Below are 57,671 nucleotides of genomic sequence, written 5' to 3' on the forward strand. Positions count from 1 at the left end.
CAGGTACAAAAGGTTGCCTGCGAAGAGCATCCAGAGAAACACGGTAAAGATCCGGGAGTAATCATTCAGGCCTGTTTCGCCAGGTCCAGCTGATTTTTTTCCGTGAAAGATCAGATCCTTGTTTTCTGCAGGATCATATTTATTAGTACTTATCATGTCTATTATTAAAATTTTTGGTTAGAAAAAGAACTGGAAAGTTGTTCCTTGTGGAATTGAAAAATAGAATACTGATACATTTTACTTTTCATCTGGATCAACCATTTTAATGTTAATAGAGCTGGAGATGTCGAGGTAACGATTTTCCCGGTGTGCCTGGGAAACCATTTTTTCAACCTTCTTTTTCACTGCGGTAAGCTCTTCGATCCTTTTTTCAGAATTCAATCTGGTACTGCTATCAGAAGCAGTGAGATTAAGAGACCTTAGAGAGTGAAATTTGATCTTGTCGTTCAATACAGAGATCAGGATATCTGCAGCTTCTGCCGGACTATATTTTCCTGTTATGAATTTTATAGAATCCTCCATTACTCTTTCCCTTGTAACCTATCGAAGTTTTGCTCATCATGATTATGAGATGGTACGCTTTCCTGAAGTCTCATAAAGAAAATGATCGCCAGGACTATGCTGCACATAAGCAGCTTATCGAAGAAAATATAATTGTTGATGTAAGACAGCCCTATAAAAAAGATCAGGACTAACATTCCGAGTACAGGTAATAAACTATTTTTTAAATGGTTCATGTGTTCTGTTTTTGGTTTAGTTAGCTGAATGATTATTAGTAGAATAGGCCGGATGCTTTACTTGTATCTCTAAAGTTCCCTTTATATTGAATACACAACCGGATTGATTTTGATTTGAAAGGAATTCTCTGGCTAATCTTTTTTGTTCTTCCAGTTCAGCGATCCTGCCATCCAGATCACGGGTCTCGCAGTCATGATTCCCTTCCCAGTGTTGAAGGCGCTGAATCTTATGAAAATTGATCTTTTGATCGATCAAAGCACCGATGATGTGCGAGGCTTCCATCCTGGTAAAATCGCCTTTTACCAGGTCGACATGTTGTAGCTTTTGTTCTGTTTGGGTAAGTTCTTTGATTTCCATTTTATTGAAGTTTTTGATTTCTGGTTACAAATTTGTGAACTATCATTGATATATTTTTATTTATATTTATTATGATTTACATTAATAATTTTTATGAACTACACTTTACACCAGTTGCAGATATTTCAAAAAATCGTGGAATTACGCAGCATCACCAAGGCATCTGAAGAATTGAACCTTACTCAGCCAGCAGTGTCAATTCAGCTGAAAAATTTCCAGGATCAGTTCCCAATTCCGCTCACTGAGGTCACCGGAAGACAGTTATATGTGACCGATTTTGGACAGGAGATCGCTAAGGCAGCAGACAAGATCCTGAAAGAGGTCTACGCCATCAATTACAAAACGAAGTCGTTCCAGGGGAAGCTTTCAGGTAGATTGAAGATCGCCAGTGCTTCAACCGGCAAATATGTAATGCCCTATTTCCTCTCCTCTTTTATTTCTGAAAATCCCGAAGTGGAACTCGCCATTAATGTGACCAATAAATCCAAGGTAGTTAGCAGCCTTGAAAAGAATGAAGTAGATTTTGCATTGGTTTCGGTAATGCCCAAAAAGCTGAAGCTTAATTCGGTCACCCTCATGCCAAACAGCCTGTACTTATTAGGAAGCCGCGATTTTAATATTTCAAAACGGACTAAAAAAAGGGATCTTTTCGAAAAAATGCCGCTTATCTACAGGGAACAGGGATCTGCAACACGTATGGCTATGGAAAGTTTTATCGCCCGCCGCAGGTATTCGGTACAAAAGAAAATAGAGCTAATGTCTAACGAAGCGGTAAAACAAGCAGTACTGGCAGGGCTTGGTTTCTCTATAATGCCTTTGATTGGCATCAAAAATGAGCTGAAGAATAATGACCTGCAGATCATCCCGGTAAAAGGTTTGCCTATGCATACCAACTGGTACCTGGTCTGGCTCAAGTCTAAAAAACTTTCTCCCGTGGCCCTGGCTTACCTGGAATACATCAAGGAGCATAAAGAAGAACTTATTGCAAAAAGTTTCAGTTGGGTTAAGGATTATGATGATGTATAATAGATCCAGGAATAGGAATAAAATCCGATTAAAAGTATAAATACACGGTCAAATAGTTTTCAATTCGGCAATAAATAGTAGTTTTATTTTATGATAAAAGCAGTCATCATCGACGATGAAATTAATGCCCAGAGTTTACTGGAGAAAACCTTAAACAGGTACTTCCCGAATAAATTCAATGTAGTAGCAAAATGCAATTCGGTAGACAGCGGGGTTCAGGCAATAAAACAACATGAACCAGACCTTGTTTTTTTAGATATACAGATGCCTGAAAAAAATGGGTTCGAATTGTTCAAATATTTCGATGTCATCAATTTTGAAGTCATCTTCACTACGGCCTATAATCAATTCGCCATTAAAGCCATAAAGCGTAGCGCGCTGGACTATTTGTTAAAACCCATAAATCACCTGGATCTGGCTGAAGCAGTAAAAAGATTTGAATCTAAAACTGCCGGCAGTTCTGCCCAGAAAAAACTTGCATTACTGCTCGAGAACCTGAATGTGAACGATCAGAAGGTGAGTAAAATAGCCCTTCCTACGGTAGAAGGCTTTGAACTTATTCATTCAAATCAGATATTATATTGCAAGGCAGAGAGCAATTACTGCTGCATAAAAAAGATCGATGGTTGTACGAAAACGGCTGCGAAGACCTTAAAGTTTGTTGAGGAAATACTTCCTGCTAATTCCTTTCAAAGAATACACAAAAGCTATGTTCTCAATTTGAATTACGTGGTGAGATACCATAAGGCCAATAAGGAAGTTGAATTAACCAATGGAGAGAAACTTCCCGTCTCTTTCCGGAAAGAAGAAGAATTTATCAATGCCATTCTGCAAAACCACTAGTCTATTCCTCTTAGTATTTTTATGGCTTAATTTAGCGTTCTCCCAGAATTTTCCCAGTAAAAATTATAATGCTGCCACCGAACTGCCAAACAATACCGTTAGAGCTTTGTTGGTGGATAGCGACAATATTCTCTGGATTGGTACCGATAATGGCGTGGTTAAGAAGGAAAATGACGTCTTTAAATACTTTTTTGAGGAAGATGGACTGGCGTTGAACAGTTGCTGGGCAATTGCCGAAGATAAAAATAGGAACCTGTGGTTTGGAAGTTATGGAGAAGGCCTCAGTATTTATGACGGCACTAAATTCCGGGTAATTTCAGAAAATGAGGGACTGGTGCATAATGAGATCACCAGCCTATTTTCAAATAGAGATGAAATGTTTGTTGGCACCAGTGATGGAGTTTCGGTGGTAAACATACACACCCTTAAAGTTCAAACATTCAATATTCCAGAAAAAGACGAGTTATTCCGGGTTCAGGAATTTTTTGAATATGAAGATCAGGTTTACGTGGTTTCTTATAGATCTGGAATTTTCAAATTCGAGAACAGGGAAAACCAAAAGAAACTGGTCAGGGTGAATGACCAAGAATATCTCTATTCAGTCTTTTTGGAAAAAGACAGTATTTACAGCAGCAGGAAAGGCTTTTTCAGCAAAACCAGTATAAAAGATTATTTTGGTGAAAAGGATAATACCCCTTCAAAAAAACTGGGACATTCCATTATCTGGGATTATATAAAAACAAGGAACGGGAAAATCTATGCTGCGGCATGGGGAATATACGATGCCAATGGCGGAATTTATGAGATTGCAGGTGATAGCTTAATCTCCAGGGCAGAAGATTTTAATATTCCCAGCAAGGAAGTGATCTCCCTGGCCTATGATGCCAATTTTGAAAAACTATACGCGGGCACGAGGGATGCCGGCCTCTTCGAGATCAAATTAAATCCACAGATAAAATTCCATAGAACCGAAGGAAAGAATATCCTGGGATTTGCCAATACTGAAAATTCTTCAGCAGTACTGCATAGTGACGGTATCTCTATAAAAAGTAATAATGAGGAGCAGAAAACGAGTTTAGAACAGCTTAAAAAATGGCAGGAAAAATACGTTTTGAACACCAGGATAGCATTGCCTAAACATGAGGATTCCTTTTACGAATTAGACTATACAACCAGGGCAAAGGATATTCAGTTTTACGACATTAAGACCCATAAAAACAGGTACTGGGTGAATTCCAATATTGGCATCTTTGCCATAAAAGAAAACGGAAAATTACATCGCTACCTGCCTTTACATTCAGAAGAGATCAATTTTACAGGGAACGGAGACCTTATTGAAACCCACCCCTATGGTGGCGTAAGAGTTTATAATGACCTGGACTTTTTTAAATACACCCACTTTCTTCAGGACGATGCCAGGACTCCTACCATGGTCGTCAACAGTTTACAAAAGGCACAAAAGACCTACTTCCTTTCTGTTTTCTCCGGACTTTATATATGGGAAGATCAAAAATTCAGTTCCTATTTAGAAAAGGAAACCTGGAAAGAGAAGAAATTAAGACATATTACCCCTTTGGGTAAAGACCTGGCAATTTCAACTGAATTTGGAGATATTTTCATTGTAAATGATGACTCCGCATTTGAAGTCTTAAAGAAAATCCCTCGTGCTAAAATTGCGGGGAATACTATTTCATTTTTAAAAGAATATGATTGTAGCTTATTGATTGGAACCGAAAAAGGATTGACCCTCGTTAAAGACGAACGCTTTATACTCCTAAATGAGGAGCAGGGACTCAAACAGCCTCTTTTGGGCGCAAAAGTAGAAGGAGACCAGCTGGTTATTGGAAGCAAAGATGGGTACTACAGCGTAGATCTTAAAGCGATTAGCAATCCAAAACCTTTGGTAAACCAATTAGAGATCAAGGAAGTTTACATCAATAATAACGAGTTTGCTTCCGAAGAACTTGCTGGAAAAAAGGACATCGATCTGGCTTATGATCAAAATACCGTGTTGCTAAAATTCAGCACGAATGCGCACCCGTATCCGCACAAACTAGCCTACCAATACCGCTTAAATAACAGCGATAATTGGAGTCTTCCCTCTTCTGACCCACAGATATTCCTGCCTTTCTTACCATCTAAAAATTACAAGGTAGATGTAAGGGTTCTGGACAAAAGCACCGGCCTAAATTATACGCAATCTCTATTGAGTATGAGCGTACTTCCACCTTTCTGGAAAACCTGGTGGTTCCTTCTGCTGTTATTCAGCAGCATTTCAATGTTGATCTTTAGTATATATAAATTTCAGATACGGCAGACCAGGAATTTTGAAATGCAAAAAAGCCTTATCCATAAACGATTTGAGGAAACTAAGATGGAAGCCTTACTGGCGCAGATGAATCCGCATTTTATCTTTAACGCCATGAATTCAATTCAAAATTATATACTAGACAGTGATATAGATAATGCAACGGTATTCTTGGGTGATTTCGCTAAACTGATAAGGCTAAATCTCGATCACTGCACCAAACCAAGCATTTTGCTAATTGAAGAGATTGAATATTTACAATCCTATATCCGTATAGAAAATACCAGGTTTAATAATGCGATCAGGGTGATAATGGATATAGACCCCGCGATAGACATTTATGAAGTGGAGATCCCCACAATGATATTACAAACCTTTGTGGAAAATGTATTTGTACACGCTTTCCCAGGCAATATTAAAAACCCCGAATTAAAAGTTTCTTTTAAGCTATTAAATGAGGAGTTGCTGCAGTGCAAAATTGAAGATAACGGTATTGGTTTTTCTCCAGGCACGACCAGTAAATTGCATAATTCCAAGGGAGTTCGCCTGTTGCAGGAACGACTGGCCTTGTTAGGCTATAATGTGGATGAGGCTATTCAAATAAATTCAACTAAAAATAAAGGTACCACTGTCATTATAACCCTTGAGGTCTAACGATTACTTTCAAATTCCATACGTTAACTAAACGGCAATTATTTACTTAAGACAAGCCTGTATATTTGAGGAAAATTAGGGCAAGTGGCAGCTACACCTAAATGAGGGCTGCTTTCGAATTTAATATTATGGGTAGGGTCGTAATATTAATTTGAGCTATGGTAGCAGTCACTTCTCTAGTCTTTTAATCTGAGAATATTCCAAACTAACCAATCTATTTTTTCAAGCCAAACCATTAGCGGGCAAAAATTCGTTGATGGTTTTTTATTTCTAGTAACCTGTAATTCGTCACCTACAAGCTTCAGTTTATATAAAATAAATCTCTTCTAAGTGTCTTATTGAAAGCAGCGAGATCGTGGTGAGGAATCTCCTATTATCATTCAGAGCAAAACAAGTAATATACATAGTTAAAAAAGGGAACTTTAAAGCGCCACAGCACAGCAATTCAAAATATAGCCTTTTGGAATTCCGCATTTAGAAAAGTGAGCCTGTACATGGCTATAAAACAAAAAACCCGCAATTTTCATTGCGGGTTTTTCTTTGCGGAGAAAGAGGGATTCGAACCCCCGGAGGTGTGACCCTCAACAGTTTTCAAGACTGCCGCATTCGACCACTCTGCCATTTCTCCTGAGTGCCTCATCAGCTATTTGCTGAATGCGGGTGCAAATATAACAAGCTTTTTCAATTAAGCACAACTAAAATCTGAACTTTTTTTGAGTAATTTTTAGAGACTTCATTTTCAGCTACTTCCCAGCTCATAAATTTTACCTTCCCATATGCAGGAGATCTCTTTTCAATTCAAAATTGAAGGTGCTCAATTCTTAGGTTCTATATTTATGATAAGCTTACCATATCTTTGGTTTAAATCTGCTATATTGGCGCCAATTATTATAAAAACAGATCATAAAATGAAGAAAATATTGGTTTTGGCCTTTTTACCGGCCATCCTTTTATCCTGCAGTGCCCAGAACGGAAAAGTAGAAAATGCTGATCCTATGGAATATGCTAAAAGTATTACTGCTGAAGAGCTTAAAGAACATCTCTATACTTTTGCCAGTGATGAATTCGAAGGTCGTGAAACCGGCGAACCTGGACAGAAGAAAGCTGCAGAATACCTGAAAAACGAATATAAAAGTCTGAACCTTCCCTCTCCACTTGGTGGTGATGATTATTTCCAGGAAGTTCCTACAAGTTATTTTAGAAATGGCAATATAAAACCAACCGAGAATGTGGTCGCATTCCTTGAAGGCTCTGAAAAACCAGAGGAGATCCTGGTTATCTCTTCTCACTATGACCATGTAGGTATCGATGATGCAGGAAATATTTACAATGGAGCCGATGATGATGGTTCTGGTACGGTAGGGATTCTGGAGATCGCTGAAGCTTTCGTGCAAGCGAGCAAAGATGGATACACTCCAAAAAGATCTATCCTTTTCCTTAATGTAACCGGGGAGGAAAAAGGTTTGGTAGGTTCAAAGTTCTATACAGATGAACCTATCTTCCCATTAGAAAATACGGTGGCCAACCTTAATATAGATATGATTGGTCGTATAGATCCGTTTCATGAAGGCAACGAAAACTATGTATATCTTATTGGAAGTGATAAACTAAGTACAGACCTACACAATCTAAGTGAAGCTGTGAATTCCAAGTACACTAATCTGGATCTGGATTATAAGTACAATGATGAAAATGATCCTAACCGTTTCTATTATAGAAGTGATCACTATAATTTCGCGAAGAACAATATCCCGATCATTTTTTACTTTAATGGAACTCACGCAGATTATCATAAACCAACGGATACTCCAGACAAAATTGAATATGAATTGCTTGCAAAAAGAGCAAGGTTGGTATTCCTTACTGCCTGGGAGATCGCTAACCGCGACGCCAGAATTGTGGTAGATAAAGCTGAAGATTCTGCCAGCGTAGGAAAATAATATTTTTTGAATTACAGATTCAGAGCCTCGTTTTATAACGGGGCTTTTTTTGTGAGTAGTTAGTACTGATAATTAGTCAGTTTTAAATATAGTATCGACTTAAAGCTTAAGGCTTAGAGCCTAAAACTTTCAGCCGTTTCGTACTTCAGAACTAGTTTTTATCTTCTAGTAACGGAACAAATCTGAATGCCCCATATTCCTTTTTATCGAATTCCTTCGCGGTTTTTCTAATGAAAAGGGTCATGGTTTGCACTTCGGTTCCCACAGGGATCACCAGCCTGCCTCCTACTTTCAACTGACTCAATAGATCTTTTGGAACCACGGGAGCACCAGCAGTAACGATGATCTTATCGTAAGGGGCATATTCCGGAATTCCCTTATAACCATCCCCAAAACTTAAATATTTAGGACGGTAACCTAATTTGGAAAGAAAGGTTTTTGTTTTCTTATAAAGCTCTCTTTGGCGCTCAATACTATAAACCTTCGCTCCAAGTTCGCAAAGCACCGCGGTTTGATATCCGCTGCCCGTACCAACCTCGAGTACCTTATCCCCTTTTTTGATCTCCAGTAATTGCGACTGGAAAGCAACTGTATAAGGCTGGGAAATGGTCTGGTCTGCAGCGATAGGAAAGGCTTTATCCTGATAGGCATGATCTTCAAAACTACTATCCATAAATAGGTGCCTAGGGATTTTCCCAATAGCCGCAAGGACTTTCTCATCAGTGATGCCCTTCTTTTTCACGGTTCTCACCAATTGCTGCCTTTTCCCCTGGTGTCTGTAAGTATCCTTCAAGTTTTCATGCTTTGTTCAGGCTATAAAATTAGGCAAACAAGCTGATTTATCCCAAGCAATTAGCCCCCGGGATTTAGCCTAATTTTATAAAGTATTTAATATCAAAATGCTATTTTTGTGAAAAACGCAAAAATATGCTGAAAGCAGGAGTTCTGGGTGCAGGCCACCTCGGAAAAATTCATCTGAAACTTTTAAAGCAATCTGAAAAATATGAACTTATAGGCTTCTATGACGCCAACAAGAAAAACGCTGAAAAGATAGCCTCAGAATTCGGTTATAAGATGTTCGATGATCTGGATGAATTGATCGCGGCTGTAGATATGATCGATGTTGTTACTCCTACCCTTTCTCATTTTGATGTCGCTAAAAAAGTGATCTCGGCAGGCAAACACCTTTTTATTGAAAAGCCGATCACCAATACTTTCGAAGAAGCCGAAGAACTTATAAAGCTTGCAAAAGAACATGGTGTAAAAGGTCAGGTTGGGCACGTTGAAAGATTCAACCCGGCGTTCCAGGCGGTGGCAGATCGCATAGAAAACCCTATGTTCATCGAGGCGCACCGGTTGGCAGAATTCAATCCTCGTGGGACAGATGTACCGGTAGTACTAGACCTTATGATCCATGACATAGATGCGGTGCTTAGTGTGGTGAAATCTGAAGTGAAAAAGATCAATGCCAGTGGAGTTTCAGTAATTAGTGATACTCCAGATATTGCCAATGCCAGGATCGAATTTGAAAATGGTTGCGTGGCGAATCTTACCGCGAGTCGTATTTCGATGAAGAACATGAGAAAATCAAGGTTCTTTCAACGGGATGCTTACATATCTGTAGATTTCCTGGAGAAAAAATGCGAGGTAGTAAAGATGAAAGATGCCCCGGAAAATCCTGACGATTTCGCTATGATCCTTCAGAATGCCGAAGGAATAAAAAAACAGATCTATTTCGACAATCCTGATGTTTCTCCTAACAACGCGATCCTGGAGGAACTGGAAAGTTTTGCCGATGCTATAAACAACGATAAAGAACCTGTGGTAACCATGGAACAGGGCGCTAAAGCTCTAAAAGTAGCCAACCAGGTTATCGCTAATTTTAATGTATAATTGAAAAATAAAGACTTTCAATGCAAAATCGTTAAGCTGTCCCGATGCTTCGGGAGTTTCAGCTTTCCAGAATTTGAGATCCTGAAACAAGTTCAGGATGACGTTTAAGGAAGTCACCATAAAAAACTAATTAAATGAAAAATATTGCAGTAATAGGTGCCGGAACTATGGGGAACGGTATTGCCCATACTTTCGCCCAGAACGGATACAAAGTTCAACTTATTGATATTTCAGAAGAAAGCCTGAAGAAAGGAATGGATACCATTTCCAAAAACCTTGACAGGATGGTTGCTAAAGAAAAAATCAGCGAAGATCAGAAAAAAGAAACGCTTGATAATATCACTACCTATACAGATATTTCAGAAGGAGTGGAATATGCCAGCCTTGTGGTGGAAGCTGCTACTGAAAATACAGAGCTGAAACTTAAGATCTTCAGACATCTTGATCAGCATACTTCAGACGATACGATCCTGGCGACCAACACCTCCTCGATTTCGATCACACAGATCGCTTCTGCGGTTTCTAATCCGGAGAGAGTGATAGGTATGCACTTCATGAATCCGGTGCCGGTAATGAAGCTGGTAGAGATCATTCGCGGTTACAATACCAGCGATGAAGTGACCAATACGGTGATGGATCTTTCAGAAAAGCTGAACAAAGTACCCGTAGAAGTAAATGATTACCCTGGATTTGTTGCCAACAGGATCCTGATGCCAATGATCAACGAAGCAATCGAAACTCTATACAATGGCGTGGCCGGGGTTTATGAAATAGACACGGTAATGAAACTGGGAATGGCTCATCCTATGGGGCCTCTGCAACTTGCAGATTTTATAGGCCTCGATGTATGCCACTCTATCCTTGAAGTGATGTATGACGGATTCAAAAATCCTAAATACGCTCCCTGCCCGTTACTAACAAATATGGTTAGAGCCGGTAAGATCGGGGTGAAATCTGGTGAAGGCTTCTATGACTATTCTGAAAGCAGAAAAGCAGAAAAGGTTTCTTCTCAATTTAGCAGTTAAGCTCAAGTATTGAGTAATTAGAATTGAGTATTTAGATTTCTCTCATCGGTAAATATTCCATTTTATTGTCATCTAGAAGGAGTCTTTAAAGATGACTGAGAAATCTGTATCTATTGAAATTCAATTAAAATTTGACCAAAATAATTCCATTTAAAGCAGTGAGACCGGCGCCCGCATTTGCGGGCCTCGTTGCTTCCCGTTCTTATGAAGATTACAGCGAGGAAGAGCTTAGGGCACAGTTAGAGTTCAATCCCTATTCTTTTCTTCACATCATAAATCCGGGATATAAATTCCAGCACGAGATTGGTGGGGAAAAACGCTTCGGAATGGTGAAGAACCGCTATCTCGAATTTAAGGAAGAGCATACTTTTATCCAGGACGAGCAGCCCTGTTATTATATCTATAATATCCAGAGCCGCGATGCTTCCTGCTGCGGAATTATTGCCGCGGCCAGTGTGGAAGATTATGAAAAGGAGGTGATTCGCCGCCATGAAGATACGATCGCGCACCGGGAAGAGCTTTTTAAAGAATATTTGAAAGTGGTTGGTTTTAATACCGAACCGGTATTACTTACCTATCCCGATAATTCGGTCATCAACGAATTGCTGGAGGAGAGAATGAAGTCGAGACCGGAATATGAATTCGCCACCTATAACAAGGAGATTCATTCGCTCTGGCTAATCGATGACCCGGAAAATATCGAAAAGATCAAGGCCGAATTCGGAGCTATGGAAAAGCTGTATATCGCAGATGGTCACCATCGCAGTGCTTCTTCCTGGTTACTGGCTAAGGAAAGCCGTGAAAGTAATCCCGATCATACAGGTGAGGAGGCTTATAATTACTTTATGAGCTACCTGATCTCTGAAAGCAACCTCAGGATTTTTGAATTCAGCAGGCTTATTAAAGACCTCAACGGACATTCAAAAGAAGAGTTCCTTATTCTGCTGGATGAATGGTTCAGAATAGAGAATCGTGGATTTGAAGTATATAAACCTTCCAAAAAGCATCATTTCAATATGTACCTGGGAGGGGAATTTTATTCACTTTACCTGCGGAAGACCAACTATAAATTCACCGATTCCCTAAGCGAGCTAGATTCCTATATACTTTTCGAAAAAATTCTGAAGCCAATCTTAGGAATTGAAGACCTTCGATATGACAAGCGCATTGCTTATATACACGGGCGTAATGACCTGATTGAACTAAAAACCCGGGTAGACAGCGGGGAATTTGAAGTAGGATTTGGAATGTTACCAGCTAGGATTGAAGAAATCAAGCAAATTGCCGACGAAAATTTGACCATGCCGCCAAAAAGTACTTATATTGAACCTAAGTTACGCAGCGGCCTTACGATCTATGAATTCTAGACCTGGCTCAACCAACCAACCAACCAGACGAACTGAGTTTTATGAATCCTTAATTTAAAATTGAAATAAAGGATGGACATTTCTGAAAATATTAAAAAATATAAAGACGAACTTCCCGAAAATGTGAGGCTCGTAGCCATTTCCAAGACCAAACCCAATGAAGATCTCATGGAGGCCTACAACGCCGGCCAGCGTATCTTAGGGGAAAATAAGATCCAGGAAATGACCGATAAATGGGAAACGCTTCCTAAGGATATCGAATGGCATATGGTAGGACACGTGCAGCGTAACAAGGTAAAATACATGGCACCTTTCGTTTCCCTGATCCATGCTGTAGACAGTCTTAAACTTTTGAAGGAGATCAACAAAAGGGCTAAACAGAACGATCGCACGATCAATTGTCTTTTGCAAATAAAGATCGCCGAGGAAGATTCAAAATTCGGTATCGATTCAGAAGAAGCTAAAGAGATATTAGAGTCTGAAGCCTATAAAAAAATGGAAAATGTAAAGGTGATCGGCCTGATGGGAATGGCGACCTTTACCGATGATGAAGAGCAGGTAAGATCTGAATTCAAACATTTAAAGTCAGTTTTTGATAAATTCAGAGACCAACACCCAGAACTAACCGAACTTTCGATGGGGATGAGCGGTGATTATCAGATCGCTGTGGAATGTGGATCTACCATGGTTCGTATTGGAAGTAGTATATTTGGGGCGCGAAAGTATAATTAAAGAAGAAGAGACTATTTGTACGCAATATTAGACATAGAGACGACGGGTGGCAAGTATAATGAAGAAGGGATCACCGAAATTGCAATTTATAAATTTGACGGCCATAAAGTAACCGATCAGTTTATTAGCCTAATAAATCCCGAACAGCCAATACAGCCGTTCGTGGTTAATCTTACCGGGATCAATAACAACATGCTTCGCAATGCTCCAAAGTTCTATGAGATCGCCAAGCGGGTGGTAGAGATCACCGAAGATTGTATCCTGGTGGCTCACAATGCGAAATTCGATTACAGGATCTTGCGTACAGAATTCAGAAGGCTGGGTTTTGAATTCGAAAGACAAAGCCTCTGTACCGTAGAACTTTCAAAAAAACTTATTCCAGGGCTTCCCTCCTACAGTTTAGGAAAACTGGTTAGATCCCTGGGAATACCATTAAGCGACAGGCACCGCGCGGCTGGTGATGCGCAGGCCACCATCAAATTATTCAAAATGCTGCTCGCCAAAGATGTCGAAAAAGACATCATGAAAGAGCATGTGCGCAAGGAACCTAAAAGGAACCTCGACACCAAACTGGTTTTTATTCTGGAAGAATTACCTTCAGAAACCGGCGTCTATTATTTCCATGATGAGAATGGGGATATTATTTATGTGGGGAAATCACGAAATATCAGGAAAAGGGTCAACCAGCATTTTACAAATGACAATCCTAAGTCCAGGGAAATGCAGCGCAAGGTAGCTTCAGTTTCTTATGAACTTACGGGTAATGAATTGATCGCTCTTCTAAAGGAGAATCAGGAGATCAAGGAAATAAAGCCCAGATATAACCGGGCTCTGAAAAAGGATATTTTCAGCCATGCCCTCTACCATTCAGTAGATGAAAATGGCTATGTGAACTTTAAAATTGGCCGGGCACATAAAACAAAGAAAAATATCACCACCTTTAGCTCTTTGAGGTCGGCTAAGAATTCCCTGACCAAATGGGTGGAGGAATATGAGCTTTGTGAGCGGCTTTCAGGTTTACATGGTGGAACAGGTAATTGTTTTGCCTACACTATTAAAAGTTGTTATGGAGCCTGCCTGGAAGAAGAAACTCCGGAAGAATATAATGAAAGGGCTGAAAAGCTTATAGAAAGATATTCTTACGAAAATCAAAATATGTTGCTCATTGGTCGTGGCCGCGAGGTAGATGAAAAAAGCGCTTTGCTCATTGAAGATGGGGAGTTTAAGGGCGTAGGTTATTTTAACCTGAACCACCAAATCAATAAACTGGATATCATTAGATCTATCATCACCCCAATGAGTAACAACAGAGACGCTGAACATATCATTCAGAGTTTTTTACGCAAGAAACATAATTTCAAAATCGTCCAGTTATCCATTCAGGAATAAGCTTCGGGATTTTTTTATATTTTTAACCTACTGTGGAAGACAATAAAAAATCAATGCCGCACTGGAAATTCAAGCTTCATGAAGTAATTTATGAGGCTGATACTCCTACAGGCAGGCTTTTCGATATCGCGCTATTAGTTGTCATTATTATAAGTGTTGTACTTGTAATGATGGAGAGCGTAACCTGGATGTTAGAAAAGTATGCTTATGAATTCTATGTAGCGGAGTGGATCATAACTGCTATTTTCACTATTGAATATGCGTTACGCATTATCGCCATTAATAAACCCAAGCGATATATTTTCAGTTTTTATGGGATCGTAGACCTTCTTTCTACCCTGCCAAGTTACATTGGATTTATCTTTGGAGGAGCCAATCTCCTTTTCGCCATAAGGGCTTTAAGACTTTTGAGGGTTTTCAGGGTTTTGAAAGTTACCCGTTATATCGGGGAATCCCGAAAATTGATCGATGCCTTAAAGAACAGCCGTGCTAAGATCTTTGTCTTTCTATTCGCCGTACTCATTATTTGTATCATTGCTGGCACATTGATGCACCTGGTAGAAGGTAAAGGTGGCGGTTTTGATAATATCCCGCTGAGCATCTACTGGTGTATCGTAACCCTTACCACGGTTGGTTTTGGAGATATTGCTCCGGTAACACCTCTAGGAAGACTTATAGCCTCACTGATCATGATCACTGGTTATGGTATTATCGCGGTTCCTACTGGCATCGTTAGCGCAGAGTATAGCAAGGCTACAGAAAAGCCTATACAGAACACACAGGTATGCCCAAACTGTAATGCCAGCAGGCACCAGGATGGGGCTAAATATTGCCATAAATGTGGATTCCTTTTAAATGACTAATTACCTTATCAACATTATTGGTCCTACGGCCATTGGAAAAACTTCTCTTTCCATTAAGGTTGCCAGGCATTTTAATACCGAGATCATTTCAGCCGATTCCAGACAGTTCTTCAGGGAAATGAAGATTGGTACTGCGGTACCAGAAAAGCATGAGCTCGAAGCTGCTCGGCATCATTTTATTCAGCATATATCTATTGGAGATAATTACTCTGTAGGCGATTTTGAAAGAGATGCTAACAAGAAACTGGAAGAGTTATTCAAATCTCATGATCTCGTGGTGATGGTTGGCGGAAGCGGACTTTATATTAAAGCAGTGACCGAGGGATTGGATAATTTCCCCGAAGTAGATCCTCAAATCCGGAAAAACCTGAATAAACGCCTTGAGGAAGATGGCATAGACTGGCTGCAACAAAAGCTTTTTGTCCTGGACCCGGATTATTATAAAACCGCCGATGTTCAGAATCCACATAGATTGATCCGCGCTTTAGAGATCTGCATAGAAACAGGAAAACCTTTTTCGAGTTTTCTGGACCAGGAGAAAAAGGAACGGGATTTTAAAACTATTAGTATTGGCCTTACTGCAGACCGGGAATTGATCTATGAACGCATCAATAAAAGGGTTGATCTTATGATCGAAAATGGCCTTGTGGAAGAAGCAAGGGCTTTATATTCTAAAAGAGAACTCAACGCATTGAATACGGTTGGTTATAAAGAATTGTTTCAATATTTTGATGGAGGCATAGACTTGGAGACCGTAATTTCAGAAATCAAAAAGAATACCCGCAGATTCGCCAAGAGACAGCTTACCTGGTTCAGAAAAGATGAAAATATCAAATGGTTCAAGTATGATGAAGATCCTCAAGTGATCTTTGATCATATAGAAGAACAGATTAATACTTAAAAATAAATCGTTTAGTGAGGGTTCTTTGGTTGGTAACGATCTTGACCACATAAACCGATTCCTGTAGAGGCCCCAGTTTCATCGCATATTCTATAGCTGTACTTTCGTAATCCCTGGCCGCGATAAACCTGCCGCGATGATCAAAAACCTCTATTCTGGTAATCTGTTCATCTGCTGGAGTAGCAATCTTGAAACTTCCGGTATTGGGATTAGGATAGATAAAAATATATTCAGAACCTTCGCCAAAATCGGTACAATAACCGGCATTGTCTAAAACAGTTACTTTTGCGGTCCTGGTAGAACTATTCCCGCTGCTGTCTTCTGCCGTAACCAGGATCTGATTCTCGCCAATATCCTTACAGGTAAAAGCTGAGCCACTGAGAATATAGGTCACGTCTCCATTACAATTATCCCTTGATCCTGCATCCAGGTCGTTAAAAGTGATCGTAGCTAAACCTGCCTGGTTCAGTGAGATCTCGATATCCTTTAAGGCTAATACCGGTGCAGACATATCCAGAACCTCAACAATTATTTCGCAGGCCCCTTCCTGCCTTCCGGTATAAACTAGTTCCGCGGTATTTTCACCAATATCGCTGCATGAAAACAGGCTCTGACTAAGTTCAAACTCAATACCTTCAGCATTACCAGTATACAGATCATTGATATCTAATTCTGCGGAACCTTCGGAATCGAGGCTTAGGGTAATTCTGTCTGTACAACTGAAGTCACCATCATTATTCTCAACATTAATAGATACGAAAATGATGTTCGAATTGAATTCACCGTCATTGGCTACATAGGTAAAATAATCCTGTCCCGTAAAATCCAGGTCTGGCGTATAAGTGAATGATCCATCTGCATTAAGAACCAGGGTTCCATTAGAAACATCATCCTGAAGGATTGCCGTAAGTTCATCATTCTCGGGATCTGTATCGTTCACCAGAACACCATTGGAGGCAGAAACTTCCAAAGTGGTATTTATATTGGTAGTGTATTCTTCGTCTATGGCCACAGGAGGCTGGTTTACTCCAGATCCGCCTGAAATTACAGTTACGGTGGTCTGGCAACTAGTGGTATTTCCTGATTCATCGGTAACCGTAAGCGTGACCAGGTTGGTTCCTATATCTTCCGTAGTGAATTCAGTTTTATCAAGACTCAGACTTATGTCACTGCAGTTAGCAAAGGAGCCGTTATCAATATCTTCAGGCGAGAGCACAACCGTTTCTCCCTCTTCCACCTGAATTTGAAAATCTGCTTTACAAATTGCCTGCGGCTCATCTTCCACCAGGGAAACATATAGATTACAGATTTTGCTTTCGCCGTTATAAGAAACGATAACCTCAACCTCTTCGTCCTGGAACAGCTGAGTGCCGGGAGCTACAGATTGTTCAAAATCTGCTTCTGCCGGACTATATTCCAGGATCCCGCTGAAATCTGGGAGAAAATATTCGCAATTCTCATCTGGCGAAAGTTTATACTCCACAATAAGGCAGGAGAAGTCAATTTCTCCGGGTTCTTCCACGATCACTTCCACGATCACCTCACAAGTATCTAAATTTCCGACGGCATCATTCACCGTGAACGTGATCCTGTTTACGCCTTCATCACTGCTGGAAAGTGAAGTGCGATCTAAATTATAGGATGCTATCTGGCAATTATCTGTACTACCGGCATCAAAATCCTGAGGGTTAAGCTGAACGGTTTCTCCTTCAGCAAGGCGAATTTCTGTAACTCCCACACATCTTGCTACCGGATCTACTTCGTCTACTGGCGAAAGATAAATTCTACAGGAATCTGACTGCTCCCCAATGGTCGCAGTAACCGTAACATAAGGATCACTATTAGGATCAAAGACAGAGCCAGCTGCTATATCCTGGGTTATGGATGCTCCTGCAATATTTGCACTTACCACATCAGATAGATCTGGAACTAAATAGATGCAATTTTCACCGGCAGGTACCGGCACACTCCCGGGACAGGTAATATCCAGAACCTCGGATTCTTCCCGCACTTCCACCTGAAATTCACAGGTAGCAGTGAGTCCATTAACATCGGTAGCCGTGTATTCAAAATCGGTAAATCCAAGCGGGAGCATTGCTCCTCCCTCCGGTCCCCTGGTTTGAACAACATTTGGATCTCCGCAATTATCTGTAGCCTCAATTGGAGGAGCTTCGAAAACTGCTCCTGTTTCTCCATTCTGAACAAAGATCACAATAGTTTCCGAGGGACAACTGGTGAAAATGGGTTTTTCATCATCTGTAATAGTTACGGTAAAACTACAGGTTACAGGATTATTAACTCCATCATCTGCCTGGTAGCTAATGGTCGTCTCTCCTATTGGAAATTGATCTCCTGAATTCAAACCAGTATTATCGGTTCTGGTTGGAGTAATTTCACCTCCATCGTCAGTCACCTCGGGTGGAGAAAAAGTTACAACGGCACCACAGACTCCAGGATCATTATTTTTGGCAATATTTACTGGACAGGTTATGGTTGGCGGTGTGTTTTCCTCCTCTTCCGTTATTGTAACCGTAAAACTACATGTAGCCGAATTGCCATTGCCATCATTGACCACAAAGGTGTTTGTTGTAGTGCCTACCGGAAACACTTCTCCTGGGGCCAGGCCTGAGGTCTGAATGATTGAAGGATCCCCGCAATAATCAGAAATACTTGGCATTGAATAATTAATAATCTTGCCGGTTTCACCAAAGGCTATACTTTCATTAATGTTTCCAGGACAACTAATTACCGGATCTTCATTATCTGTAATAATCACAGTAAAACTGCAGGTTACAGGAGCATTAACTCCGTCATCTGCCTGGTAGCTAATGGTAGTTGTTCCTTCTGGAAATAGATCACCTGAATTTAAACCAGTATTATCGGTTCTGGTCGGAGTAATTTCACCTCCATCGTCAGTCACCTCGGGTGGAGAAAAAGTGACAATAGCACCGCAGGCTCCCAGATCATTATTTTGGGTAATATTTGCTGGACAGGTTATAGTTGGCGGTGTGTCTTCCTCTTCTTCCGTGATCGTGACCGTAAAACTACATATAGCCGAATTGCCATTTCCATCATCGACTACGAAGGTGTTCGTTGTAGTGCCTACCGGAAAATCTTCTCCTGGGGCAAGGCCTGAGGTTTGTATGATTGAAGGATCCCCACAATTATCAGAAATACCTGGCATTGAATAATTAATAATCTTGCCCGTTTCACCAAAGGCTATACTTTCATTAATGTTTCCAGGGCAACTAATTACCGGATCTTCATTATCTGTAATCGTTATTGTAAAACTACAGGTTACAGGAGCATTAACTCCATCATCTGCCTGGTAGCTAATGTTGGTTACTCCCACTGGAAATAGATCACCTGAATTTAAACCAGTATTATCGCTTCTGGTCGGAGTAATTTCACCTCCATCGTCTGTCACCTCAGGTGGAGAAAAAGTGACAACAGCACCGCAGGCATCCGGATCATTATTTTGGGTAATATCTGATGGACAGGTAATGGTTGGAGGTGCGTTTTCATTAGATGGATTCACCGTAATTTTCAAGGTACATATAGAGGTATTTCCAAAGGTATCTGTAGCCGTAAACTTCACTTCATGCTCACCGACCATAAATTGACTTCCAGAATCCTGTCCTGATTTTGTAACCGTAACCCCGCAAAGATCCGTGGCGGTGGCATCATTGTAATTAACTATAGCAGAATTATCACCAGGTTCAGCCTGCACTGTAATATCTGCAGGGCAGTTAATGACTGGATCTGTAATATCAAAAGCGGGAGTTCTATCGTAAATCTCGAGATCGAATTCAATTTTTTCAGGTATATATCCAAAAAACGATGGCCGCCCAAAAACTTCCGCGTTATCCACGTACATTTTATCACACTGGTTGAAACTAATATCGATAGGGAAATCTATTTCTTCTTTATAAGTATACTCGTAACCTTCTAATGGATTAAATACCTTAATTCCAAAAGCATTATCCTTAGTTCCCTTATCAATTTCCTCTGCAATATCCTGAATCTCGCCGAATGACAAATCTTCGAAATTGATGAAACGGCTAAAATCGATCCTGCCTGCATACTCCACAACATGTATATAATCAAATGAATCAACAACAACGCTTCCGGCAGATTGAATGTTTGGGAGGCTGCCAGTGATCCCAAGATTCTGATTCATAATTAGAACGGCAGGGTTATTATTTCCTTCCTGACTTAGATACACTGTTTTATCTGAACTTACTGCTATTCTATAGGGTCGATCTACCAAACCATTTTGAGCAATTCTATTTCCTGAAGAGTTATAGATACTTACTCTACTAAATTCATCACTTTCACAACCGCTTCCTGGAGCATTGTATTCAGCAACATAAATATTTCCATCTGAATCTACATCAACTCCAAGCGGTCTGTAAAATCCGGTATATATAGTTCTATTAAGGGTGCCGTTTGGATTAAAGACTCTTATTTTACCATTTTGAGCACAGGTTCCATTTTCAGAGTAATCGGCTACGTAGAAAAATCCATTATCATCAATAACAAAATCAAGAGGACTGCTTAGGCCAGTAATAAAACTTGAATTTACTAAAGAGCCATTTGGATTTCGTTTTTGAATTCCATTTCCAAAAGTTAGATTATAAACAAAATTATCCGGTCCAGTATCAATGGCAAAGGTGATGTCATCTGTATTGACCGAAAAGGTTAAAATATTCACTGTAACCGTGGGAAGAGACACTTCACCAGAATGACTGTAAGAAGGAACTACATCCGCTGGATTCTGCCCAAAAGCAAATCCGAGAAAGGAAAAATAGATAAGTACCAAAAAACCTATCTCCCTAACAGAAGATATCCTAAAAAAGGATATACAGGATGTACTTATCAAATTCCAGCAGGTTTGGTGAACGCCATAAAGATAAGTAATGTAGGAAAACCGTTCTTAAATTTATGCTAAGATTACGGGTACGGGTCCGCGATGGGACCAGGTAAGAAAAAACCAGGAATATTAAGGGTCACCTGGGTTCAGTTCGAGATATAATACTGCATCATGGTTCTGGCCATGATGCAGTAAATCCCGGAAACTGAAAAATTTAAATTATGCTCCAGATTCTTCCTTGTTCTTAACAACAAGTCTGAAACCTTCACCGTGGATATTCAGAATTTCTACGTTCTCGTCTTTTTTCAGGTATTTTCTAAGCTTGGCAATATAAACGTCCATACTTCTGGAAGTAAAGTAATTATCATCTCTCCAGATCTTGGTTAACGCAAGTTCTCTAGGCATTAGATCGTTTTCATGCAAAGCAAGCAATCTCAATAATTCGTTCTCTTTTGGAGAAAGTTTTTGTGGCTCCTCATCTCTGAAAGTAAGGAATCTCAATTTTGAGTTCAGGTGGAAATCACCGATCTCGAACTCAAACTGCTTGGAGTCTGCCACGCTATCTGTAGCCTTACGCTGCATAATAGCCTTGATTTTCATTAAAAGAACTTCAGAATCGAATGGCTTGTTCAGGTAATCATCTGCTCCAACCTTGTAACCCTTAAGTACATCTTCTTTCATTGCTTTCGCAGTTAAGAAGATAATTGGCACTTCCTCGTTCTTATCACGAATCTCTTTTGCCAGCGTAAATCCGTCCTTGTAAGGCATCATTACGTCAAGGATACAAAGATCGAAATCATCTTTCTTGAACTTTTCGAATCCTTCCATTCCGTTTTTCGCGTGAGTCACCTCGTAATCATTCATTGCGAGGTAATCTTTAAGGACAGTTCCAAAGTTTGGATCATCCTCTACTAATAGAATTTTCTTGTTTTCAGTTTCCATATATTAAGATATTAGTGGTAGTTTAATTATAAAGGTACTTCCTTTTCCTTTTTCGCTCTGTACCGAGATCTCACCGTGGTGATCATCTACGATCTGCCTGGCGTAAGCCAGACCCAATCCATGACCTTTCACATTATGAATATCACCGGTATGTTCGCGATAAAATTTTTCAAATATTTTCTTCTGGACCAGTTTATTCATTCCAATCCCCTGGTCTCTAATTTCACAGTATATATAATTCTTTACGTTCGTGGTATAAATGTCAATTTTTGGCGCATCCTCAGAATACTTAATGGCGTTGTCCAGGATATTCACTATCACATTGGTAAAGTGATCCTGGTTTGCCAGTATGGACGATCTAAGAGCTCCAAAATGCGTTTGTATATATCCACCGCGATCTTCCACGATAAGCTCTACATGCGTTACCGCATCCAGTATGATATCGTGTAGCTGGTGTCTTTCCTTCTTAAGATCGAGTTCGTTCTTCTCGAGCTTGGAAATACGCAACACGTTCTCTACCTGTGCATGCATCCTTTTATTCTCATCCCTTATCATTTGCAGATAACGGGATACCTTAGACTGATCTTCGATGACCTTTGGGTTCTTAATAGCATCCAACGCCAGGTTGATCGTAGCAATTGGAGTTTTAAACTCGTGGGTCATATTATTTATAAAATCGGTCTTGATCTGTGATATCTGTCTTTGCTTGATCAACTGTGAAAGTGCACTAGAATACGCGATCACAATGATCAAAGTGAAAATTATAGAAAGACAGGCCATTAAGATCACCGATGATAACACCGCTTCTTTCTTATTGGTAAAATTAACCAGTAGCTGGTACGCACTGTTCCCGGCTCTGTCTGTAAAAAGCGGAACCGCGTAAGTGGCGGGATGATTAAGACTGAAATTATCTGAATGCAAATTCGTCGCAATAGAGTTATTATAAACCCCATATTCGAACTCGGTCTTAAGATCCCTGCTGGCTAATTCTTCTTTCAATAATTCTTTGATCGTCTCGTCTGATACTCTTTTGTGAACCGGAAGCCTAACTACCAGTTCTGAAATTGCTGAACGCAGGATATCCTTCTCCACCTCCTCCATCCGGGACATGCGTTCTATATGTTCTATTCGCTGCCTGGCGCTTAAATTGTCGCCATCCAGCTGGTTATTCCTAACAATATCGGTCACCCTTTTATTGATCATTTTGGTGAACTGTATACTGTCCTGGGCGAACTGCAGAAAACCCGAAGAAACCTTATAATCCTCTTCTAAAATGATTTCAGAATTGAAGTAGGTTTCATTCCTGGTCTCATCCCTGTTAGAATAAAAATATTCGGTTAAGGTCCTGTCGCTAAGCTTGCTGTTTATACTATCCGGATTTTTAAACTGAAAATAATAGCGTTCAAATTCCCTTTTCTGTATCTCTTCAGATACATTGATTAAAACCTGCTTTGCGTTGTAAGAAAACTGCTGTTCCCGATCATCTATAGTGCTTTTAATCCAATATCCCTGTACGAAAATTATACCGATTAGTGACAGGCTCATTAGGGCAACGAGAAGGACAAAAAGCTTCTTATTCATGCGGTCAAAAGTAATATTTTAACATTTAGACGTTAAAGTGTTTAACCAAATGTTAACAGAACTTCTAAGAATTTTGACCTGCTTTTAAGATTTCGCCGTGAATATGTTCAACCTGTTGTCTGGTCTGCTCTAGATCCTCATTTATTATTATGAAATCGGCGAGTTCAGACTTTTTTTCATCGCTCCACTGGTTGTCCATTCTTTGCTGGATCTCCTGCCGGGAACTTTCATCCCTTTTTTGAAGTCTTTCGATTCTGAGTTTTTTTGGCGCGGTAACGAGTATACTAAGGTCACACTTTTTATAGCCGCCGGTTTCGAAAAGAATGGCGGCTTCATAGATAACGTATTTTGAAGACTGGTCTTTTACCCAGTCACTGAAGTCTTGTGCTACTGCCGGATGAATGATCTTATTCAATTCTTCCAGAAGTTCTTTATCATTGAAAACTTTTGAGGCGATATATTTTCTTTCCGGGGTATCGCCTGAGTAAGCAGCTTCACCAAAAAGATCGATGATCTGTTCCCTTATCCTGGAAGAAGTATTCATCAATCGCTTCCCGGCATCATCTGCGATATAAACAGGAATTCCCAATTCCTTGAAAAAGCCTGCCACCGTGGTCTTACCACTACCTATTCCACCGGTTAAACCTACAACCATCATCTCTTTATCACAAATTGAATTCGGCGCTCATTTAACCTAACATTGTTGATGAAATCTGGTTTTTCCACGATCTGGGCGATCATGTAGTCATCTCCCTTTTTCACGTCCTTATAATTACAAACTACTCTGAAGTCGGCTGCACTGATACTTTCGAACTGCTTGAGATTTACCTGGTAATAAACTATCACCGATTTTGGAAAATAGGCCAGGTTGAGATTTTCGGGAACATTGATCACCTCCACCGGGATCTCTGCACTTCCCTCGGTGAACTTTTCTACTTTCTGAAAATATTTTACGCTGTTCTCATAAAAGCTCAAAGCTCCCAGGCCACTGGTATCTATTTTTACAGAACCATTCAGGTTCTGGTTCACCTTGTTAAGTTTTATCGCCTGGGTTTTAACCGTTTCTATGCTATCGATGATCTTTTCAGGCCCACTCACTTTAACCGAGTCTGGTCTAAGTTCCACAGGATTCTCCGCGGAAAATCCAACGGCATAACTCACTTCTATTTGAGGTACCACCTTGATCATCTTTTCTTTTTTGAACTGGAAAGGCACTACGATCTCTTCCTGAACTATCAGGGATTTCTCGAAATCTATTCTTAATTGTTCCTCTATTTCTGAAAGGTGATTCTGCAGCGTATAAACCAGCTTATTATTGGTTTCCCTGGCTTGCGAAAGATCTATGTCCAGCTTAGGATTGAAGATCTTAAAATAGTAAATACTGAAACCATTATCCTGAAGCTGCAGATCTACATGGTCTGGTCTTTCCTCTGAAATACTTTTATCCAGAGGAGCATTGATATAATTTACCGGGATCTCGATTAGCTGAGTATAGGTTTTTGAGAATTGCACTAAAACCCATACCACGGCAGCAAAGATCAGAAAAAAACCAAAGGTTTTTGCACTTTCTTTTTTGAATCTAGGTCTTCTACGCACCGGCATTTTTTTTAAAAAATAATTGAGGAAACTCCTTTTCTGGCTGCCTGTTCAAGATACCTGTCTTTATACTGGAATTTAAAAATCCCAGTCCATACCCGGTAAATTGAACAAACACAGCTCTTATCGCTAGCAACCCAATATAAATACTTTTATTTTTTATCGTAGCATCTATGCCGATAATTAAAAAATAAATAAGGTAAGAACCCGCATAGAACCACTCCCCTAATATTGCCATTAAAACAGAGAAAATAAAGCCCAGCATAAATAAGCTTGGAAACCAATAGGTGAGCTTCGAAGATCCGGGGTGCCATTTATTAAGAATAGGCCTTACCATCCCAAATTTCTTGACCTGTAGATAGAACTTGCTCCAGTCTATTCTGCGTTTGTGAAAGACTTTAGCTTCCGGTATGAGGCAGATTTTAAATCCTTCCTTTTCCAGCCTGAGACTTAGATCTGGATCTTCCCCTGGATGGATATACCCAAATCCCTGGCTTGCTTCAAAAGCCTTTCTGCTAATACCCATATTAAAACTACGTGGCTGAAATCCCTTCTTAGCACCGCCTCTAATTCCGCCCGTGGTAAAAAAGGAGGTCATGGTATAATCTATGGCCTTCTGAACATTGCTGAAAGAAGGATGTGCAGCGTCTGGTCCTCCAAAACAGTCACAATATTCATTCGAGATAAATTTATGCACTTCCATCAGGTAATATTCCGGAAGGATCACATCTGAATCCAGGATGATAAAATAATCTGCTTTCGCCTTTTTCATCCCATAATTGCGGGAATCACCGGGACCGGAATTGGCCTTGTAATAGTAACGGACATTGAGATCTTCAGAAAAATTCCTCACTACCTCATCTGCCCTAACACTGGAACCATCTTCAATAATAACCACCTCAAAAGAAACCTTTGAGATCAATTTCCTCATGCTTTCCAGCAACTCCCTGATCTCTTCAGGACGATTATAAACCGGAATGATAAAGGAATACTCTGGATTCATGTAAGGTGATTAAAAAAGAAACTGCCGAAATCTGCTCTATTAAGATACAGTTTTTCGGCAGTTAATAAAGTTTATTTTTTTACTCTTCGTCTTTAGTAAAAGCTTCCATCACTTCCTGGCTTACTCCTGTATTAGAGAAACCTCCATCATGGAAAAGGTTTTGCAGGGTGACTTTTTTGGTAAGGTCTGAGAATAAGGTCAGAGTATAATTTGCACATTCTTCTGCAGTAGCGTTACCAAGCGGAGACATCTTTTCAGCAAAAGCGATAAATCCGTCAAATCCTTTTACTCCCTGCCCGGCAGTTGTTGGTGTTGGAGATTGAGAGATCGTGTTCACTCTTACTTTTTTATCCTTTCCGAAGAAATAACCAAAACTACGGGCGATAGACTCAAGATATGCCTTGTTATCTGCCATATCATTATAATCTGGGAAAACTCTCTGGGCAGCCATGTAACTAAGCGCTACAATGCTTCCCCATTCGTTCATCGCGTCTTTCTTGTAAAGAACCTGCATGGTCTTATGAAAAGAAACCGCAGATACATCCCATCCTTTTGTAGTGTAATCGTAGTTCATATCTGTGTAGTGATTTCCTTTTCTCACGTTCACAGACATCCCGATAGAGTGAAGTACAAAATCGATTTTACCTCCAAGAATCTCTACAGCTTTTTCAACCAGATTCTCAAGATCTTCAACTTTAGTAGCATCTGCTGGAATGATCTCAGACCCGGTCTTTGCAGCAAGATCCTTGATACTTCCCATTCTCATGGCGATTGGCGCATTAGTTAGCACAAACGTTCCACCTTCTTCATGGACTTTTTCGGCAGTTTTCCAGGCGATAGAATTCTCATCCAAAGCTCCGAAAATTATCCCTCTTTTACCTTTTAGCAGGTTATATGACATGTATTTTTTATTTTGTGGTTGTTAAGCCTGTAAATATAGCAAAGTTGTTTGAATTCAGTATTCAGTATTAAGTATTCAGTAATTAGTAATGAATATTTTGAAATTTAGTGAAGATACTAATGATACAATTTAACGCTGTCTTTGCGAGCGAAGTGAAACGAAGCGAAGCAAACTCATCTAAGGAATTCCAACTTAAAAAGAGACTGCCGCGCTGCACTGCGTTTCGCTTGCAGTGAAAATGCACTCACTACTCAATTCTGAATACTAAATACTAGCACCTAATTAAGCAACGCCTTGGCATGAGCCCTGGCCGAATCACTCTTGGTATTTCCACCGAGCATGAGCGCAAGTTCCTCTATACGGTCATTTTCTTCCAGCTCAACGATCTTGGTTTGAGTAGCGGTTTCGTTATCTTCTTTAAAGATCTTAAAATGCGTGGCACCTTTCCCGGCGATCTGCGGTAAATGTGTGATCGCGATCACCTGCATGTTGCTTCCCATTTTCTTAAGGATCTCTCCCATTTTTTTAGCGATCTCCCCGGAAACCCCGGTATCGATCTCATCGAATATAATCGTAGGCAAATTACTTTGTGCCGCCAAAATACTTTTTACTGCAAGCATAATACGGGATAATTCACCTCCCGATGCCGCTTTTTTGATCTCCTTAAAACTTCCGCCTTTATTGGCTGCAAGGTACCACTCCAGTTTATCCAGACCATTGGCAAGAAACTCCTTACCGATCTCCAGCTCTATATTCAACCTGGCGTTCGGCATCCCCAGATCCTTCAATATCTGCTCGGTTTGCTCAATAAAAGCAGGAATGATCTTTTCCCTGTTCTCATGAAGTTTGGTAGCGGTCTTTTTCAATTGAATTTCCTGATCTTTTATGGCAGCCTGAACCTCATTCAGGGCAGATTCAGCATTTTCAGTAACCGAAACCTTTTCCTGAAGCTCCCGCATAATGGAAAGCAATTCCTCTATATTTTCAGCATTGTGCTTCTTCTGCAGATTATAAATGACCTGAAGCTTTTGGTTCACCACCTCAAGTTCTTCGGGGTTAGCTTCAATTCTATCCAAAGCATCGGTCATTTCAGCTTCAAGATCGTCAAGTTCGATAATCACACTTTGAACCCGCTCATGGAAATTCTCATAATTCGCAGAAAACTGGGCTATTCTTGAAAGACTGGCCCTCACAGATTTTAAGCTATCCAAACTTCCGATCTCTTCCTGCTGCAGCATATTCACCGCAGAACTTAGATTTTCGGTAAGCTCCTCCACATTGTTCAGCTCTTCGTAAAGTTCTTCAAGCTCTTCCAGCATACCTTCCTTCAAATTCGCTTCTTCAAGCTCATTTAAAAGGAAAATATTGTAGTCATATTCCTTAGCTGCCTGCGATTGCTGCTCTTTTAATTCTTCAAAACGGTTCAACAGAACCTTATACTCTTTTAGCTCCTTTTTATACTCCAGGATCACCGCTTCGTTCTTCGCGATCGTATCGATAACATTAAACTGGTATTCAGCATTTCCAAGACTTAAGGTCTCATGCTGACTATGAATATCTATAAGATAAGTTCCAAGTTTCTGAAGCGCGGTTATCTTAACCGGGGTATCGTTAATAAATGCCCTTGATTTACCAGATGGTAGGATCTCCCTTCTAATAATGCTTTGCTTTTCATAATCCAGGTCTTCCTTTTTAAAGAAATTCTCCAGTTTATAATTTGAGATCCCAAAGGTTCCTTCTATCACACATTTCTTTTCGGTATCGCGAATTGAACTAAAATCTGCCCGGTCACCCAGCAACAGTCCTAAAGCTCCTAACATGATAGATTTTCCTGCACCGGTCTCACCTGTGATAATGGTAAAACCCGGCTGAAGACCAATATTGATATCTTCAATTAATGCGTAATTTTTTATAGAAAGAGATGTAAGCAAATCGGTTAAAATTTGTGCTAAATATACGGGAGAAAAAAATTGAAATCAACCAAAAAGGTTATCGAATGTTTCGCCAGTTTCTGGCATACCTTGGCGCAATATTATTAAGGGTTTCAATAAGTTCAGCGCTATCCTCATAAGCAGGCCCTCCGGAATATACCGAGGTGATCTCATCTGCCTTTGAATCAAAGAAGGTTCTTAAAAGCAAGGAGTTATTCCGCCGGTTATTCATAACCTCCAGTTTTTCCATGGCTTCAGCGATCGCAGCTTTACCCTTTGGAAGATCTTCATGCATCACATCCAAACCTAAGCGATGGTATTCATAAAGTGCAGTTCTGTACTCTGCATAGGTATTAGCTAAAATATCTGCATTTAACCTGAATCTTGAACGTTGCCCGTCTGATCCTTTCCAACCCTGTGAATTTCCTTGCTGGGCGCTGGTCACAATTCGGTTAGCCTCTTCATAATATGGTGTACCACCTTCCGGAGCAAAAGTATCGGCATCCAGCCCCATAATGGTATAAACATAAAATGAAACTACAGATACCAGATTAGAAGTATAGGTATTCTCACTATAGTTAAGCGGCTGATATTCCCTGTAATTAAATGCTAATTGCTCGTCATTGAAATTAAAAACGGGAGTGATCATAGAAGATCCATAAACCGGTCTGGATGACTGCACCTGAATAGTACCGTTAAAACTTTCACCTTCAAAACTGGTAATAGTGATGAACATACTGCAATTGATACGTTCATGAGGCTGAAACCTCTTATCTGTCCAGTTGGTCTGATTTACGAACTCATTTAAGGAACGTTCCAATGTTTTAAAAACCGAAAGGTTTGCCTGCCCGGTCTGTTCAGCGTTTACAATAATTTCACAGTTGACCTGCTGTGCTGAACAAAGCTGCAAGCCAATAAAAATCAATATGAAACTAAAAACCTTATGCATCTAACAATTCTACGATCTCGTTTAAAATATCTGCGGCTACTTCTTTTTTAGATTTCAGTTGGAAATCCTTCTTTCTATCAGGATAAATTATGGAGATTTTATTGGTATCTCCTTTAAAACCTGCACCCTGATCATTCAGTGAATTTAAAACAATAAAGTCAAGATTCTTCTTTTCAAGCTTTTTTCTTGCGTTCTCCTCTTCATTATTAGTCTCAAGAGCAAACCCAATAAGCTTTTGACCGCTTTTTATTTTTCCCAAACTGGCGAGTATATCCTCTGTTTTGGTAAGTTCTAAAGTTAGCGAATCATCATTCTTCTTGATCTTTTGATCTGCTACCATTTTGGGCTTATAATCTGCAACTGCCGCTGCGGCTATAAAAACATCGGTATCTCCAAATTTTGAATGCGCAGCCTCATACATTTCCCTCGTGCTGGTAACCCTGATAAGTTCGATCTTATTCTCATCAATATTCAAATGGGTAGGCCCGGAGATCAAAGTAACCTCAGCTCCTAATTGCATAGCCCTTTTAGCGATCTCATATCCCATTTTCCCACTGGAATGATTTCCTATAAAACGCACAGGATCTATAGCTTCGTATGTAGGACCGGCAGTGATCGTGATCTTTTTTCCCTTTAATGGTAGATCTTCAGAAAAATGCTTTTCAATAAACAAAAGGATCTCCTCGGGTTCTGCCATACGGCCTTCACCATGCAAACCACTGGCAAGTTCTCCAGAACCTGCAGGGATCATGACATTGCCATAATCCTGAAGCACTTTAAAACTGTTGTTTGTAGATGGGTGTTTATACATATCCAGATCCATCGCCGGAGCGAAAAAAACAGGACATTTAGCCGAAAGGTAAGTAGCCAGTAAAAAGTTGTCGCTATTCCCCGAAGCCATTTTAGAAAGAGTACTGGCTGTGGCAGGGGCTATAAGCATGAAATCGGCCCAAAGGCCGAGTTCAACGTGATTATTCCATTTCGCATTCTCATCTTCCTCATCTGTAAATGAAGAAAAAACTTCATTTTTGGAAAGTGTGGAAAGCGTTAGCGGAGTGATAAATTCTTTCGCGGCCGGCGTCATTACGACTTTTACCTCTGCACCAGCCTTTACAAATAAACGTACTAACGAGGCAGTTTTAAAAGCGGCAATACCTCCGGTAATACCTAATAAAACTTTTTTACCCTTAAGTACAGACATATTTGAGTCCAGATTCTATTCTTCGGTATCTTTTGTGTTACGGTAGTAGATCTTGTCTTCCAGCCATTCCTGGATCGCAAGGGACTGAGGCTTTGGCAATCTTTCGTAGAATTTAGAAACCTCGATCTGCTCCTTATTTTCAAAGATCTCATCCAGAGAGTCATTGTAAGTAGCAAATTCATCAAGTTTTTCTAATAATTCCTTCTTAATCTCACCGTTGATCTGCCCAGCTCTTTTCGCAACTATCGAGATCGCTTCGTAAATATTTCCGGTTGGTGCATCCACTTTGTTCCTGTCTATGGTCGTGGTGTTTACCGGTGCATCAATTTTCTTAAAATCCATCATTCCAATTATTAAAAATTCTGTAACCTTTGATCAATTTCCAGCAGGGAATCTTCTATTTGAGAAGTATACTCCCCTTCAGGATAATATTTTTTATATGCCTTATAAAACTCCTTTGCTTCCTCAAGTCTTTCTTCCATCAAAACCTGGAAACTATTGATCGCCAGCCTGTATGCTGAATCGAATCTATAGTAAAAAGCCGCCTCTCTGAAAGGAGAACCAGGGTAATCTGAAATAAAATTATTAAAAGAAGCTATAGCAGCTTTGTAATATTCTGTGTGGTGATATTGCTTGGCAATTTCATATGCCTTTTTCTCCAGCTTGATCCTTAGTTCTGTTGCCATTTCGTTGGCAGAGGATGTAAATTCTCCTTCCGGATATTTGTTCAAGTGAACCTGCAGCTCTTCGATAGCCTTTCGGGTATCTGTCTGGTCCAGATCATATCTTGGAGAACGATAATAGTAACTCGCAGCCCTTTTATAGGAAGCCTCTTCAGCCTTCTGGCTGTTTGGATACAACTGTAAAAATCTTTCGAACTGGAACGGAGAATTATAGTAATCGTCCAGCTGGTAATACGTATCTGCCAGTAAGAAAACAAGTCTTTCTCCCTGTGGCTTTCCGCGGAATTCAGGCTCGATCTGCTCTAGTAATCTCAAAGCTTTTCTAAGCTTCTTATTAGAGTCTTCCTCCTTGCCTTCGTTATATAATTCTTCTGCAGCCGAATATTTTGGAGCAGTATCTTTACTCTTAAGCAACTGCTGATATTCACTACAAGAAAGTGTAACCATTAGCAGGCCTAAAACTAGAATTCCTTTTTTCATGATACGTAAAAACATCTGGCAAAAATACATTTTTTGTGACTATAAAAAAAACTTTCCTGAACTACTCAAATAACCCCAATATCAAGGGTTTATTGCCACATGAGCATAATATTAGAAAAAAATCCTACCAGATTTTCAATTAAAAGTTGTCCATGAAACTATGGATACGATTGGTCAATGCTTCTGAAGCTTCAACCAGCGGAAGACGCAGATTATTGGCTACCAATCCTTTCTTCGCCAGCAGAGCCTTGATTCCTGCAGGATTACCTTCAGCAAAAATAAGGTCTATAGAAGGAGCGATCCTGTAATGTAATTTATAAGCTTCAGCCACTTTACCAGCCAGACCTGCTCTTACCATATCTGAAAATTCCTTCGGAAGACCCTGGCCAATTACAGAGATTACACCTTTTCCGCCAGCAAGCGTCATAGGTAGCGTGATCATATCATCACCAGAGATGACCATGAAATCTTCAGGCACCATGCTAATAAGTCTCATTGCCTGAACTATATCTCCAGCCGCTTCCTTCACTCCTATTATATTATCACACTCTCTTGCGATACGATTTATTGTCTCCGGCAAAACGTTTGAAGACGTTCTTCCAGGTACATTATAAAGAATAACCGGCAATGGCGAGGCTTCTGAAACTGCTTTGAAATGACGGTAGATCCCTTCTTGTGTAGGTTTATTATAATAAGGAGAAACCGAAAGTATGGCATTAAAACCATCCAGGTTGGAAGTTTTCAATTCTTCGGTCACCGCTGCGGTATTGTTCCCTCCAATACCCAGAACCAAAGGCAACTTACCGGCATTGGCAGTTTTTACTGTTTCCTTTATCAATTCTTTCTCTTCAGTACTAAGAGTTGCGCTTTCGGCAGTAGTTCCTAGAACCACCAGATATTCGATCCCATTTTCTATCTGATTCTTTACCAGATTAGCCAGAGCATTAGTATCTACAGATAAATCCTCTTTAAATGGAGTGATTAGTGCTACTCCTGTTCCTACAAAGGCTTCCATCAATTCTTTATTTTAAAATTCTATAATATTTTATTACCTCCTGCTGAAAATCTTCTAAACTATTCGAGAAGACCTCTACGTCATAAATACCGTATTCATCGGGGTGATTTCCAACTTTTATGCCAGCATTCGTAACTGCAGCCAACAAGGAACCAGCCTGTGATTTTTCAGAAAAGTGACAGATCAAAAAATCATAACGGTCCCGGGCAAAGCCTCTAATTGTTTCTGATTTGAATTCCCCTGAAACTGTAATTTCTTTCAGGTCCAGGATCTTGAAATCGGAATTTTCAGGGAATTCATCTTTAGAACCGCAAACCACTATGCTTAGATCTTTCTTATCAATTCCCAGATCTTTGTAGAGCTCAAAAAGACGCTTCGTCTTTTCAAAATTTTCAGCATCAATGATCAATCCCACTTTTCCTGAAAACGATCTATCTGAAGAAACTTTATTATTTAAAGCCTTTCTGATCTTCCTGGAATAAATAATACTTTTCAGTTTAGAGTTGATCATCATTAATCTTAGGTGGCGCAAATGTAAATATTTTATAGCAGGAAAAAAGGAGATAATAAGCTGTTACGCTTTATAAATATTGGAATTTAACAGCTTTATTTATTCTGTTAAATCCAGGGGTTCTAAATGAGGTTGATAAGCTTGAGCTTCTTCTCTTCGGTAGCGAAAAACTGGTAGGCCATGATGATACCACAGAACTTTAGAAAATTCTGAAGTAATAACACACTGGTATCGGGCAGGTAATACAGCGCCATATCTCTCAATATATCTGCAATAAGTATAGTCATTACGAGGGTTACGAAAAACACAGATTTCCTGGAATAAGAATTCAAATAGTAAATAAGACATACTATAGCCAGGACAAAAAGAACGATATAATACATGGAGTAAAACACAAATTCTACCAGACTCACGATCTTGTGTTCCAGTTCCTGGAAATGCTCAGAGACAAAATAGCTATTCACCCCCAGCATTAAGAAAAAGAACAGTAACATGAATTTATTACCAGCCTCCCTCTGGGTATATTTTAAAGCTTCTCTCCCCAGAAATATATAGGAAACCATCTGGAAGAACATGATCGCGCTAAAGATCATGTCTACATCCTGGTAAAATTTAAATAAGGTAGCCACCATATTAAGGCCCAGAAAACACAAAATATTCAGATTAGAGAAATTGAGTCTTCTGGAGAATCCTTTTAAAAGTATGAGGTAGGTAGTGAATTCACCGATCACCAAAAGCCAGTCAGTCTTACTTAATACAGCGAACAGTATCAAAATAAGCATAGGTATACAAGCAAGGATATATAACCGGCTATACTTCATAAAATAGAAATGGGATTGGCAAAATATATAAAAGTTTTGAAAATCTTAAACATTGCTTAAAAAAATCTAAATTTTTATTAAAGATCGACAACAATAGAATTTAAACAGTAAGGATAATTAATTACTGTAGGTCGATCTTAAACAGTTTTGAATTCCAGCCTACAGGTCCTCAAAAGAGCGAATTAATTCAGCGATTAAGTTTTTATATTTGCAAAATATTGCAGCTTATGAACACAAAACTATTTATAACCCTTGCCTTATCTACCCTTTTGGTTTCCTGCAAGGTTTCAAATTCTGACAACCTAAAGTTATCTGAAACAGATTCTGAAAGAATTGCTATCGATGAGACGATTAAAGGAGATAAGGAGATCGAAGAGTTTATAGCTCCCTTCAAAGAACATTTGAATGCCACCCTGGATTCGGTTATCGCGTTTAACCCGAAATTACTTTCCAAAAATGACGGCGACCTCAACACAGCCATTGGCAATCTCATGGCAGATATCGTGATGATTCAGGCGAATCCGGTAATTAAGAAAAGGACAGGTAAAGACATCGATATGGTGTTACTGAATAAAGGCGGAATAAGGTCTGAATTACCCGAGGGCGGAGTGACCGCCAGATCTGCCTATAACCTTATGCCTTTTGAAAATGAGATCGTGGTGGCTGAACTCAGCGGAAAGCAGATCAAGAAAATGTTGAAATATCTTGAAAAAGCTAAATCTGCACACCCGGTAAGCGGCATTAAGATCGTCGCAGATAAGAATTACAAAACCATAAAAGCGACGATTCAGGGAAAGGAAATAGATGAAAACGAAACCTACCTGGTCGCCACCTCAGATTACCTTTTGAATGGAGGTGATAATATGAATTTCTTCAAGGATCCGGTGAATATATACGGTGCCGATTACAAAATTAGGAATGCGCTGATAGATTACTTTACAAAAGTTGATACCATTAAAGCCGAAATAGACGATCGTTACATTAGAGAATAGGAGCATGAAAAGAAAAGATTTTATACAAAATACAGCAGCGGCAACGGCATTTTTAAGCCTTGGAGGATTATCCTCACTTTCTTTTAATTCCGGATCGGGAAAACATATCACCATTTTACATACCAACGATGTGCATAGCCACATTGAACCCTTCGGGCCGGAAGAAGGTCGCAATGCCAATCTTGGTGGCGTAGCCAGGAGAGCTACTTTGATCGAAAAAATCAGACAGGAAAATCCCAATACTCTTTTATTGGATGCCGGGGATATTTTCCAGGGTACACCTTACTTCAATTTTTACGGCGGGGAACTGGAATTTAAACTGATGAGTAAGCTGAAATATGACGCAGCCACCATTGGGAACCATGATTTTGATAATGGTATCGACGGGCTATATGCCCAGTTACCTCATGCCGATTTTGATTTTCTGATCTCCAATTACGATTTCAGCAATACCATCATGGACGGTCAAACTAAAGATTACCGGGTATTCAATAAAGATGGAGTGAAGATCGGGGTCTTTGGAATAGGTATCGAATTGCAGGGCCTGGTGAATGACAAGCTGTATAAAGAGACAAAATACCTGGATCCAGTAGAAATGGCTACCGAGGTTAGTTCAAAATTAAAGAACGAGGAAAAATGTGACCTGGTCATCTGTCTCTCGCATTTAGGATACGAATATAAAAGCAATAAGATCTCTGATGTTAAACTTGCCCGGAATACTGAGAACATAGACCTTATTATTGGCGGGCATACCCATACTTTCTTAGAGAAACCAAGGGTAGAAAAGAACAAGGCTGGTAAAAATGTATTGGTAAACCAGGTTGGATGCTACGGGCTTTATTTAGGAAGAATAGATTTCTACCTGGATGCCGAAAAAAACATTAAAACTGAAAGCGCCAAGATCGCAGTGAGATAATCACTTTACCGGAAAATCGAAATAAGTATAAGGGTACGGTTCGGCATCATAAGTATAATGCCACCATTCTTCTGAGTAAGACCTGAACCCATGTTTACGCATGGCCAGCCTTAAGATTTCTCGGTTCCTCTTCTGTTCTGCGGTTATTTTATTTGTATTATGATGTGATACTTCCCCGAACAAGTCATAGTTTCCACCCATGTCAACTTCTTCACAATCATCCACATTTATTAGCGTAAGGTCTACTGTACTTCCCCGGGAATGTCCCGATTTTGAAGCGATATAACCTAACTCGAAAAGTTTGCTTTTTGGAACATCAGGATAAAATTCAGATTTCATCAGGGTATCACTTTCCACTCTCGCCCATTCTACGAAATGATCTACGGCTCTTTGTGGACGGTATGCATCGAACACCTTCAGCATACAATCTTTAAGTATCAATTCTCTCTGAACCTCCGCTAAGGCCCTCGCTGCTTTTTTGCTCATTATCGCCTGTTCAGCTTCGTATCCTTTAATAGGTTTACCTACAAAATTGTGATTGCCGGCATAGCGTATCTCATAAATGATATCTGGGATTACCTCATCAAGATGTACAAAACCCTCAGGAATCTCCTGGGCATTGATTAATCCTGAAAACAAGCTAAATAAACTGAAAAGTACCGGGAATAATTTTCTCATTATTTTCTTCTGAAAAGTGTACTTAATTTAACATTTTCAGAAAATCATCTTCGCTGATGATATTTGTACCTAGCTTTTCAGCTTTCGCAAGTTTACTAGGCCCCATATTATCCCCGGCAACCAGGTAATTCGTTTTTGAGGAAATGGAGCTGGATACTTTCCCCCCATTATCCTCGATCATTTTTTTAAGTTCATTCCTGGAAACCTTTTCAAATACACCGGAGATAACAAAACTATTTCCGCTAAGCAGATCTGTTTGATTAGCCAGTTTCTCTGCTGAAATCTCCAATTGAACCCCATAATCTTTCAATCTCTGAACTATCTCGCGGTTGGATTCTGTCTTAAAGAAATCTACCACACTCCAGGCTATACGCTCCCCTATTTCATCTAGGTTCACCAACTCCTCTTCTGAAGCCGAGGCAAGTGCATCGATATTCTTAAAGTGTTTGGCAAGTTTTTTCGCAACCGTTTCACCCACATACCTTATCCCAAGTGCAAAAAGAACTCTTTCAAAAGGGATCTCTTTGGATTTTTCGATTCCTGCAATTAGATTATCTGCAGACTTCTCTGCCATTCGTTCCAAAGGCAAAACATCTTCCTTTTTTAGGGTATATAGATCGGCATAGTTTTCAATCAGCCCGGCATTTACCAGCAAAGCAACCGTTTCTCCTCCTAAACCTTCAATATCCATGGCTTTTCTTGAAATATAATGCTGGATCCTCCCAATGATCTGCGGTGGGCAGCCATTAGTATTCGGACAGTAATGTTGAGCCTCACCTTCATTTCTTACCAGCTCTGTTCCACATTCAGGGCAATGAGTCGCATACTTGGTAGGTTCACTATCGGGATCTCTTTTGGTAAAATCTACCCCAACGATCTTCGGAATAATTTCTCCACCTTTTTCAACAAAGACAGTGTCTCTTTCCCTAACATCCAGCTTTTCGATCTGATCGGCGTTATGTAAAGAAGCTCTCTTCACCACGGTACCGGCAAGCTGAACCGGCTCAAGATTAGCAACCGGAGTGATCGCTCCCGTTCTTCCAACTTGGTAGGTGATCTTTTTAAGCCTGGTACTTTCCTGCTCTGCCTTGAATTTATAGGCGATCGCCCAGCGGGGAGATTTGGCAGTATGCCCCAGTTCTTCCTGTTGGTGGAAATCATTCACTTTCACTACCACACCATCTGTCTCGTAAGGCAGGTCGTGCCGGTGTTCATCCCAGTAATTTATATATTTAAGTACCTCGTCTATAGAATCTTTCAATTCAGATTCTCCGGGCACTTTAAAACCCCAGTTCCGGGCTTTTTCCAATCCTTCGAACTGAGATCCAATTCCGGTATTTTCTCCTACGATGCTATATAACAAACATTCCAAAGGCCTTCTGGAAACCTCGGCGCTGTCCTGCAGTTTTAAACTTCCGGAAGCGGTATTTCTTGGATTCGCGTAAGGCTCTTCCCCAATATCCACCCGCTCTGCATTCATTTTCGCAAAACCTTCATAAGGCAACACGATCTCGCCTCGAATATCAAATTTTTCAGGAAACTCACCTTTTAATTTAAGAGGCACAGATCTTATGGTTCTCACATTATTGGTAACATCATCTCCCTGAAAGCCATCACCTCTGGTTACCGCTCTTTCCAGTAAACCATTTCTGTAGGTTAGACTTATGGACGCCCCGTCATATTTAAGCTCGCAAACATACTGCACTTTGCCTTCCACAACTTTTCGCACTCTCGTCTCCCACTCTTCCAATTCTTCTTTAGAATAGGAGTTGGAAAGCGAATACATCCTGTGATCATGAACCACGGTCTCAAAATTTTTGGTAACCGCACCCCCTACTCTCTGGGTTGGAGAATTAGGATCTTCAAATTCAGGATGTTTTTCCTCGAGCTCCTGAAGCTCCTTTAATTTCATATCGAATTCATAATCACTAATTACAGGCTTATCCAGCACATAGTAATTGTAATTATGTTCCTGTAATTCCTTGCGAAGAGTCTGAATTTTATTTTCGACGTTCATGTAAAAATCAGTTGGTATTAGATTTCTGAAATCTCCAGCTCATCATTGCTGAAATTCAGTTTAAATGTTTTTGAATCATGTTCAAATTCCAGTTCGAAATCTGAACTATATGCCTTATCACTGGTTGGGAACCAGTCTTTCTTATCGTTATCTATAGTAATCAGCAAACCTGAAGGATCACCGATTGCGCAAAACCTTTCAAAATCGCCATCAAAATGATCCAGCCCGCATTCGAGCTTTAGCTTTTCGAACTTCTCCTTGATATCCTTAGTGACCAGGCCAATTTCAGCAATACCCACAATATTAGAACTATTGAAAATAGCCGACTCCGGTTTATGGAATTTCCTCCTGGAAATGAGTTCCATTATATTTTTATCCTGGTCATAGAAATAAACCGATTTAGCCTGCCAGTTAGAAAAATCTATGATCTTATCATCATTATATTTTAGCACAGGAACAATACTTTCCAGCCATTTCAATGCTTCTTTTTCCTGGTTATCTGGCACATGCAAAGCGATGTGATAAGGAGTCGCTTTCTCCCTTTTTTCAAATCTCAAACTGGAATAACCTGCAACAATATTGAAACCATCTTCAGAATAATTGGTGATCTCAAATCCCAGCTCATCCCGGTAGAATTCCAGTTGTTTTTCAATATTAGAGGTATATATTTTCAGTTCTTTGATTTTCATGATCAGGTTTGATTCTTATTCATCCATTTTGGAACCGGTTTTGGCTCAAATGTTCTCATTTTATCTAAAAGATCTTCAAAATTGTCTGAAACCAAAAGAATATCCAGGTTTTCTTTCTTCAGAAGTCCTTTTGAGCACATCGTATTCAACATGCTTATAAGATCGTCATAGAAACCACCAATATTGAGCAAGCCAATTGGTTTTCTATGCAAGCCTAACTGGGCCCAGGTTACGATCTCGAAAAGTTCCTCAAAGGTACCAAAACCTCCGGGTAAGGTTAGAAATGCATCACTCAATTCGTTCATAGTGAGTTTGCGCTCGTGCATATCCTGGGTGGTAATAAGTTTATCCAGACTCGTATGAACAACTTCCTTGGTTTTTAAAAAATCAGGGATCACTCCGGTCACCTTACCTTTATTATCCATCACTCCCCTGGCAACCTGCCCCATCAATCCCAGTTTACTACCGCCATAAACCAGCCTGATATCATTAGCGGCCATTATTTTTCCAACCTCATAGGCTGTTTCATAGATTTCGCTGTCATTGCCATCGCTGCTAGCACAAAACACCGCGAGGTTATGGATCTTGTTTAAATTCTCGTTCATATATTATTTCCTGATCGCTTTCAACATTCGGTGATTTCCAAAAATATCCTTTTTCAATTCAGCTTCAAAACCAAAACTTTCAACAAGCGCTTTAGTCTCCTCTCCTAAATATTGATTTATTTCAAAATACAGCACCCCATTCTCTTTAAGCGCCTCTTTGGCCAGTTGAGAAATTTGCCGGTAAAAGATGAGCGCATCATCATCTTGCACATACAGAGCCAGTTCCGGCTCATGCTCCAGTACATTCTTATGCATCTCTTTCTTCTCCAGCTCCCGCACGTATGGAGGATTTGAAACTATGATGTCATATTTTTCATCTAGCTTTTCCGCGGAAAGAATATCAAATTCCCGGAAATCGACCTCAACATTATTTTTCTGGGCATTTCTTCTGGCCAATGCTAAAGCCTCCTTTGAAATATCGAAGGAACCAACATGGGCATTATTTATATTCTTCGCCAGGCAGATCGGGATACATCCGCTTCCAGTACCTATGTCCAGAATATTAAGCTTCTCGCTTTTATTTTGATGGTCCTGAATGATCCATTCTATCAGCTCCTCAGTTTCAGGTCTTGGAATAAGCACATTCTTATTCACCTCGAATTCCAAACCATAAAACTCGGTTTGCCCGGTAATATACTGTACAGGCTCATGGTCTTTAAGCCGAAGCATGGCTTTTTCGAATTTCTGAAATTGTGCTTCTGATATCTCAAGATCACGATCCAGAGCCATGTCTATCCTTTTAATCCCCAGGTAGTATTCAGTGAGTATATAAAAAAAAGACTCAATTTCAGTTATAGGAAATTCATCCTGCAAACTTTCTATAAACTGAATTTTTAACTGAGAGATAAGCATACTCTGCTTCGAATTTTATAATTATCGATCTTAAAGATCCTTGATCATAAATACCGTACAATTATAATGACCGGTATTCCCTAGCGGCTTTTCAATAACCTCGAAGCCATTTTTATGATATAGCTTGCGGGCATTTTCCATATAAGGAAGGGTTTCAATATAGCATTTTTTAAAATCGTGATCCCGTCCAAATTGAAGACATTTGGTGATCATTTCCATGCCAATTCCTCTGCCCCTGGCTTCAGGCAGGAAATACATTTTTTGAAGCTCGCAAATCTCTTCTTCCAGGCCGGTGAGAGGAGCGATACCCGCACTCCCAATGATCTTAGAATTTTCTTCCACTACAAAATAGGCCCGCCTTTCTCCCTTGTAGGTATCGGTCATATCATCAAGGGCTTTATCCTCATAAGCAGTTCCTACTTTTGGAACTCCCATTTCTACCAGTACACTTCTAATTAAGTCTTTAACCTGCTGATTATCTTCGGATTTTATTTCCCGAATTTTCCATGTGCTCATTCTGCCTAATTAATTCTATTTTTGTGGCGTGAATATACACGAAAAATACATAAAACGCTGTATAGAACTGGCCCAAAACGGCCTTGGAACCACCTATCCCAATCCCATGGTAGGCAGCGTTATAGTTCATAATAACAAAATAATAGGTGAAGGTTGGCATCGAAAAGCGGGAGAACCGCACGCCGAAGTAAACGCGATAAATTCTGTAAAGAACGAGGAGCTTTTAAAAGACTCGGTGATCTATGTGAGCCTGGAACCATGTAGCCATTATGGTAAAACTCCTCCCTGCAGCGATTTCATCATTGCTAAGGGTATAAAAAAGGTTGTAATTGGTACCATGGACCCTTTTGCCAAGGTAGCCGGCAGGGGAATTAAAAAACTTCTTGATGCGGGATGTAAGGTAAAAGTAGGTGTTCTGGAGAAAGAATGTCTGGAACTGAACAAAAGATTCTTCACTTTCCACAAAAAGCATCGCCCGTACATAATTTTAAAATGGGCACAGACCGAAGATGGTTTTATCGCTCCGGAAAATCGAGATGACAACAGACCCGTCTGGATCACCAACAAATATTCGGGGCAAATAGTGCACAAATGGAGGAGTGAAGAGGCTGCTATTTTAGTAGGCACCAATACTGTTTTAAAGGATAACCCTTCGCTGAATGTTAGAAAATGGACCGGACATGATCCTGTTAGAATCATAATCGACCGGGAATTAAAAACTCCAAAGGACTTTTCCATACTGGACGGAAAGCAGAAAACCATCGTTATCTGTGAATCAAAAACGGAAAGATCAGAAATTGAAGGCCTAAGCTACGAACAAATAGATTTTACTGATAATATTTCTGAAAAGCTATGCGAGTTATTGTATAAAAATGAACTTCAATCTGTGATTATTGAAGGGGGAAGTCTTACCCTGCAACAATTTATAGATGCAGGGCTATGGGATGAAGCAAGGATATTTACTGGAAGGTCTGAATTCAAGAAGGGCGTTAAAGCACCAGGTTTTCAAGGAAAGTTAGTTTCAGAATTAGATATTGAGGGAGACCGGTTAAAAATTTACAAAAATGATCAAAGCAATAATATTTGATTTCGGGGATGTTTTTATCAACCTTGATAAAGAAGGAACGAATAAGAAGTTAAGCGCAATGAATGTGGAAGCCCTTCCCGAGGCGATCTGGGCTAAAAACCGGGAATATGAACAGGGATTCGTTACCTCAGATGAAATATCTGAACATTACCGAACTCAATTCCCGCAAATAGGAAAAGAGGAATTCCTTGATTCCTGGAATTCGATGCTACTGGACTTTCCAGAATACCGCCTTAAGTTTATCCAGAAGCTCGCACAAGAAAAGAATTTTAAGCTCATCTTATTAAGTAACACTAATGAGAATCATATTGAGCATATAAAAGAGAAGATTCCTTTTTATGAGGAGTTTAAATCTTGTTTCGACTCTTTTTACCTTTCGCATGAAATAGGAATGCGTAAACCAAATCCAGATATTTTTGAATTCGTACTGGACGAAAATAAGCTTGAGCCTGAGGAATGTCTATTTATAGACGATACTTCAGAAAATATTGAAACCGCTTCCAGACTAGGTTTTCACACCTGGAATATTGAACCTACTCACGAAGATGTCATCGACCTCTTTACGACCAAAAAAGACCTATTTTGATATACCTTCTTCTGAGTATTTTATCTTCCACGATAATTTTTGTGGTCTTCAGGTTATATAAAAAATTCGGTATCAACACCCTACAGGCCATCATTGTGAATTATTTTGTAGCCTGCACCGTTGGTTTTTTTGGATACATAGATGGATCAGATTTTACACACGTTCCAAATGAATCCTGGTTCCCGGGTGCCCTGATGCTGGGGTTCCTTTTCATCGCGGTTTTTAACCTGGCAGCCATCACCACCCAGAAGAGTGGAATGTCTGTAGTGGCCGTAGCGACAAAAATGTCGGTAGCCATTCCTGTTCTCTGCGGAATCTTCCTGTACAATGAAAGCACGGGAATATCTAAGATCATCGGTATAATCCTCGCTCTGGTCGCAGTTTATCTTACTTCCATAAAGACAAAAGAAGGTATAAGCATCAAAAGCAAGAATCTTATTTTCCCCCTGCTGGTTTTCCTGGGAAGCGGCATCATAGACACCAGCCTGAAATATCTTGAAACCAGTTATGTTTCAGAAACCGACGTTGGGCTTTTCTCTTCCACTATTTTCGCTACTGCCGGTTTAATTGGTACAATCATCCTCATTGGCCAGGCATTTATGGGAAAACTCAAGATCAGCTTTAAAAATATCCTGGGAGGAATTGCCCTGGGCATCCCCAATTATTTTTCCATATATTTCCTGGTATTGGCCTTAAGAACCAAAGGTTTTGACAGCTCCACGATATTTACCATGAATCATGTAGCCATCGTAACTATCTCTACCATAGTAGGCATCCTGCTATTCAAGGAAAAACTTATCCGAAAGAACTGGATAGGACTTGGACTGGCAATACTTAGTATAATTCTTGTAGCAAACAGCGCGATATGAAAGATACTTACCAAAGCATTACCAAGCCATCACCTGAAGTGTTATTCAAGGACCGGAACTCCAAGTTTTTCGGGTATGCCTTCCCTATAAAGACCGAAGCGGAAGCTAACGAACACCTGGAAGAATTAAGAGCTAAACACCACAAGGCAAGACACTGGTGTTACGCCTGGCAAATAGGCAAGGAAGACCACCAATACAGAGCCAATGATGATGGAGAACCTTCAAATTCTGCAGGCATGCCAATTTACGGCCAGATCCAGTCATTTGATGTAACGAATATACTTATTGTGGTCGTGAGATATTTTGGCGGGGTAAAACTGGGAGTTGGCGGACTTATTAATGCCTACAAAACCGCAGCCCAGATGGCGCTGGAAGCTTCAGACATAATAAAGCGGACCATAGACGAAGTTTTTATAGTAAAGTTTGATTATCCTGAAATGAATAAGGTCATGCAGGTGATCAAACAAAACAATCTAAATGTGATCGATCAAAAACTGGAATTAGATTGTAAAATTTATATTGCAGTAAGAAAAAAGGATGCAGAAAGTATCTTTGAAAAGTTCGACAATACTTACAAAGTCGAAATTTCAAAAAAGGAGGATTAATCCTTCAGTTTATCTAAAATATATTGTGGACATCTTACTGGCCTCCTAGTTTTAGAGTCCATAAAAACCAAAGTAGAAGTAGCTGAAGTTACTAACTCACCCTGTTCATTAAATACCGAGTAGTCAAAAATAATTTTAACATTTGGCATTTTCTGAAGGCGAGTTTCAATGGTGATATTTTCATCAAAAGTTACCGGTTTTATATATTTTAAATTTAATTCGTATACCGGCAACATTATCCCTTCCTCTTCCATACTTTTGTAGGATATACCTAGAGTGCTTAACCACTCAAGGCGCGCAATTTCAAGGTATTGCGGATAGTTTCCATGATGCACCACTCCCATTTGATCGGTTTCGGCATATCGAACTTTAACAAGAGTTTTATGTGATTTCATAGGAAAAAACTAGCCTTTCTGAGAAAGGTTTTTTATATTCAGGCTCGGAAACAAGTATGCATAAAATTTTCTTAAAATTCAACCCGTAAATGGTTTTTTTTTTACATTTTTTGTTCACATATTTGTTCCACTCAAGTTGGGGACGCAAGTTGATCCAGTTCCCGGCAAAGAACTTACTACTAACCTAAATTAACGTTTAACAAAGAATGTCAAAAACTGCGCAATCGGTTTGGAATAACTGTCTGTCATTTATTCAGGATAACATTACCCCTCAAGCTTACAAAACCTGGTTTGAACCTATCCAAGCAGTGAAACTTACAGATTGTGCCTTAAGCATACAGGTGCCGTCTAAGTTTTTCTACGAATGGTTGGAGGAGCACTATGTAAAACTTCTAAAAGTTTCACTTACCCGTGAACTTGGTGAAAAAGCTAAATTGGTATACGTGATCAAAATGGAGAATACTTACGGTAACAAGCTACCTTTTACCGAAAAGATCCCAAGTACTCAAAGGTCACAAATGGCTTCACAGGAAGTTGACGTTCCAATCAAGAATAAAAGTCCGGAGCTGAAAAACCCCTTTATCATTCCTGGAATCAGGAATGTAAAGATCGAGTCTCAGCTTAATCCTAATTATAATTTTGAGAACTTCCTGGAAGGTGAATCCAACCGACTGGCAAGATCAGCAGGGCTGGCTGTAGCGAACAAGCCCGGAGGAACCTCTTTCAACCCATTATTGATATTTGGTGGGGTTGGACTTGGAAAAACACACCTGGCACACGCTATAGGTGTTGAGATAAAAGATAAATACCCAGAAAAAACAGTTCTTTATATCTCTGCGGAAAAATTCACGCAACAGTATATAGAATCTGTAAAGAAAAATAACCGTAACGATTTTATCCATTTTTACCAGATCATAGATGTACTGGTAGTAGATGATATACAGTTACTATCTGGTAAGGCAGGAACACAGGATGTATTTTTCCACATCTTCAACCACTTACACCAGAACGGAAAACAGGTTATCCTAACCAGTGACAAGGCTCCGGTTGATATGCAGGACATTGAACAACGTCTGCTATCAAGATTCAAATGGGGACTTTCAGCCGAACTTCAACATCCAGATTTCGAAACCCGTGTTTCTATCATCAAAAGTAAACTTTACCGCGATGGTGTAGAAATGCCGGAAGATATTGTTGAATTCCTTGCGAACAACATTAAAACGAACATCAGGGAACTTGAAGGAGCAATCATTTCACTTATCGCTCATTCATCTTTCAATAAGAAAGATATCACCCTTGAACTTGCGAAAAAGATCGTTGATAACTACGTTAAGAATACTAAACGTGAGGTATCTATAGATTATATCCAGAAAGTTGTAAGTGATTATTTCCAGATGGATGTAGATACTTTGCAGTCTAAGACCAGGAAGAGACATATTGTACAGGCAAGGCAGATCGCCATGTTCTTCGCCAAGAAGTTCACGAAGGCATCTCTGGCCAGTATAGGATCTCAAATTGGAAGTCGCGATCACGCTACCGTGTTACATGCATGTAAAACTGTAGACAACCTCGCTGCCACAGACAAGCAATTCAAAAAATTTGTTGAAGACCTCAACAAGAAGCTCACATTATAAAATATAATTTATGAAAACCAGGGTATTGATGGTGTGCCTCGGCAATATTTGCAGATCACCACTGGCCGAAGGTATTCTTAAATCTAAAGTTGATCCTAATAAAGTATTTGTAGATTCTGCAGGTACGGGTAGCTGGCATATTGGTTCTGAACCAGACCGGCGCTCTATTGCTACTGCAAAAAGATATGGATTGGATATTACCGATCAAAGAGGTAGGCAATTCTCTGAAGACGACTTTGAAGATTTCGACCATATATTTGCCATGGATAACTCTAATTTTAGGGATATCATGTCTATGGCTAAGACAGATGAAGATCGCCAGAAGGTACATTTGATACTGGAAGAGATCTTTCCTTCAGAAAATGTAGATGTTCCAGATCCTTATCACGGAGGGGAACAGGGCTTCGAAAACGTTTATCAAATGCTTGATGAAGCCTGTGAGGAGATCGCCAGAAAACTGAATAACGGTACGCTATGAGTTCTAAACACCAGGAATACGGAAAACTTTACCTGATTCCTGTTAATCTGGGAGAATCTAATCCAGATAAGGTATTCCCACCGATGAATAAAAATATCATCGAAGGGATTGATGATTTCATAGTTGAAAATGAAAAATCTGCCCGGAGATTCATCAAACAAATACTTCCTGAAAAATCGCAGCCAGACCTTAGACTTCATGGTTTAAATAAATTCACTGTAGCTTCAGACATACCAGCCTTCCTGGATGCGGCGAAAGAAGGAAGAAATATGGGACTGTTAAGCGAAGCAGGCTGTCCCGGAGTTGCAGACCCGGGAGCTGAAGTTGTAAAGCTCGCCCACCGGTTCAATATTCAGGTAGTCCCCCTAATAGGACCTTCCTCAATTCTTCTGGCAATGATGGCCAGCGGGATGAACGGCCAAAGCTTTACATTTCATGGATACCTTCCTATAGATAAAAAAGAACGCAAGAACGAGATCAAACAACTTGAAAGAATTTCCCTAGAAAGGAATCAGGCGCAGATCTTTATTGAAACCCCTTATCGCAATATGAAGTTCCTGGAAGACCTTATTCAAAGTCTTCACCCAACCACGAGAATCTGTGTTGCCTGTGATCTTACGCTGGAAACAGAATTTATAAAAACCGCGACCGCTTCAGAATGGAAAAATATAAAAACCGATCTTCATAAAAGACCGGCTATATTTATTATTCAAAAAGATATTTAGACAGAAAGCTTGTCGAAGTCTACCCTGGCATTCTTTTCAGTCTTCACAAAGGATGTATCATATCCGCCAAAACGCTTCATATAGGTTTTAATGGTGGTTCCAAATGCATCGCTGAAAGCCTGAGCTCCCCAACTACGAAGATATTTCTTCACACTACCAGGACCGGCTAAATGCGCTGCGGCAAGGATACCAGACTCGGTAATTTCTACCCCATTGATGGTTTTACCAACAAAACGCTTGATATCTCTTTGCAGGATCCACTTATTCCTGGAAGCATTCGCATAGAATGCCGCCTCCTGCAAAGCAGGTGAATTAAGGAATCCAACAGTATCGTAAATACCCACGAGTTTTAGAGTACCCTTTCCAAACTGGTATTTACCAAGATAACCGTATTCGTTAATGCTTTTGTAATCCCCTCTTGATTCTTTAAAAGCCAGAGCTTCTTTAAAACCAACATAGGACTTGCCCAGGTAAGGTGAAGTGTGTGAGATTTCGAATTCCGGAATTATTTCATCTCGCAGATCTGGTACTGTATAATCCAGTTCCAGATCATAAGTGGAATAATCTTCCAGATCCAGTTTTGCAGCATCTTTAGTTGAAAAACTAAAAAAAATGGAGCCCGCTGCAAGAGGCAAGATTGAAAATTTTGCAATTTTCTTTCTCATTACTTTGTTTTTTGAAAGGTTACTGGCACACCTATATCATAAGTCATGCCCCTTTCATATTCGCCCGGCAAATGTATAACAAATTTTAATAATTTGACTTACAGGCTGTTAAAGGTATTATAAAGTTCCAGAAGCTTTAACCAAATTATAACTGCTTTGTTATCATAAACTTAAAGAATCCTAAATAAAACCTCTGCTATCTTTTTATCCCCTGCTTATTGATCCAGCGCACGTATTCCTGCTTGTTTCGATTGTGCTGTGCCAGGGTTTTAGCAAATTTATGATAGCCGAAATTTTCTACATCGGCTACAAAATAGTAGAAATCATGATTCTCATAATTTAACACGGCATCGATAGAAGAAATATCGGGCATCCAGATTGGCCCCGGAGGAATTTGCCTGTATTTATATGTATTATAAGGTGAATCGAGTTCGAGATCTTTATAAAGCACTCTTTTTATAATAGTATCGAAATTACCGGTAGTCTCTTTGATAGCATAGATCACCGTAGGATCTGCATCCAGTTTCCATCCGTTCTTATATCGATTCATATACACCCCGGCTACTTTAGGGCGCTCGTCAACCTTCGCCGTTTCCTTCTGAACTATGGAAGCCATAGTAATGACCTCTTTCGGAGAAAGACCTATCTCTTCAGCCTTTTTCAACCTCTTTTCATTCCAGAACCTATCGTACTCCTTTTTCATTCTGCTGCGAAATTCTTCAGCTGAAGTATTCCAGTAAAATTCATATTGATTAGGGATATACATCCCCAGGGCTGTTGGATCGCTAAATTCATTTTTAGCAAGAAAACTTGAATCTTTGAATGACCTAAGCAATGAAACACTATCGGCCTCGATCTGCTCAGAGATTCTACCGGCCAGATTCTCCAGTCTTTCCTGATTATTAAAAATAACCTTCACCGGCCTGTTACCGCTTCTCAGGGTATTCACCAGTTCATTATTATTCATTCCTTTTTTCAGAAAATATCTTCCGGGCCTCACATTAGCGGCATAACCTTTCTTTTCTGCAACCATGCTAAATGATGACAGGTCTTTCACCAATGGTCGCAAAGAGTCTATCACTGTCTGGAAAGTGGCGTCTGAAGGAATATAGACCACCTCCTCTTTCGCTTCAAAGCTTGTATTAGAAGAAAATATACTGTTATAGATATAATAACCGAAGATCCCAAAAGCTATCGCTCCAAGAATGGCGACTGCTATAATTATTTTTTTAATGTACATTATTTATCAATTGGTAGAGCCATTCATCTTTATACTTGCCGTTGAATAGCGTCCAGTCTTTTTTTAAACCTACTTTTCTAAATCCATTACTTTCAAAAATGCGCATACTCTCTTCGTTGTTGGAAGCCACGTTGGCGTATACCTGATGCAAACCAAGATGAGTGAAACAATAATCGCAAAGCAAGGCTAAACTTTCTGATCCGAATCCTTTTTTCCGGTCTTTTTTATCGGCGATAAGGATCCCGATAGCAGCTCTCTTATCCCTGGGTTCAAGATCGTAAACATCTATCAGACCAACCGGTCGACCTCGCTTGGTGCAAATAACCAGTCTTAACTGTTTGATATCATAGATATCGCGATGAGCATTCTCGATATATTGCCTGATAAGAAACCTTGAATAAGGCGCCTGGGTAGTACTTATCTCCCAGAAGTTTTCATCATTTTCGATCTTATGAACAAAATCAAGATCTTCCGGCTCCAGTGCTCTTAAAAATACTTTTTGCCCCTGTAATGTTAACATATGATCTCACCTTTAAAAACCTGTTCTGCCGGCCCGGATAACCAGATATCAGAATAGCCATTTTCAGACTTCTTAAATCTTACAGACAGATCTCCTCCCGGAGTGATAAGACTCACTTTTTCTGAAGTTGTTTTTCCAGATTCGTAGGCAGCGATCGCCACGGCCGTAACTCCTGTACCACATGAAAGTGTTTCATCCTCTACTCCCCTTTCATAGGTTCTTACTGAAAATGAATCAGAAGAAATCGGCTCTACGAAATTCACATTCGTACCACCGTTAGCATATCTTTCAGAATATCTCACTTTGGCACCATCTTTCTTAATATCCCTTAAACCTATATTTTCTGAAAAGATCACATGATGTGGGGAACCGGTATCAAGAAAAAGAAAGTCTTCGTTATTTGAAACTTCAGAAACATCCTGCATCTTCAAACTGACTATTCCGTTCTTCACAGTCGCTTCATGCACGCCATCTATAGCTGTAAATCTGGCAGTATCTTCTATGATCCCAAGGAACCTGGCAAACGCTACCAGACACCTCCCGCCGTTACCACACATACTGCTTTCATTTCCATCGGCATTAAAATAGACCATTTTGAAATCATCTTTTTCATCTTCCGGATTTTCCAGCAGAATAAGCCCGTCAGCACCTATTCCGAATTTACGGTCACACAGATGATTTATCAATTTGGTATCATTTTTGGATATTATAAGATCCCGATTATCGATCATTACGAAATCGTTACCCGTACCCTGGTATTTATAGAATGTCAGCTTCATAAGTCATTTTGAAAGTGGCACAAATATACAATTTTGAACAGGAATTCGGGATTGTTAAATGGTCGTTAAATTTCGGGTTTTACCATAATAATAAGAGAATCAAGAAAGTTTAATCATAAATAACAAAAGCCGAAAATGAAAAAAATAGCAACTTTACTATTTGTATCTATCCTTGGAGGCGCTCTAACCTTAGGAAGCTATAAGATCTTCTTTGAAGAAGATTCTAACCAGTTCCTCCCCCAGGATAATTCACAACAAAATTCGTTTATCCCGGTTACCAACACGAATCGAGCCTACGGTACAAATGCAGATTTCACAGAAGCTGCAGAAAAGACCGTGCATGCTGTGGTTCACGTAAAGAACGTAGCGGTATTTAAAAGCGGCCCGAGAAGTATCTGGGAATATTACCCTTACAATAATAATGGAGGAAGAGCCTTGCAAGGTGCAGGATCTGGTGTAATCATTACCCCAGATGGATACATAGTAACCAACAATCACGTAATAGACGGTGCAAGCGAGATAGAAGTTACCCTGAATAACAACAAAACCTATAAAGCTGAGCTTATAGGAAGTGATCCATTGTCAGACATTGCCCTTATCAAGGTTGATCCTGAAGAAGAACTGGATTATATTCCATTCGGGGATTCAGATAATACACAAATTGGTGAATGGGTACTGGCCGTTGGTAACCCGTTTAATTTAAAATCTACGGTAACTGCAGGGATCATAAGCGCAAAAGCCAGAGACCTTAATTTAAGAGATAATTCTCCACAATCATTTATTCAAACCGATGCGGCGATCAACCCAGGTAACAGTGGTGGCGCCCTGGTAAACATTAATGGTGAACTCATAGGGATAAACACAGCGATAAGCTCTCCGAGCGGCAGCTATATTGGATATGCCTTTGCGGTACCTTCTAATAACGCCAGAAAGATCGTTGAAGACATCATGGAATTTGGAGACGTTCAGAAGGGAATTCTTGGAATTCGAGGAACCAGCATCAATAATGAGATCACCAGAGAACTTGATCTCTCTACTTCACAGGGAGTTTTAGTTGCCGATGTTACCCCAGGTAGCGGTGCTGAAAAATCCGGCATCCGTCAAAAGGATATCATTAAGAAAATTGATAATATCGAGATCAACAAGTTCTCAGATCTTACAGGATATATCAATTCGAAAAGACCCGGAGATGAAGTCCTGGTAAAACTAATGCGCGATGGTGAAGAAAGAGAAGTAAACGTAAAGCTTACCAAGCTGGACACCTACCCTATTCCTGCTTTAGGTATTGAAGTAGCCAACGCTTCTGCTGAAGAACTCGAAGCTTACAAGGCTCCCAACGGAGTAAGGATAAATCGTATGTTGTCTGAAGACCTTCCATCTGCAGATCTGGTTGGTGGTATCATTTCAGAAATAAACGGTCAGAAAGTATCTTCGGTAAGAGAAGTTGAAGAAGTTATGCGAAGCCGCACGAGAGCAAATCCAATAGTTATCGTTTTTTACACTAAACAAGGAGAAAAACAGCGCATGATCTGGAAATAATTCTAAGGATCTTAAGTATAATGAACCCTTCCGCTCAGGAGGGGTTTTTTATTGAGAAAAGTTTTTACGAAAACGTTTGAAATATATACTTTTGCCGGAAATTTATAACAACATAACTCAACATGGACTTTAATAAAGTTTACGAAAAAGAACTTTCTTTCCAGGCAGATCGCCGCAAAGCTACCGTAGAATTCATAAACATTGTAAGCGACCTTTGGTATGATAAATCTATAGAACTGGTACTTTTCAGAAATCAACTCATCAATAGAAATGTAAGTGACATTCTGGATCTGCATGAATATGCCGGTGAGTTTGTGGGTAAGCCAATTTCTATTTTCGATTCTGTAGAGATCGCAAAAGCGATACAGGACCTGAATTTACCTCCGGCTAAGCTGGATATTGGGAAACTCACTTATGAATTTCACCTTGATGGTCAGCCACACAGTAACGCCATGGCCTTTGTATCTAATAAACTGAATGATGCAAAAGAAACTGAAACCGTAACTCCTAAAGATGTTGTGCTTTATGGTTTTGGTAGAATTGGCCGCCTGGTTGCCCGTGAACTTATGACCAGGACTGGGAAAGGAAATCAACTTAGACTAAGAGCTGTTGTTACCAGAGGAAAAGTTGACCGTAGCGTTCTGGAAAAAAGAGCCTCTCTTTTAAAGAGTGATTCTGTGCATGGCCCCTTCAGCGGAACAGTAAATATCGATGAAGAAAATTCGGCATTGATCGTGAACGGAACTACAGTTCGAATGATCTCTGCTAACCAGCCGGAAGATATAGATTATACCATGTACGGAATTAAAGATGCACTTATAATTGACAATACCGGTGCATTTAGGGATAAAGAAGCACTTAGCAGACACCTTACTTCAAAAGGAGCGGCTAAAGTACTACTTACTGCACCCGGGAAGGGAATTCCGAATATTGTACATGGCGTAAACCAAAAGGAATACAGCCCGGAAGAAATCGATATTTTCTCTGCAGCTTCTTGCACCACGAATGCAATTACACCTGTGTTAAAAGCAGTTCAGGATTCTTTAGGAGTGGTTCATGGGCACCTTGAAACCATTCATGCCTATACTAATGACCAGAACCTGGTGGACAATATGCACAGCAAATACAGAAGAGGACGAGCTGCCGGTCTTAATATGGTAATTACTGAAACCGGCGCCGGAAAAGCGGTTTCCAAAGCCTTACCGGTTTTTGAAGGTAAACTTACTTCTAATGCCATTAGAGTTCCTGTACCAAATGGTTCATTAGCTATTTTGAACCTGGAAGTGGAAAAAGAAACTAATCTGGAAGACGTAAACAACCTGCTGAAGAAATACGCGCTTGAAGGTGAGTTGGTAGAACAGATACAATATTCTGTAGATAACGAGCTGGTATCTTCAGACATCATTGGATCTTCTGCGCCGGCTATCTATGACAGTAATGCGACGATCGTTTCTGAAGACGGTAAAAACGTGATCCTTTATATATGGTATGACAATGAATATGGCTACAGCCACCAGGTAATAAGACTTGCAAAATATATCGCTAAGGTAAGACGATATACTTATTATTAGTAGTGTATAATTTTTATAAAAAAGACCCCGCCATTGTCGGGGTTTTTTTATTTTTGCACCACTTTAAAAACATTAAAAAACTGATTCAAAACAATTTAAAATTCAAAGAAGCGAATCTTTCCCGAAAATCTGAAATATACTAATCTACCTATTCGCTCCGTTGTTTTTATGAACCAAAAATCAATCCCCAAAGAAATGAGTAACAAATTTTACATTGTAGCTGCTTTTGTTATTGCTAGTGTATTTCAGATGAATGCCCAGACCGATAGCCTTAAAACCGACACCCCAATCCAGGATGAATTTTCTGCGTTGATACAGGAGTCTAACAACTACCAGGGCTATAAGGTTGTGGACTATGACAAGTTGATCGAACTAAGGAATACTACCAGGAATTATATTACCGAATTAAAGGAAGAGATCATAGTACATAAGAATACCCTGGATCAACAAAACGAAGAAATTTCCAAGCTTAAAAATGAGCTGGAATCTACTAAAGAAGATTTAAAAAGAGTATCTGAAGAAAAAGATGCTTTGATGTTCCTTGGAATGCCTTTCAGCAAAGGTGGATATAAAGGAATGATGTGGGGAATTGTAGCTGCACTGGTTGCAGTAGTCCTTATACTCTTCTTTAGATATAAAAGTTCCAATGCTGCTACTAAAGATGCGCAGCAGAAACTTGATGAGACCGAGAAAGAATTTGATGCCTACAGGACCAAAGCTTTAGAAAAAGAACAACGTCTTGGAAGAATGCTTCAGGATGAACGCAATAAGGCAGGTGGGACTTCATAAACCCATTTCAGGTCTGAAAATTTAGAAACAACCCCTACGCATGCGCATAGATATAATTACGGTAGTACCAGATATCCTTAAAAGTCCTTTTGAAGCCTCTATACTTCAGAGAGCTATACAAAAAGGACTCGTAGAGATACATTTGCATAATCTCAGGGATTATACTACAGATAATTATAAGCAGGTAGACGACTATCAGTTTGGTGGTGGCGCAGGTATGGTGATGATGATAGAACCCATAGACAAATGTATTTCCAAGCTTAAGTCTGAAAGGGAGTACCAGGAAGTGATATATATGACTCCTGATGGTGAGCGACTTCAGCAAAAAATGGCCAACAGGTTATCCATGCATGAGAATATCATCATCCTTTGCGGACATTATAAGGGTGTAGATCAAAGAGTAAGAGACCAGTTCATAACAAAAGAGATCTCCATTGGTGATTATGTGCTTTCTGGTGGCGAACTTGGAGCAGCGGTTCTTTGTGATTCCATCATAAGACTTATCCCCGGAGTTTTGGGAAATGAAACCTCTGCCCTAACCGATTCTTTCCAGGATAATCTACTGGCCCCGCCGGTGTACACCCGGCCTGCCGAGTACAAAGGATGGGAAGTACCAGAAGTTCTAACTTCAGGAAATTTTCCGAAGATAGAAGCCTGGAGAGAAAATGAAGCCTATGAGCGTACTAAACGTCTGAGGCCAGACCTTTTAGAAGAAGACTAATTTTTTCTGCAACAGGCTTGTAGAATAATATAAATTGATTAATTTTGCACTCATTCTAGAATAACCTCTGGCGATAACCGTGAATGTTGTTTTGGATTTTACTTTTAAAAAAATAAAGATGGAATCGTTAGTAAAATACGTTCAGGACGAATTCGTAGAAAGAAAAGATCTACCAGAATTTGCAGCAGGTGACACGATCACTGTTTATTACGAAATTAAAGAGGGACAGAAGACAAGAACTCAGTTCTTTAGAGGTGTCGTAATTCAGAAAAGAGGAACAGGCGCTTCTCAAACTTTCACTATTAGAAAGATGAGTGGTACTGTAGGAGTGGAAAGAATTTTCCCAGTAAACCTTCCTGCTATCCAGAAGATCGAGATCAATAAGAAAGGTAAAGTAAGAAGAGCTAGAATTTTCTACTTTAGAGGTCTTACCGGTAAGAAAGCCCGTATTAAAGAAGCGATTAGAAAATCATAATTCTTTAAGACTGATATATAAGAGCCCCGAACTTTCGGGGCTTTTTTTTTGCTCAAAAATCATCGAATTTATCCCCCATTAAAATGTTAAAAACCTTCATTCAAAAAAGGTTTATTCTTATCTTTATTATTGAAATTCGGCGGAATTAAAATGACAAAAGAATTTTTAGTGAAGACGATTTTCCTGTAAAGCAAGTTCTTTGCATATAGCTTTTACTTTCTATATAACATCAATATTTTGTACTTACAAAATCCGTTTGAAAGGTAAAAGCGAATTTGATTCAGTTTTATTTTCTTTAAAATTGAATCATGATTGAAACAGCATACACAAGAAAGCTTAAAACGCTTGATATCATCAGAGTGATAATACGCTGTTTCAATTGAAGCCATTTCATTTTAGCAATTAAGATGAAATGGCTTTTTTATTGCATTATTTATGATTTCTTAACAAGTGAGACCCCCTTTAAACTTAGGATAAAAGACCTAAATACTGTATATTGCGCGTATGATAACACCCTGGCTTTTTCCGGGGTTTTCTTTGAATATATTTCAACCAAAAACATTTAAAATGTCGCAGAAAGAAAAAATAATTTATACTAAAACAGATGAGGCTCCAATGCTGGCAACTTATTCGTTCTTGCCAATTATAGAAGCTTTCACCAAAGCTGCAGGGGTAAGCCTAGAAACCCGTGATATTTCGTTAGCTGGTAGAATCCTTTCTCAATTCCCAGATTACCTGAAAGACGACCAGAAAGTTTCAGATGATCTTGCTGAATTAGGAGAATTGGCAAAAAAGCCAGAAGCTAACATTATTAAATTACCAAATATCAGTGCTTCTATTCCTCAGCTTAAAAATGCGATCGCAGAATTACAATCTAAAGGCTTTGCTATTCCAGATTACCCGGATGAGCCTTCTAACGATAAAGAAAATGAGATACAGGCGCGTTACGATAAAGTAAAAGGTAGTGCCGTAAATCCAGTTCTTAGAGAAGGAAATTCAGACAGACGTGCTCCAAAAGCAGTTAAGAATTTCGCTAAGAAAAATCCACACTCTATGGGTGAATGGAGCAAGGATTCTAAAACTCATGTCGCTACGATGAGCGAAGGAGATTTCAGATCTAATGAAAAATCCATGACGCTTGCAGATGATGATACTTTTAAAATAGAATTCACTTCAGAAAGCGGCGATAAAAAGACCTTAAAAGA

General features: G+C 39.7%; 57 protein-coding genes and 1 tRNA gene (2 of these 58 only partly in view). 26 read left to right on the forward strand and 32 right to left on the reverse strand.

Annotated elements, in window-relative coordinates; all coding sequences use genetic code 11:
- From C8P64_RS11145 to C8P64_RS11155, 4 genes are all read right to left on the reverse strand, one after another.
- Positions 1 to 156: the 5' end (the start) of a proton-conducting transporter transmembrane domain-containing protein gene (locus C8P64_RS11145; RefSeq protein WP_108172133.1), read on the reverse strand. It extends 1,347 nt beyond the left edge of the window; only the first 156 of its 1,503 coding nucleotides appear in the window; it begins with the start codon at positions 154 to 156; its stop codon lies beyond the left edge, outside the window.
- Between the two features lie 81 nt (positions 157 to 237).
- The gene (locus C8P64_RS11150) at positions 238 to 522 is read right to left on the reverse strand and encodes a hypothetical protein (RefSeq protein ID WP_108172134.1); all 285 of its coding nucleotides are present in this window, start codon (positions 520 to 522) and stop codon (positions 238 to 240) included.
- A complete protein-coding gene (locus tag C8P64_RS16445) occupies positions 522 to 737 on the reverse strand; it encodes a hypothetical protein (RefSeq protein ID WP_146167216.1) in 216 nt (71 codons plus the stop codon). The genes C8P64_RS11150 and C8P64_RS16445 overlap by 1 nt, the downstream gene beginning before the upstream one ends.
- Before the next feature lie 16 nt (positions 738 to 753).
- Positions 754 to 1,095: a hypothetical protein gene (locus C8P64_RS11155; RefSeq protein WP_108172135.1), complete on the reverse strand. Its 342-nt coding sequence runs from the start codon at positions 1,093 to 1,095 to the stop codon at positions 754 to 756.
- Between the two features lie 93 nt (positions 1,096 to 1,188).
- Here C8P64_RS11155 and C8P64_RS11160 point away from each other — a divergent pair, with 93 nt between their 5' ends.
- From C8P64_RS11160 to C8P64_RS11170, 3 genes are all read left to right on the forward strand, one after another.
- Positions 1,189 to 2,121, forward strand: coding sequence for a LysR family transcriptional regulator (locus C8P64_RS11160; protein WP_108172136.1), 933 nt, complete (start codon positions 1,189 to 1,191; stop codon positions 2,119 to 2,121).
- A 90-nt stretch (positions 2,122 to 2,211) separates the two neighbouring features.
- Positions 2,212 to 2,964 (forward strand): LytR/AlgR family response regulator transcription factor, encoded by a 753-nt coding sequence (locus C8P64_RS11165; protein ID WP_108172137.1) that lies wholly within the window; start codon positions 2,212 to 2,214, stop codon positions 2,962 to 2,964.
- A complete protein-coding gene (locus C8P64_RS11170) occupies positions 2,894 to 5,926 on the forward strand; it encodes a sensor histidine kinase (protein WP_245889697.1) in 3,033 nt (1,010 codons plus the stop codon). The genes C8P64_RS11165 and C8P64_RS11170 overlap by 71 nt, the downstream gene beginning before the upstream one ends.
- Before the next feature lie 543 nt (positions 5,927 to 6,469).
- Here the strand turns inward: C8P64_RS11170 and C8P64_RS11175 are convergent.
- Positions 6,470 to 6,554 (reverse strand) — tRNA-Ser (locus tag C8P64_RS11175).
- A gap of 280 nt (positions 6,555 to 6,834) precedes the next feature.
- Here C8P64_RS11175 and C8P64_RS11180 point away from each other — a divergent pair.
- Positions 6,835 to 7,866 (forward strand): M28 family metallopeptidase, encoded by a 1,032-nt coding sequence (locus tag C8P64_RS11180; protein WP_108172243.1) that lies wholly within the window; start codon positions 6,835 to 6,837, stop codon positions 7,864 to 7,866.
- 151 nt (positions 7,867 to 8,017) lie between these two features.
- Here C8P64_RS11180 and C8P64_RS11185 read toward each other — a convergent pair whose 3' ends face one another.
- Positions 8,018 to 8,659: a protein-L-isoaspartate(D-aspartate) O-methyltransferase gene (locus C8P64_RS11185; protein ID WP_108172139.1), complete on the reverse strand. Its 642-nt coding sequence runs from the start codon at positions 8,657 to 8,659 to the stop codon at positions 8,018 to 8,020.
- 134 nt (positions 8,660 to 8,793) lie between these two features.
- On the opposite strand from C8P64_RS11185, the gene C8P64_RS11190 reads away from it, so the two are divergent.
- The 7 genes from C8P64_RS11190 to miaA all read left to right on the forward strand — a co-directional run bounded on the left by C8P64_RS11190 (position 8,794) and on the right by miaA (position 16,036).
- Positions 8,794 to 9,759, forward strand: a complete 966-nt coding sequence (locus C8P64_RS11190) for a Gfo/Idh/MocA family protein (protein ID WP_108172140.1) — start codon at positions 8,794 to 8,796, stop codon at positions 9,757 to 9,759.
- 134 nt (positions 9,760 to 9,893) lie between these two features.
- Positions 9,894 to 10,784, forward strand: coding sequence for a 3-hydroxyacyl-CoA dehydrogenase family protein (locus tag C8P64_RS11195; RefSeq protein WP_108172141.1), 891 nt, complete (start codon positions 9,894 to 9,896; stop codon positions 10,782 to 10,784).
- Positions 10,785 to 10,915: 131 nt separating this feature from the next.
- Positions 10,916 to 12,151 carry a DUF1015 domain-containing protein gene (locus tag C8P64_RS11200; protein WP_108172142.1) on the forward strand — a complete coding sequence of 412 codons (1,236 nt, stop codon included), beginning with the start codon at positions 10,916 to 10,918 and terminating at the stop codon, positions 12,149 to 12,151.
- Positions 12,152 to 12,223: 72 nt separating this feature from the next.
- Positions 12,224 to 12,883 (forward strand): YggS family pyridoxal phosphate-dependent enzyme, encoded by a 660-nt coding sequence (locus tag C8P64_RS11205; RefSeq protein ID WP_108172143.1) that lies wholly within the window; start codon positions 12,224 to 12,226, stop codon positions 12,881 to 12,883.
- Positions 12,884 to 12,898: 15 nt separating this feature from the next.
- Positions 12,899 to 14,272 (forward strand): exonuclease domain-containing protein, encoded by a 1,374-nt coding sequence (locus C8P64_RS11210; protein WP_108172144.1) that lies wholly within the window; start codon positions 12,899 to 12,901, stop codon positions 14,270 to 14,272.
- 53 nt (positions 14,273 to 14,325) lie between these two features.
- Positions 14,326 to 15,135 (forward strand): ion transporter, encoded by an 810-nt coding sequence (locus C8P64_RS11215; protein ID WP_108172145.1) that lies wholly within the window; start codon positions 14,326 to 14,328, stop codon positions 15,133 to 15,135.
- Entirely contained in the window at positions 15,128 to 16,036 is a 909-nt protein-coding gene (miaA, locus tag C8P64_RS11220) for a tRNA (adenosine(37)-N6)-dimethylallyltransferase MiaA (RefSeq protein WP_108172146.1), read from the forward strand. The genes C8P64_RS11215 and miaA overlap by 8 nt, the downstream gene beginning before the upstream one ends.
- Here miaA and C8P64_RS11225 read toward each other — a convergent pair.
- The 15 genes from C8P64_RS11225 to C8P64_RS11295 form a co-directional block, all read right to left on the reverse strand.
- A complete protein-coding gene (locus tag C8P64_RS11225) occupies positions 16,026 to 20,918 on the reverse strand; it encodes an HYR domain-containing protein (protein ID WP_146167217.1) in 4,893 nt (1,630 codons plus the stop codon). The genes miaA and C8P64_RS11225 overlap by 11 nt on opposite strands.
- Positions 20,919 to 21,128: 210 nt before the next feature.
- Positions 21,129 to 21,851, reverse strand: a complete 723-nt coding sequence (locus C8P64_RS11230; protein ID WP_108172148.1) for a response regulator transcription factor — start codon at positions 21,849 to 21,851, stop codon at positions 21,129 to 21,131.
- Between the two features lie 3 nt (positions 21,852 to 21,854).
- Entirely contained in the window at positions 21,855 to 23,432 is a 1,578-nt protein-coding gene (locus C8P64_RS11235) for a sensor histidine kinase (RefSeq protein ID WP_108172149.1), read from the reverse strand.
- 64 nt (positions 23,433 to 23,496) lie between these two features.
- A complete protein-coding gene (gene coaE / locus C8P64_RS11240) occupies positions 23,497 to 24,090 on the reverse strand; it encodes a dephospho-CoA kinase (RefSeq protein WP_108172150.1) in 594 nt (197 codons plus the stop codon).
- Positions 24,087 to 25,034, reverse strand: coding sequence for a CdaR family protein (locus C8P64_RS11245; RefSeq protein ID WP_108172151.1), 948 nt, complete (start codon positions 25,032 to 25,034; stop codon positions 24,087 to 24,089). Before C8P64_RS11245 ends, coaE begins: the two co-directional genes overlap by 4 nt.
- A complete protein-coding gene (locus C8P64_RS11250; RefSeq protein WP_108172152.1) occupies positions 25,021 to 26,031 on the reverse strand; it encodes a glycosyltransferase family 2 protein in 1,011 nt (336 codons plus the stop codon). Before C8P64_RS11250 ends, C8P64_RS11245 begins: the two co-directional genes overlap by 14 nt.
- A 79-nt stretch (positions 26,032 to 26,110) precedes the next feature.
- Positions 26,111 to 26,932, reverse strand: coding sequence for an enoyl-ACP reductase FabI (locus C8P64_RS11255; RefSeq protein ID WP_108172153.1), 822 nt, complete (start codon positions 26,930 to 26,932; stop codon positions 26,111 to 26,113).
- 278 nt (positions 26,933 to 27,210) lie between these two features.
- Positions 27,211 to 28,863 carry a DNA repair protein RecN gene (gene recN, locus C8P64_RS11260; RefSeq protein WP_108172154.1) on the reverse strand — a complete coding sequence of 551 codons (1,653 nt, stop codon included), beginning with the start codon at positions 28,861 to 28,863 and terminating at the stop codon, positions 27,211 to 27,213.
- A gap of 58 nt (positions 28,864 to 28,921) precedes the next feature.
- On the reverse strand, positions 28,922 to 29,812 hold the full coding sequence (porD, locus tag C8P64_RS11265; RefSeq protein WP_108172155.1) for a type IX secretion system protein PorD: 891 nt from the start codon (positions 29,810 to 29,812) through the stop codon (positions 28,922 to 28,924).
- Positions 29,805 to 31,013, reverse strand: coding sequence for a bifunctional phosphopantothenoylcysteine decarboxylase/phosphopantothenate--cysteine ligase CoaBC (gene coaBC / locus C8P64_RS11270; protein ID WP_108172156.1), 1,209 nt, complete (start codon positions 31,011 to 31,013; stop codon positions 29,805 to 29,807). Before coaBC ends, porD begins: the two co-directional genes overlap by 8 nt.
- Before the next feature lie 15 nt (positions 31,014 to 31,028).
- Positions 31,029 to 31,355, reverse strand: a complete 327-nt coding sequence (locus tag C8P64_RS11275) for a DNA-directed RNA polymerase subunit omega (protein ID WP_108172244.1) — start codon at positions 31,353 to 31,355, stop codon at positions 31,029 to 31,031.
- An 11-nt stretch (positions 31,356 to 31,366) separates the two neighbouring features.
- Positions 31,367 to 32,191, reverse strand: coding sequence for an outer membrane protein assembly factor BamD (locus C8P64_RS11280; RefSeq protein ID WP_170106654.1), 825 nt, complete (start codon positions 32,189 to 32,191; stop codon positions 31,367 to 31,369).
- Between the two features lie 124 nt (positions 32,192 to 32,315).
- On the reverse strand, positions 32,316 to 33,191 hold the full coding sequence (dapA, locus tag C8P64_RS11285; protein ID WP_108172158.1) for a 4-hydroxy-tetrahydrodipicolinate synthase: 876 nt from the start codon (positions 33,189 to 33,191) through the stop codon (positions 32,316 to 32,318).
- Positions 33,192 to 33,198: 7 nt separating this feature from the next.
- On the reverse strand, positions 33,199 to 33,723 hold the full coding sequence (locus tag C8P64_RS11290; RefSeq protein ID WP_146167218.1) for a DUF6913 domain-containing protein: 525 nt from the start codon (positions 33,721 to 33,723) through the stop codon (positions 33,199 to 33,201).
- Between the two features lie 101 nt (positions 33,724 to 33,824).
- Positions 33,825 to 34,523 (reverse strand): hypothetical protein, encoded by a 699-nt coding sequence (locus C8P64_RS11295; protein ID WP_108172160.1) that lies wholly within the window; start codon positions 34,521 to 34,523, stop codon positions 33,825 to 33,827.
- A 227-nt stretch (positions 34,524 to 34,750) separates the two neighbouring features.
- Here C8P64_RS11295 and C8P64_RS11300 point away from each other — a divergent pair, with 227 nt between their 5' ends.
- On the forward strand, positions 34,751 to 35,515 hold the full coding sequence (locus C8P64_RS11300; RefSeq protein ID WP_108172161.1) for a 5'-nucleotidase C-terminal domain-containing protein: 765 nt from the start codon (positions 34,751 to 34,753) through the stop codon (positions 35,513 to 35,515).
- A 4-nt stretch (positions 35,516 to 35,519) separates the two neighbouring features.
- Positions 35,520 to 36,431, forward strand: a complete 912-nt coding sequence (locus C8P64_RS11305) for a bifunctional metallophosphatase/5'-nucleotidase (protein ID WP_108172162.1) — start codon at positions 35,520 to 35,522, stop codon at positions 36,429 to 36,431.
- Here the strand turns inward: C8P64_RS11305 and C8P64_RS11310 are convergent, their stop codons facing one another.
- The 6 genes from C8P64_RS11310 to C8P64_RS11335 are packed head-to-tail and all read right to left on the reverse strand — an operon-like array spanning position 36,432 to position 41,788.
- On the reverse strand, positions 36,432 to 37,109 hold the full coding sequence (locus C8P64_RS11310; protein WP_108172163.1) for a M15 family metallopeptidase: 678 nt from the start codon (positions 37,107 to 37,109) through the stop codon (positions 36,432 to 36,434).
- Positions 37,110 to 37,131: 22 nt separating this feature from the next.
- Positions 37,132 to 39,126 (reverse strand): NAD-dependent DNA ligase LigA, encoded by a 1,995-nt coding sequence (gene ligA / locus C8P64_RS11315; RefSeq protein ID WP_108172164.1) that lies wholly within the window; start codon positions 39,124 to 39,126, stop codon positions 37,132 to 37,134.
- Between the two features lie 17 nt (positions 39,127 to 39,143).
- Entirely contained in the window at positions 39,144 to 39,815 is a 672-nt protein-coding gene (locus tag C8P64_RS11320; protein ID WP_108172165.1) for a VOC family protein, read from the reverse strand.
- 2 nt (positions 39,816 to 39,817) lie between these two features.
- Positions 39,818 to 40,420: an LOG family protein gene (locus C8P64_RS11325; RefSeq protein WP_108172166.1), complete on the reverse strand. Its 603-nt coding sequence runs from the start codon at positions 40,418 to 40,420 to the stop codon at positions 39,818 to 39,820.
- 3 nt (positions 40,421 to 40,423) lie between these two features.
- Positions 40,424 to 41,272: a peptide chain release factor N(5)-glutamine methyltransferase gene (prmC, locus tag C8P64_RS11330; RefSeq protein WP_108172167.1), complete on the reverse strand. Its 849-nt coding sequence runs from the start codon at positions 41,270 to 41,272 to the stop codon at positions 40,424 to 40,426.
- A gap of 30 nt (positions 41,273 to 41,302) precedes the next feature.
- Positions 41,303 to 41,788, reverse strand: coding sequence for a GNAT family N-acetyltransferase (locus C8P64_RS11335; protein WP_108172168.1), 486 nt, complete (start codon positions 41,786 to 41,788; stop codon positions 41,303 to 41,305).
- A 28-nt stretch (positions 41,789 to 41,816) separates the two neighbouring features.
- On the opposite strand from C8P64_RS11335, the gene ribD reads away from it, so the two are divergent.
- The 4 genes from ribD to C8P64_RS11355 are packed head-to-tail and all read left to right on the forward strand — an operon-like array spanning position 41,817 to position 44,935.
- Complete coding sequence (gene ribD / locus C8P64_RS11340) at positions 41,817 to 42,875, forward strand: bifunctional diaminohydroxyphosphoribosylaminopyrimidine deaminase/5-amino-6-(5-phosphoribosylamino)uracil reductase RibD (RefSeq protein ID WP_108172169.1); 1,059 nt, start codon at positions 41,817 to 41,819, stop codon at positions 42,873 to 42,875.
- On the forward strand, positions 42,853 to 43,461 hold the full coding sequence (locus C8P64_RS11345) for an HAD family hydrolase (RefSeq protein ID WP_108172170.1): 609 nt from the start codon (positions 42,853 to 42,855) through the stop codon (positions 43,459 to 43,461). The genes ribD and C8P64_RS11345 overlap by 23 nt, the downstream gene beginning before the upstream one ends.
- Entirely contained in the window at positions 43,458 to 44,330 is an 873-nt protein-coding gene (locus C8P64_RS11350) for an EamA family transporter (RefSeq protein WP_108172171.1), read from the forward strand. Before C8P64_RS11345 ends, C8P64_RS11350 begins: the two co-directional genes overlap by 4 nt.
- On the forward strand, positions 44,327 to 44,935 hold the full coding sequence (locus tag C8P64_RS11355) for an IMPACT family protein (protein WP_108172172.1): 609 nt from the start codon (positions 44,327 to 44,329) through the stop codon (positions 44,933 to 44,935). Before C8P64_RS11350 ends, C8P64_RS11355 begins: the two co-directional genes overlap by 4 nt.
- Here C8P64_RS11355 and C8P64_RS11360 read toward each other — a convergent pair.
- Positions 44,932 to 45,330, reverse strand: a complete 399-nt coding sequence (locus tag C8P64_RS11360) for an acyl-CoA thioesterase (RefSeq protein WP_108172173.1) — start codon at positions 45,328 to 45,330, stop codon at positions 44,932 to 44,934. The genes C8P64_RS11355 and C8P64_RS11360 overlap by 4 nt on opposite strands.
- A 206-nt stretch (positions 45,331 to 45,536) precedes the next feature.
- Here C8P64_RS11360 and dnaA point away from each other — a divergent pair, with 206 nt between their 5' ends.
- The 3 genes from dnaA to C8P64_RS11375 are packed head-to-tail and all read left to right on the forward strand — an operon-like array spanning position 45,537 to position 48,167.
- Positions 45,537 to 46,964 (forward strand): chromosomal replication initiator protein DnaA, encoded by a 1,428-nt coding sequence (gene dnaA / locus C8P64_RS11365; RefSeq protein WP_108172174.1) that lies wholly within the window; start codon positions 45,537 to 45,539, stop codon positions 46,962 to 46,964.
- A gap of 10 nt (positions 46,965 to 46,974) precedes the next feature.
- Positions 46,975 to 47,442 carry a low molecular weight protein-tyrosine-phosphatase gene (locus C8P64_RS11370; protein ID WP_108172175.1) on the forward strand — a complete coding sequence of 156 codons (468 nt, stop codon included), beginning with the start codon at positions 46,975 to 46,977 and terminating at the stop codon, positions 47,440 to 47,442.
- Positions 47,439 to 48,167 carry an SAM-dependent methyltransferase gene (locus C8P64_RS11375; protein ID WP_108172176.1) on the forward strand — a complete coding sequence of 243 codons (729 nt, stop codon included), beginning with the start codon at positions 47,439 to 47,441 and terminating at the stop codon, positions 48,165 to 48,167. Before C8P64_RS11370 ends, C8P64_RS11375 begins: the two co-directional genes overlap by 4 nt.
- Here C8P64_RS11375 and C8P64_RS11380 read toward each other — a convergent pair.
- The 4 genes from C8P64_RS11380 to dapF form a co-directional block, all read right to left on the reverse strand.
- The gene (locus C8P64_RS11380; protein WP_108172177.1) at positions 48,164 to 48,832 is read right to left on the reverse strand and encodes a peptidoglycan-binding protein LysM; all 669 of its coding nucleotides are present in this window, start codon (positions 48,830 to 48,832) and stop codon (positions 48,164 to 48,166) included. The genes C8P64_RS11375 and C8P64_RS11380 overlap by 4 nt on opposite strands.
- Positions 48,833 to 49,028: 196 nt before the next feature.
- Positions 49,029 to 50,072, reverse strand: coding sequence for an endolytic transglycosylase MltG (gene mltG / locus C8P64_RS11385; RefSeq protein ID WP_108172178.1), 1,044 nt, complete (start codon positions 50,070 to 50,072; stop codon positions 49,029 to 49,031).
- Positions 50,062 to 50,592, reverse strand: coding sequence for a GNAT family N-acetyltransferase (locus tag C8P64_RS11390; protein WP_108172179.1), 531 nt, complete (start codon positions 50,590 to 50,592; stop codon positions 50,062 to 50,064). The genes mltG and C8P64_RS11390 overlap by 11 nt, the downstream gene beginning before the upstream one ends.
- The gene (dapF, locus tag C8P64_RS11395; RefSeq protein WP_108172180.1) at positions 50,586 to 51,371 is read right to left on the reverse strand and encodes a diaminopimelate epimerase; all 786 of its coding nucleotides are present in this window, start codon (positions 51,369 to 51,371) and stop codon (positions 50,586 to 50,588) included. Before dapF ends, C8P64_RS11390 begins: the two co-directional genes overlap by 7 nt.
- Positions 51,372 to 51,506: 135 nt before the next feature.
- Here dapF and C8P64_RS11400 point away from each other — a divergent pair, with 135 nt between their 5' ends.
- The 6 genes from C8P64_RS11400 to C8P64_RS11425 form a co-directional block, all read left to right on the forward strand.
- Positions 51,507 to 52,910, forward strand: a complete 1,404-nt coding sequence (locus C8P64_RS11400) for a trypsin-like peptidase domain-containing protein (RefSeq protein WP_108172181.1) — start codon at positions 51,507 to 51,509, stop codon at positions 52,908 to 52,910.
- Between the two features lie 122 nt (positions 52,911 to 53,032).
- Entirely contained in the window at positions 53,033 to 54,481 is a 1,449-nt protein-coding gene (locus C8P64_RS11405; protein ID WP_108172182.1) for a glyceraldehyde-3-phosphate dehydrogenase, read from the forward strand.
- Between the two features lie 195 nt (positions 54,482 to 54,676).
- Positions 54,677 to 55,270 carry a Z-ring associated ZapG family protein gene (locus C8P64_RS11410; RefSeq protein WP_108172183.1) on the forward strand — a complete coding sequence of 198 codons (594 nt, stop codon included), beginning with the start codon at positions 54,677 to 54,679 and terminating at the stop codon, positions 55,268 to 55,270.
- A 40-nt stretch (positions 55,271 to 55,310) separates the two neighbouring features.
- Positions 55,311 to 55,991 (forward strand): tRNA (guanosine(37)-N1)-methyltransferase TrmD, encoded by a 681-nt coding sequence (trmD, locus tag C8P64_RS11415; protein ID WP_108172184.1) that lies wholly within the window; start codon positions 55,311 to 55,313, stop codon positions 55,989 to 55,991.
- Between the two features lie 118 nt (positions 55,992 to 56,109).
- Complete coding sequence (gene rplS / locus C8P64_RS11420) at positions 56,110 to 56,466, forward strand: 50S ribosomal protein L19 (RefSeq protein ID WP_108172245.1); 357 nt, start codon at positions 56,110 to 56,112, stop codon at positions 56,464 to 56,466.
- A 567-nt stretch (positions 56,467 to 57,033) separates the two neighbouring features.
- A protein-coding gene (locus C8P64_RS11425; RefSeq protein ID WP_108172185.1) for an NADP-dependent isocitrate dehydrogenase crosses the window boundary here: on the forward strand, positions 57,034 to 57,671 show its 5' end (the start). The gene runs 1,591 nt beyond the window's last position; only the first 638 of its 2,229 coding nucleotides appear in the window; it begins with the start codon at positions 57,034 to 57,036; the stop codon falls past the right edge of the window.

Source organism: Christiangramia gaetbulicola, from assembly GCF_003054225.1.
In the GTDB taxonomy this organism is placed as follows: Bacteria; Bacteroidota; Bacteroidia; order Flavobacteriales; family Flavobacteriaceae; genus Christiangramia; species Christiangramia gaetbulicola.

Excerpts from the sequence above, each read along its gene's own strand:
- C8P64_RS11230 (WP_108172148.1), bottom strand. The coding sequence starts at position 21,851 with ATGGAAACTGAAAACAAGAAAATTCTATTAGTAGAGGATGATCCAAAC.
- C8P64_RS11255 (WP_108172153.1), bottom strand. The coding sequence starts at position 26,932 with ATGTCATATAACCTGCTAAAAGGTAAAAGAGGGATAATTTTCGGAGCT.
- C8P64_RS11380 (WP_108172177.1), bottom strand. The coding sequence starts at position 48,832 with ATGAGAAAGAAAATTGCAAAATTTTCAATCTTGCCTCTTGCAGCGGGC.
- C8P64_RS11400 (WP_108172181.1), top strand. The coding sequence starts at position 51,507 with ATGAAAAAAATAGCAACTTTACTATTTGTATCTATCCTTGGAGGCGCT.
- C8P64_RS11235 (WP_108172149.1), bottom strand. The coding sequence starts at position 23,432 with ATGAATAAGAAGCTTTTTGTCCTTCTCGTTGCCCTAATGAGCCTGTCA.
- C8P64_RS11370 (WP_108172175.1), top strand. The coding sequence starts at position 46,975 with ATGAAAACCAGGGTATTGATGGTGTGCCTCGGCAATATTTGCAGATCA.
- C8P64_RS11305 (WP_108172162.1), top strand. The coding sequence starts at position 35,520 with ATGAAAAGAAAAGATTTTATACAAAATACAGCAGCGGCAACGGCATTT.
- ligA (WP_108172164.1), bottom strand. The coding sequence starts at position 39,126 with ATGAACGTCGAAAATAAAATTCAGACTCTTCGCAAGGAATTACAGGAA.
- C8P64_RS11320 (WP_108172165.1), bottom strand. The coding sequence starts at position 39,815 with ATGAAAATCAAAGAACTGAAAATATATACCTCTAATATTGAAAAACAA.
- C8P64_RS11310 (WP_108172163.1), bottom strand. The coding sequence starts at position 37,109 with ATGAGAAAATTATTCCCGGTACTTTTCAGTTTATTTAGCTTGTTTTCA.
- C8P64_RS11345 (WP_108172170.1), top strand. The coding sequence starts at position 42,853 with ATGATCAAAGCAATAATATTTGATTTCGGGGATGTTTTTATCAACCTT.
- coaBC (WP_108172156.1), bottom strand. The coding sequence starts at position 31,013 with ATGTCTGTACTTAAGGGTAAAAAAGTTTTATTAGGTATTACCGGAGGT.
- C8P64_RS11165 (WP_108172137.1), top strand. The coding sequence starts at position 2,212 with ATGATAAAAGCAGTCATCATCGACGATGAAATTAATGCCCAGAGTTTA.
- C8P64_RS11190 (WP_108172140.1), top strand. The coding sequence starts at position 8,794 with ATGCTGAAAGCAGGAGTTCTGGGTGCAGGCCACCTCGGAAAAATTCAT.
- dapF (WP_108172180.1), bottom strand. The coding sequence starts at position 51,371 with ATGAAGCTGACATTCTATAAATACCAGGGTACGGGTAACGATTTCGTA.
- C8P64_RS11215 (WP_108172145.1), top strand. The coding sequence starts at position 14,326 with ATGCCGCACTGGAAATTCAAGCTTCATGAAGTAATTTATGAGGCTGAT.
- rplS (WP_108172245.1), top strand. The coding sequence starts at position 56,110 with ATGGAATCGTTAGTAAAATACGTTCAGGACGAATTCGTAGAAAGAAAA.
- C8P64_RS11160 (WP_108172136.1), top strand. The coding sequence starts at position 1,189 with ATGAACTACACTTTACACCAGTTGCAGATATTTCAAAAAATCGTGGAA.
- C8P64_RS11205 (WP_108172143.1), top strand. The coding sequence starts at position 12,224 with ATGGACATTTCTGAAAATATTAAAAAATATAAAGACGAACTTCCCGAA.
- C8P64_RS11295 (WP_108172160.1), bottom strand. The coding sequence starts at position 34,523 with ATGAAGTATAGCCGGTTATATATCCTTGCTTGTATACCTATGCTTATT.
- C8P64_RS11360 (WP_108172173.1), bottom strand. The coding sequence starts at position 45,330 with ATGAAATCACATAAAACTCTTGTTAAAGTTCGATATGCCGAAACCGAT.
- coaE (WP_108172150.1), bottom strand. The coding sequence starts at position 24,090 with ATGATGGTTGTAGGTTTAACCGGTGGAATAGGTAGTGGTAAGACCACG.
- C8P64_RS11355 (WP_108172172.1), top strand. The coding sequence starts at position 44,327 with ATGAAAGATACTTACCAAAGCATTACCAAGCCATCACCTGAAGTGTTA.
- C8P64_RS11180 (WP_108172243.1), top strand. The coding sequence starts at position 6,835 with ATGAAGAAAATATTGGTTTTGGCCTTTTTACCGGCCATCCTTTTATCC.
- miaA (WP_108172146.1), top strand. The coding sequence starts at position 15,128 with ATGACTAATTACCTTATCAACATTATTGGTCCTACGGCCATTGGAAAA.
- C8P64_RS11195 (WP_108172141.1), top strand. The coding sequence starts at position 9,894 with ATGAAAAATATTGCAGTAATAGGTGCCGGAACTATGGGGAACGGTATT.
- C8P64_RS11410 (WP_108172183.1), top strand. The coding sequence starts at position 54,677 with ATGAGTAACAAATTTTACATTGTAGCTGCTTTTGTTATTGCTAGTGTA.
- C8P64_RS11300 (WP_108172161.1), top strand. The coding sequence starts at position 34,751 with ATGAACACAAAACTATTTATAACCCTTGCCTTATCTACCCTTTTGGTT.
- C8P64_RS11155 (WP_108172135.1), bottom strand. The coding sequence starts at position 1,095 with ATGGAAATCAAAGAACTTACCCAAACAGAACAAAAGCTACAACATGTC.
- porD (WP_108172155.1), bottom strand. The coding sequence starts at position 29,812 with ATGCATAAGGTTTTTAGTTTCATATTGATTTTTATTGGCTTGCAGCTT.
- C8P64_RS11275 (WP_108172244.1), bottom strand. The coding sequence starts at position 31,355 with ATGGATTTTAAGAAAATTGATGCACCGGTAAACACCACGACCATAGAC.
- C8P64_RS11390 (WP_108172179.1), bottom strand. The coding sequence starts at position 50,592 with ATGTTAACATTACAGGGGCAAAAAGTATTTTTAAGAGCACTGGAGCCG.
- C8P64_RS11405 (WP_108172182.1), top strand. The coding sequence starts at position 53,033 with ATGGACTTTAATAAAGTTTACGAAAAAGAACTTTCTTTCCAGGCAGAT.
- C8P64_RS11375 (WP_108172176.1), top strand. The coding sequence starts at position 47,439 with ATGAGTTCTAAACACCAGGAATACGGAAAACTTTACCTGATTCCTGTT.
- C8P64_RS11325 (WP_108172166.1), bottom strand. The coding sequence starts at position 40,420 with ATGAACGAGAATTTAAACAAGATCCATAACCTCGCGGTGTTTTGTGCT.
- dnaA (WP_108172174.1), top strand. The coding sequence starts at position 45,537 with ATGTCAAAAACTGCGCAATCGGTTTGGAATAACTGTCTGTCATTTATT.
- C8P64_RS11150 (WP_108172134.1), bottom strand. The coding sequence starts at position 522 with ATGGAGGATTCTATAAAATTCATAACAGGAAAATATAGTCCGGCAGAA.
- mltG (WP_108172178.1), bottom strand. The coding sequence starts at position 50,072 with ATGTACATTAAAAAAATAATTATAGCAGTCGCCATTCTTGGAGCGATA.
- dapA (WP_108172158.1), bottom strand. The coding sequence starts at position 33,191 with ATGGAAGCCTTTGTAGGAACAGGAGTAGCACTAATCACTCCATTTAAA.
- trmD (WP_108172184.1), top strand. The coding sequence starts at position 55,311 with ATGCGCATAGATATAATTACGGTAGTACCAGATATCCTTAAAAGTCCT.
- C8P64_RS11335 (WP_108172168.1), bottom strand. The coding sequence starts at position 41,788 with ATGAGCACATGGAAAATTCGGGAAATAAAATCCGAAGATAATCAGCAG.
- C8P64_RS11170 (WP_245889697.1), top strand. The coding sequence starts at position 2,894 with ATGGAGAGAAACTTCCCGTCTCTTTCCGGAAAGAAGAAGAATTTATCA.
- prmC (WP_108172167.1), bottom strand. The coding sequence starts at position 41,272 with ATGCTTATCTCTCAGTTAAAAATTCAGTTTATAGAAAGTTTGCAGGAT.
- C8P64_RS11280 (WP_170106654.1), bottom strand. The coding sequence starts at position 32,191 with ATGTTTTTACGTATCATGAAAAAAGGAATTCTAGTTTTAGGCCTGCTA.
- C8P64_RS11250 (WP_108172152.1), bottom strand. The coding sequence starts at position 26,031 with ATGAATCCAGAGTATTCCTTTATCATTCCGGTTTATAATCGTCCTGAA.
- C8P64_RS11245 (WP_108172151.1), bottom strand. The coding sequence starts at position 25,034 with ATGCCGGTGCGTAGAAGACCTAGATTCAAAAAAGAAAGTGCAAAAACC.
- C8P64_RS16445 (WP_146167216.1), bottom strand. The coding sequence starts at position 737 with ATGAACCATTTAAAAAATAGTTTATTACCTGTACTCGGAATGTTAGTC.